44 protein-coding genes are annotated in these 48,044 nt (G+C 62.8%); 22 read left to right on the forward strand and 22 right to left on the reverse strand.

What is annotated here, in order from left to right; genetic code table 11:
• The 10 genes from CJ014_RS24435 to CJ014_RS24480 form a co-directional block, all read right to left on the reverse strand.
• Positions 1-376 (reverse strand): IS110 family transposase (locus CJ014_RS24435; protein ID WP_165790978.1); only part of this gene is annotated, 376 nt, incomplete at its 3' end.
• Between the two features lie 822 nt (positions 377-1,198).
• Positions 1,199-2,398, reverse strand: a complete 1,200-nt coding sequence (locus tag CJ014_RS24440; RefSeq protein ID WP_100083124.1) for a Fic family protein — start codon at positions 2,396-2,398, stop codon at positions 1,199-1,201.
• A 299-nt stretch (positions 2,399-2,697) separates the two neighbouring features.
• Entirely contained in the window at positions 2,698-3,765 is a 1,068-nt protein-coding gene (locus CJ014_RS24445; protein ID WP_100083125.1) for an ABC transporter ATP-binding protein, read from the reverse strand.
• A 9-nt stretch (positions 3,766-3,774) separates the two neighbouring features.
• Entirely contained in the window at positions 3,775-4,956 is a 1,182-nt protein-coding gene (locus CJ014_RS24450) for a glycoside hydrolase family 172 protein (RefSeq protein WP_100083126.1), read from the reverse strand.
• A gap of 22 nt (positions 4,957-4,978) precedes the next feature.
• On the reverse strand, positions 4,979-5,821 hold the full coding sequence (locus CJ014_RS24455; RefSeq protein WP_100083127.1) for a carbohydrate ABC transporter permease: 843 nt from the start codon (positions 5,819-5,821) through the stop codon (positions 4,979-4,981).
• The gene (locus CJ014_RS24460; protein ID WP_100083128.1) at positions 5,814-6,755 is read right to left on the reverse strand and encodes a carbohydrate ABC transporter permease; all 942 of its coding nucleotides are present in this window, start codon (positions 6,753-6,755) and stop codon (positions 5,814-5,816) included. The genes CJ014_RS24455 and CJ014_RS24460 overlap by 8 nt, the downstream gene beginning before the upstream one ends.
• Before the next feature lies 1 nt (position 6,756).
• Positions 6,757-8,106 (reverse strand): ABC transporter substrate-binding protein, encoded by a 1,350-nt coding sequence (locus CJ014_RS24465; RefSeq protein WP_245427622.1) that lies wholly within the window; start codon positions 8,104-8,106, stop codon positions 6,757-6,759.
• Between the two features lie 47 nt (positions 8,107-8,153).
• Entirely contained in the window at positions 8,154-9,155 is a 1,002-nt protein-coding gene (locus CJ014_RS24470) for a LacI family DNA-binding transcriptional regulator (RefSeq protein WP_100083129.1), read from the reverse strand.
• 104 nt (positions 9,156-9,259) lie between these two features.
• A complete protein-coding gene (locus CJ014_RS24475) occupies positions 9,260-10,978 on the reverse strand; it encodes a phospholipase D-like domain-containing protein (protein WP_100083130.1) in 1,719 nt (572 codons plus the stop codon).
• A gap of 179 nt (positions 10,979-11,157) precedes the next feature.
• Positions 11,158-11,367 carry a hypothetical protein gene (locus CJ014_RS24480; protein ID WP_100083131.1) on the reverse strand — a complete coding sequence of 70 codons (210 nt, stop codon included), beginning with the start codon at positions 11,365-11,367 and terminating at the stop codon, positions 11,158-11,160.
• Positions 11,368-12,009: 642 nt separating this feature from the next.
• On the opposite strand from CJ014_RS24480, the gene CJ014_RS24485 reads away from it, so the two are divergent.
• Positions 12,010-12,600 (forward strand): LysE family translocator, encoded by a 591-nt coding sequence (locus CJ014_RS24485; RefSeq protein ID WP_100083132.1) that lies wholly within the window; start codon positions 12,010-12,012, stop codon positions 12,598-12,600.
• 244 nt (positions 12,601-12,844) lie between these two features.
• Here CJ014_RS24485 and CJ014_RS24490 read toward each other — a convergent pair whose 3' ends face one another.
• On the reverse strand, positions 12,845-14,056 hold the full coding sequence (locus CJ014_RS24490; RefSeq protein ID WP_100083133.1) for an MFS transporter: 1,212 nt from the start codon (positions 14,054-14,056) through the stop codon (positions 12,845-12,847).
• A 109-nt stretch (positions 14,057-14,165) separates the two neighbouring features.
• Between CJ014_RS24490 and CJ014_RS24495 the strand changes: the two genes are divergently transcribed.
• Positions 14,166-14,756 carry a TetR/AcrR family transcriptional regulator gene (locus tag CJ014_RS24495; RefSeq protein WP_100083134.1) on the forward strand — a complete coding sequence of 197 codons (591 nt, stop codon included), beginning with the start codon at positions 14,166-14,168 and terminating at the stop codon, positions 14,754-14,756.
• 277 nt (positions 14,757-15,033) lie between these two features.
• On the opposite strand, the gene CJ014_RS24500 is transcribed toward CJ014_RS24495, so the two are convergent.
• On the reverse strand, positions 15,034-15,762 hold the full coding sequence (locus tag CJ014_RS24500) for a type 1 glutamine amidotransferase (RefSeq protein WP_100083135.1): 729 nt from the start codon (positions 15,760-15,762) through the stop codon (positions 15,034-15,036).
• A gap of 232 nt (positions 15,763-15,994) precedes the next feature.
• The gene (locus CJ014_RS24505) at positions 15,995-16,456 is read right to left on the reverse strand and encodes a hypothetical protein (RefSeq protein ID WP_133121932.1); all 462 of its coding nucleotides are present in this window, start codon (positions 16,454-16,456) and stop codon (positions 15,995-15,997) included.
• Positions 16,457-16,885: 429 nt separating this feature from the next.
• Here CJ014_RS24505 and CJ014_RS24510 point away from each other — a divergent pair, with 429 nt between their 5' ends.
• Both CJ014_RS24510 and CJ014_RS24515 read left to right on the forward strand, forming a co-directional pair.
• Positions 16,886-17,122, forward strand: a complete 237-nt coding sequence (locus tag CJ014_RS24510; protein WP_207765854.1) for a type II toxin-antitoxin system CcdA family antitoxin — start codon at positions 16,886-16,888, stop codon at positions 17,120-17,122.
• Entirely contained in the window at positions 17,122-17,421 is a 300-nt protein-coding gene (locus CJ014_RS24515; RefSeq protein WP_100083137.1) for a CcdB family protein, read from the forward strand. The genes CJ014_RS24510 and CJ014_RS24515 overlap by 1 nt, the downstream gene beginning before the upstream one ends.
• Before the next feature lie 209 nt (positions 17,422-17,630).
• Here CJ014_RS24515 and CJ014_RS24520 read toward each other — a convergent pair whose 3' ends face one another.
• Both CJ014_RS24520 and CJ014_RS24525 read right to left on the reverse strand, forming a co-directional pair.
• Positions 17,631-18,038, reverse strand: a complete 408-nt coding sequence (locus CJ014_RS24520; RefSeq protein ID WP_100083138.1) for a type II toxin-antitoxin system MqsA family antitoxin — start codon at positions 18,036-18,038, stop codon at positions 17,631-17,633.
• Positions 18,035-18,343, reverse strand: coding sequence for a type II toxin-antitoxin system MqsR family toxin (locus CJ014_RS24525; RefSeq protein WP_100083139.1), 309 nt, complete (start codon positions 18,341-18,343; stop codon positions 18,035-18,037). The genes CJ014_RS24520 and CJ014_RS24525 overlap by 4 nt, the downstream gene beginning before the upstream one ends.
• Before the next feature lie 534 nt (positions 18,344-18,877).
• On the opposite strand from CJ014_RS24525, the gene CJ014_RS24530 reads away from it, so the two are divergent.
• From CJ014_RS24530 to CJ014_RS24550, 5 genes are all read left to right on the forward strand, one after another.
• Positions 18,878-19,036, forward strand: a complete 159-nt coding sequence (locus CJ014_RS24530; protein WP_100083140.1) for a DUF3309 family protein — start codon at positions 18,878-18,880, stop codon at positions 19,034-19,036.
• A 152-nt stretch (positions 19,037-19,188) separates the two neighbouring features.
• Positions 19,189-19,803 (forward strand): phage connector family protein, encoded by a 615-nt coding sequence (locus CJ014_RS24535; protein WP_100083141.1) that lies wholly within the window; start codon positions 19,189-19,191, stop codon positions 19,801-19,803.
• Positions 19,800-21,896 carry a phage nozzle protein gene (locus tag CJ014_RS24540; RefSeq protein WP_100083142.1) on the forward strand — a complete coding sequence of 699 codons (2,097 nt, stop codon included), beginning with the start codon at positions 19,800-19,802 and terminating at the stop codon, positions 21,894-21,896. Before CJ014_RS24535 ends, CJ014_RS24540 begins: the two co-directional genes overlap by 4 nt.
• The gene (locus CJ014_RS24545) at positions 21,886-22,353 is read left to right on the forward strand and encodes a hypothetical protein (protein WP_100083143.1); all 468 of its coding nucleotides are present in this window, start codon (positions 21,886-21,888) and stop codon (positions 22,351-22,353) included. The genes CJ014_RS24540 and CJ014_RS24545 overlap by 11 nt, the downstream gene beginning before the upstream one ends.
• Entirely contained in the window at positions 22,346-22,858 is a 513-nt protein-coding gene (locus CJ014_RS24550) for a virion core protein, T7 gp14 family (protein WP_133121933.1), read from the forward strand. Before CJ014_RS24545 ends, CJ014_RS24550 begins: the two co-directional genes overlap by 8 nt.
• Positions 22,859-23,068: 210 nt before the next feature.
• Here CJ014_RS24550 and CJ014_RS24555 read toward each other — a convergent pair whose 3' ends face one another.
• Together CJ014_RS24555 and CJ014_RS24560 are read right to left on the reverse strand one after the other, a co-directional pair.
• Positions 23,069-23,713 (reverse strand): DUF4136 domain-containing protein, encoded by a 645-nt coding sequence (locus CJ014_RS24555; protein ID WP_165790979.1) that lies wholly within the window; start codon positions 23,711-23,713, stop codon positions 23,069-23,071.
• A gap of 548 nt (positions 23,714-24,261) precedes the next feature.
• Complete coding sequence (locus CJ014_RS24560) at positions 24,262-24,834, reverse strand: histidine phosphatase family protein (protein ID WP_207765855.1); 573 nt, start codon at positions 24,832-24,834, stop codon at positions 24,262-24,264.
• Positions 24,835-25,031: 197 nt separating this feature from the next.
• On the opposite strand from CJ014_RS24560, the gene CJ014_RS24565 reads away from it, so the two are divergent.
• The 5 genes from CJ014_RS24565 to CJ014_RS24585 all read left to right on the forward strand — a co-directional run bounded on the left by CJ014_RS24565 (position 25,032) and on the right by CJ014_RS24585 (position 31,036).
• Positions 25,032-28,511 carry a lysozyme family protein gene (locus tag CJ014_RS24565; protein WP_100083146.1) on the forward strand — a complete coding sequence of 1,160 codons (3,480 nt, stop codon included), beginning with the start codon at positions 25,032-25,034 and terminating at the stop codon, positions 28,509-28,511.
• 140 nt (positions 28,512-28,651) lie between these two features.
• Positions 28,652-28,981 carry a hypothetical protein gene (locus CJ014_RS24570; RefSeq protein ID WP_100083147.1) on the forward strand — a complete coding sequence of 110 codons (330 nt, stop codon included), beginning with the start codon at positions 28,652-28,654 and terminating at the stop codon, positions 28,979-28,981.
• 241 nt (positions 28,982-29,222) lie between these two features.
• Entirely contained in the window at positions 29,223-29,768 is a 546-nt protein-coding gene (locus tag CJ014_RS24575; protein ID WP_100083148.1) for a hypothetical protein, read from the forward strand.
• A 275-nt stretch (positions 29,769-30,043) separates the two neighbouring features.
• Entirely contained in the window at positions 30,044-30,373 is a 330-nt protein-coding gene (locus CJ014_RS27665) for a hypothetical protein (RefSeq protein WP_133121934.1), read from the forward strand.
• Between the two features lie 117 nt (positions 30,374-30,490).
• A complete protein-coding gene (locus tag CJ014_RS24585; protein WP_100083150.1) occupies positions 30,491-31,036 on the forward strand; it encodes a hypothetical protein in 546 nt (181 codons plus the stop codon).
• A 25-nt stretch (positions 31,037-31,061) separates the two neighbouring features.
• On the opposite strand, the gene CJ014_RS24590 is transcribed toward CJ014_RS24585, so the two are convergent.
• Positions 31,062-31,331, reverse strand: coding sequence for a hypothetical protein (locus CJ014_RS24590; protein ID WP_100083151.1), 270 nt, complete (start codon positions 31,329-31,331; stop codon positions 31,062-31,064).
• 346 nt (positions 31,332-31,677) lie between these two features.
• Here CJ014_RS24590 and CJ014_RS24595 point away from each other — a divergent pair, with 346 nt between their 5' ends.
• The 3 genes from CJ014_RS24595 to CJ014_RS27670 all read left to right on the forward strand — a co-directional run bounded on the left by CJ014_RS24595 (position 31,678) and on the right by CJ014_RS27670 (position 35,459).
• Complete coding sequence (locus tag CJ014_RS24595; RefSeq protein WP_100083152.1) at positions 31,678-33,747, forward strand: hypothetical protein; 2,070 nt, start codon at positions 31,678-31,680, stop codon at positions 33,745-33,747.
• 206 nt (positions 33,748-33,953) lie between these two features.
• Positions 33,954-34,517 carry a hypothetical protein gene (locus tag CJ014_RS24600; protein WP_100083153.1) on the forward strand — a complete coding sequence of 188 codons (564 nt, stop codon included), beginning with the start codon at positions 33,954-33,956 and terminating at the stop codon, positions 34,515-34,517.
• Positions 34,518-35,168: 651 nt separating this feature from the next.
• Positions 35,169-35,459: a hypothetical protein gene (locus tag CJ014_RS27670; RefSeq protein ID WP_133121935.1), complete on the forward strand. Its 291-nt coding sequence runs from the start codon at positions 35,169-35,171 to the stop codon at positions 35,457-35,459.
• Here the strand turns inward: CJ014_RS27670 and CJ014_RS24605 are convergent.
• From CJ014_RS24605 to CJ014_RS24610, 3 genes are all read right to left on the reverse strand, one after another.
• Positions 35,431-35,772, reverse strand: coding sequence for a hypothetical protein (locus tag CJ014_RS24605; RefSeq protein ID WP_100083154.1), 342 nt, complete (start codon positions 35,770-35,772; stop codon positions 35,431-35,433). The two genes, CJ014_RS27670 and CJ014_RS24605, sit on opposite strands and share 29 nt — an antisense overlap.
• Before the next feature lie 18 nt (positions 35,773-35,790).
• On the reverse strand, positions 35,791-35,919 hold the full coding sequence (locus tag CJ014_RS28335) for a hypothetical protein (RefSeq protein WP_280952358.1): 129 nt from the start codon (positions 35,917-35,919) through the stop codon (positions 35,791-35,793).
• 80 nt (positions 35,920-35,999) lie between these two features.
• Positions 36,000-36,323, reverse strand: coding sequence for a hypothetical protein (locus CJ014_RS24610; protein ID WP_100083155.1), 324 nt, complete (start codon positions 36,321-36,323; stop codon positions 36,000-36,002).
• 255 nt (positions 36,324-36,578) lie between these two features.
• On the opposite strand from CJ014_RS24610, the gene CJ014_RS27675 reads away from it, so the two are divergent.
• Positions 36,579-39,491 carry a hypothetical protein gene (locus tag CJ014_RS27675; protein WP_133121936.1) on the forward strand — a complete coding sequence of 971 codons (2,913 nt, stop codon included), beginning with the start codon at positions 36,579-36,581 and terminating at the stop codon, positions 39,489-39,491.
• 68 nt (positions 39,492-39,559) lie between these two features.
• Here CJ014_RS27675 and CJ014_RS27680 read toward each other — a convergent pair whose 3' ends face one another.
• Positions 39,560-40,036 (reverse strand): hypothetical protein, encoded by a 477-nt coding sequence (locus CJ014_RS27680; RefSeq protein WP_133121937.1) that lies wholly within the window; start codon positions 40,034-40,036, stop codon positions 39,560-39,562.
• Between the two features lie 501 nt (positions 40,037-40,537).
• On the opposite strand from CJ014_RS27680, the gene CJ014_RS24625 reads away from it, so the two are divergent.
• The 4 genes from CJ014_RS24625 to CJ014_RS24640 form a co-directional block, all read left to right on the forward strand.
• On the forward strand, positions 40,538-41,224 hold the full coding sequence (locus CJ014_RS24625) for a hypothetical protein (RefSeq protein WP_100083158.1): 687 nt from the start codon (positions 40,538-40,540) through the stop codon (positions 41,222-41,224).
• A gap of 280 nt (positions 41,225-41,504) precedes the next feature.
• Positions 41,505-42,698 carry a hypothetical protein gene (locus CJ014_RS24630; protein ID WP_133121938.1) on the forward strand — a complete coding sequence of 398 codons (1,194 nt, stop codon included), beginning with the start codon at positions 41,505-41,507 and terminating at the stop codon, positions 42,696-42,698.
• Between the two features lie 185 nt (positions 42,699-42,883).
• Positions 42,884-45,763: a hypothetical protein gene (locus tag CJ014_RS27685; RefSeq protein ID WP_133121939.1), complete on the forward strand. Its 2,880-nt coding sequence runs from the start codon at positions 42,884-42,886 to the stop codon at positions 45,761-45,763.
• Between the two features lie 112 nt (positions 45,764-45,875).
• Positions 45,876-48,044 (forward strand): hypothetical protein (locus tag CJ014_RS24640; protein ID WP_133121940.1); only part of this gene is annotated, 2,169 nt, incomplete at its 3' end.

A 48,044-nucleotide genomic window follows, 5' to 3' on the forward strand; every position in this document is an offset into this window, starting at 1 on the left:
GCAGAAAGAGGGACAGCCGATCCCAGCGGTCCCGTCCGTAGCGGGCCAGCGCCTCGGCATCGAGAGCGTCGGTCTTGGCCAGGGTGCCGAAGGAGCGGATGAAAGCCTTGACCTTCAAGGCATCCACCCGGTGACAGGCAATGCCGGCTGCCATCAGTTCGACCAGAAGGACATGCTCATGCCCGCCGGTCGGCTCGCAGACGGCGAGGTCGATCCGACCGAGGCTTTTGAGAAAGCGGCGGATGGCGGCGGCGGTATTGTCGATGACGCAAGGCTTCGGACAGGGTGAGGAGGAGCGAGCCTCAAAGACCGTCAGCGTGTCCTTGGAGACGTCGAAGCCCAGAACGATGTCGGGTGCCTTCGTCAAAGTCGGCATGGTGTGCTATCCTTCCCAAGTTGGACCACCATGAGCTTCGGATTGTTCTCGGGCGTGGGTCTGATCGGCAAGGGTCAGGCCCCGGAGGCCCCATCAACTCTCCAAGCGAATGATGGAAGATGGCAGGGAGCCTTGATGACAACGGGTGAAACCCGATCCTCGCCCGGTCGCCTGCCACCGGCCTCTCCGGGGTCGTCAAACCAGCCGGAGAGGCCGCCTCCACCTTACCCCACCGCAAACGAACAATCCCCGCGAAGGCGGGGACCTCAGGCAGGATGGGGTGGTGAGGTTGATATCGGGCTCCTCTGTTTTCTGGAGCTTGATAGGGGCCAGGGAGCTCCACTTTCCTGAGGTCCCCGCCTTCGCGGGGATGACAGGAAATGGATATAGAACAGGAGCTTAACCTGGGGGTGGTTCGCGGTTTCCGATCTGTCTCCCCTCCCTATCAAGCCGTCATCCTGGCCTTTGCCAGGATGACGGGAGAGTGATACAAAACAATCTGCTAGGTGGGCTCCCCTTCGTATAGTGCTGTCATCCTGGCGCAGGCCAGGATCTCAGGACGAGAAGGGGATGAGGGGATTATCGGGCTCCCAGGTCGGGTGGCCAAGTCTTGTAAATTTCTCGGCGAATGCCCTAGCGGATCAGCGCTTCGAATTCATCCGGCGTGATCTGCTTGGCGGCCCCCAAATTACTGGTCTCAGCTATCCACGACATCATGCGCTCGACAAGCCAGTCATCGCCGTAACGGATCAGACTGCCCCCTTCACGTATTCGGCAGCCGACGGTTTTTTCAGGCTCTGATCGCGGACAGGATATCGAGCATCACGCAGCCTGCTCGGGAAACAGCCCCGGCATCCAGCGCCCGGCGAACTTGGCCGGAAAGGCCAGCCTGAGCGGCGCCCGCGTCGATGCCGAGGACAATGCGCCCGCTTCGAGCAGTGCGGACGTAATCCGCCGCGCCGTGCGGTCGCTCGTGCCGAGGATGATTTCGACCTCCCCACGCTCGATCTGTCCCTGATAGAGCACCGCCTTCAGCACGACGTCGGATTTCTGAGGCAGCGCTCCCGCCCGCATTTCCTCTTCGGCCCAGATCAGGATGCGGTCTCGCAGCCGGTCCGGCCGCATCAGGCTTTCCATGAACTCCACCTGATCGATGCAGATGCGCAGGAAGAAGTCCGCGAAGGAGGCAAGCGCTGCCTCGCTCAACGTGCCGCGTCCGTCGCGATCGCCCTGGCGGAGGGCATCGCAGGCGGCAAGGTGGTCCTTGTAAGCTATCTCCTGCCGGGCAAGCCCGCGCGCCACCGACCAGAGGCCGCGCGTGTCGAGCGCCTTGCGCAGCATGGCATAGGACATCAGACGGGCAACGCGCCCGTTGCCATCGAGAAAGGGATGCACCCAGAGAAGTCGGTGGTGAGCACAGGCGGAGGCAAGGATCGGTTCGATCCTGCCGGGCAGGCTGTAGGCCTTGTGCATGCGTTCGAGAAAGCGCGGCACCGCGCCGGGGCTGACGGCGACGTGACGTCCGACTTCGACATAGCGCCTGCGCAGCTCGCCGGGAACAACGGGGATTTTCTCGCCCGTCTCCTTGTTCTCGACGAAAAGGAGTTCGGGCGGCAACAGCTCGCAGAACCGACGATGCAGATCGATGATCGATGCCGGAGCCGTCGGCGGCTCCGGCATGCCGTCTTCGTCGATCCACTTCTGAACGGCGACATGCGCCTTGGCTTCGAGCTGAAGGTCCCGCTTCTTCGGATCGGCGCTATAGTCGTTTCGCAGCGCCCGCTCGATGTCGACGGGGTGGGTATCGTGCCCCTCGATGAGGTTGCTGTAGTAGCAGTTCATCGCCCGCACGAGGTCGACGAGCGCCTCGGCGACCGAAGCGGGCAGACTGCTGCGAAAGGCGGCCGACTTCTCCGCGAGATCGAGCGCGAGGTCGTTCAGACCGGCGCGGGCGGGGGAGCCCTCCGAGACCATCAGCGGCTCGAACAAGCCGACCGTCTCGCCATCGTCGGGGATCGTCATCCGTCCTGCTTCCTGTCCGCTTTATTGGCCGCCGCGATCTTCACTGAAGATCCATGATTATCATATATTTACAGATTTCGCTGCGAGAAATTTTCCGCAAGGATGGCCGGTTTGTTGGCCGCCTCCGTCTGGCCACCCTCCGCTGCGAAAGCAGAGGACTTCGGGCAGGAGGGGGGTGTTGAGGGTGATATCGGGCCCCCCTGTTTCATGGAGCGTGATAGGGGCCGCTGCACCCTCTCGTCCTGAGGTCCCCGCCTTCGCGGGGATGACAGGAAAGTGATATAAAACAGATACTTGTCCTATCCGATGCGCCGTTCGGAGGCGGCGTCGAAGAACAGCATCCTTTCGAAGTCCGGCGCGAGCGTCACCCTGTCGCCGCGCCGGATGTCGAGCTGCTCGTGAAGGACGACGGTGAGCCGTTGTCCATGCATGGACACTTCGAGCTGGGTTTCCGAGCCCGTCGGTTCGACGACCTCGACCTCCGCCGGAAAGCCGGCGGGGTCGCGACGCCAGTATTGCGGGCGCATGCCGAGGATGACGTCGGTATCCGCCGGCACGCCGGGCGGAAGATGGGGGAGCGGCAGACTGAGGTCGCCGGCAACGAAGGCAGGGCCGGCGCCGGCCGCCGTCAGCCGGCCGGCGATGAAATTCATCATCGGCGAGCCGATGAAGCTGGCGACGAACATGTTGTCCGGTTCGTTGAACAGCTTGAGCGGACTGCCGATCTGCTCGACGCGTCCGGCGTTCATCACGACGATCTTGTCGGCCATCGTCATGGCCTCGACCTGATCGTGGGTGACGTAGACGGTGGTCGTTCCGAGGCTGGCCTGGAGCGACTTGATCTCGGCGCGCATGACGACGCGCAGCTTGGCGTCGAGATTGCTGAGCGGCTCGTCGAACAGAAACACCTGCGGATCGCGCACGATGGCGCGTCCCATGGCGACGCGCTGGCGCTGGCCGCCCGACAACTGGCCGGGAAAGCGGTCGAGCAGCTCGGCGAGGCCCAGCGCCTTGGCGGCGGCTTCGACCTTATGGCCGATTTCGGCTTTCGGGACGCCGCCGAGCTTGAGCGAAAAGCCCATGTTCTGGCCCACCGTCATATGCGGATAGAGCGCGTAATTCTGGAACACCATGGCGATGTTCCGCTTCTTGGGCGGCAGGTTGTTGACGACCGTGCCGCCGATGCTGAGCGTGCCGGCGGTGATGTCCTCGAGGCCGGCGATCATCCTGAGCAGCGTCGACTTGCCGCAGCCGGACGGCCCGACGAGGACGACGAAATCGCCATCGTCGATGTCGACGGAGACGCCATGGATGACTTCGAGGCTGCCATATGCCTTGACGATGTTGTCCAAACCGATCGAGGCCATGCTGAGCTCCTATCCCTTGTTGCCGCGCGTCTCGAAGGGGGCACGGAAGTCCGGCATGCGGTCCCGGCAGGAGGGGAAGGCGCCGAAGGGCTTGTGAGGTTCGGCCTGGTACCAATAGGCGACCGACGAGATCGAATCGCCGCGCCGGTTGGCATGTCCGTGCTCGATGGTCACCCGGATCCGGCGCTGGAACACGACGGGATCCTCGATGTGGAACCGGTAGACCGACACCGGGTCGGCCCAATTCGGTCCGCCGCCGGCGATGATGCCGTGATAGGGCGCGCTGTAGTCCTGGTTCGGGCACCAGGAGGTGTTGAAGTAATCTTCCGTGCCGGTGCCGTGCAGGGTCGGCGGCCACGCGTCGTTGGCGTCGGGGCTGCTCTCTGGATGCGACGGAAGTTCCGGATGTGCCTCTTCGTGGGCGATCAACGGCCGGCGGCCGGCGTCGGGCACCGATAGGCCCGGCTCGCCGTCGACGAAGATCATGTCGTCGCCTTCGCCGTACCAGTCCCAGCCGGCATGGCGGCGCAGGGAATAGACGCTGTAGGTGCAGCCGACGTAATGGCCGTGTCCGGTGGCGTCCAGGATGACGTAGTTCGCCTCGGGGGCGGTGTTGACGCCACCCAGCAGGAATTCCTCGTTGGACATGCCGGCCTGATCGGCGGCTTCGGGGCGCATCAGGCGGAATTGCGCGTGAAACCGGCCCATGTCGTCCTCGAGCCTTTCATGCAGCTCGAGGTCGACGTAGTAGTAGAACTGGACGTCGTCCTCGGCCTCGCTGGTCACCGTGAGCTTCATGTGGCTGCCGAACGGCATCGGGAAGTATGAGTTGAAGCCCTTGCCGTCCTGCGGGCTCATCTGCAGCGGCAGGCTCCAGTAATTCTGCGCCCGCGCATGCCCCATGCCGAAGAAGTCGCCGATGGGCGCTTCGATGCTCGGCTCGCTCTCGCCGTCCCAGTAGGCGCGAAGAATGATCTTGCGCAGGTAGTGCGGGCTGTCGCAGGCAATGGTCACCCAGATGTGCGTGATGATGCCGGCCCCATCGGCTTCGGCGATGGTCACGGTCTCGCCGGTCGCGACGTGAATACGGTCATCGTTGCCGCCGGTCCGGTCGTAACTGGAGAAGCGCCGGGTTTTTACCTTGCGAAGCTTGGCAAGGCCACGCAACGGTGACAGGCCGAGATTGGACATTCGAGGCTCTCCTTGGCGCAGCCTACTTGAGGCCGCTCGTTTTGATGGAATCCATGATTTGGCGCTGGAAGATCAGGAACAGGATCAGGGTCGGGGCCGCCACGACCGTCGACGCCGCCATGATGTAGTTCCAGGATGCGCTGTACTGGCCCTTGAAGGCCGAGATGCCGACCTGGACCATCCAGAGGTCCTGATCGCTGGTGATGGTCAGCGGCCACAGGAAGGCGTTCCAGTTGGTCAGGAAGAACAGGATGGCCAGCGACGACAGGAGCGGCTTGCTGAGGGGAAGGACGAGGCTCCAGTAGATGCGCCAATAGCCGGCGCCGTCGATCACCGCCGCCTCTTCCAGCTCGCGGGGGATCGACAGGTAGTACTGCCTGAGCAGGAAGATGCCGAAGGCGTTGAAAATGGCGGGAATGATCAGTCCGGCATAGGAATTCAACATGCCGAGCGTGCGCACGAGAATGAACAGGGGAACGATGATGACCGGCAACGACACCAGGAACGTCGAGAACATGGTCATGAAGATGACTTCGCGCCCCGGAAAGCGCAGCCGCGCCAACGCATAGCCCGACATGGAATGGAACAGCAGGGCGATCAGCGTGACGGACGCCGAAACCAGCAAGGTGTTGAACAGGTACCGGAGGAAGTTGACCTCGGTGAACACGTAGACGAAATTCTGGAAGGTCGGCGCCTGCGGAACGAGGGTCATGGAAAAGACTTCCGAAGGCTCTTTGAACGCCGTCGACAACATCCAGAACAGCGGGAAAACGGTCATCAGCGCCAGGATCAGCGCGACGAGCATCTGCACGCCGCGAACGATCCGGATCTGCGGCAGGCTCAAGGTCAAAACCGGCCTACTCATAGTTGAACCTCCCGCCTCTCGTGAAGACGAACAGCACGATCGTAATTCCCATCAACGCCAGGACGAGAATGGAGGCCAGAGCGCCTGCGTATCCGAAGGCGTTGTACTGGAAGGCCTGCTGGTAGATGTAGTAGATGGTCATCATCGTCGAATTGGCCGGGCCGCCGCGCGTCATGACGTAGACGAGATCGAAGGTCTGGGCGCCGGCGACGGCGGCGACCATCGACACGATCAGCACGAAGAAGCTGGTGGGCCGGAGAAGCGGCAAGGTGATGTACCAGAAGGATTGCAGCGGGCCGGCGCCGTCGATGCGGGCGGCCTCGTAATATTCGCTCGGGATGTCCTGCAGGCCACCGAGGAAGATGAGCATGTAGAAGCCCATCAGGAACCAGACGCTGACGAAGATGACGGCGAACAGCGCCAGTTGCGGATCGCCGAGAAAGGAAAAGCTGCCGAGCCCCAGCGCCGAGACCAGCCTCGGGATCACGCCGATCTTGTCGACGGCCAGCACCTGCCAGACCAGCGCCACCACGACCAGGCTGACCATCTGGGGCATGAAGAAGAGGCAGCGCATCAGGCCGTTGAAGGCATTGGTCCGCTTGACCAGCAGCGCCAGGCCGAGCCCGCTGACGTAGAGCGCCGGCACCAGCCAGAGCACGTATGTCGCCGTCACCCGGAAGCTCTTCCAGAACAGGGGATCGGCGGCAAGCCGCTGGTAGTTCCCGATGCCGACGAAACGGTAGCCGCCGAAGCCGTCGACGTCGAAGAAGGCCATGGCCAGCGCCAGTATCATCGGAACGCCGATGAAGACGAGCAGGCCGAGGGCATCGGGCAGGACGAAAAAGTAACCGGCGATGGCCTCGCGCTGGCGCGAGGTCAGGCCGGCGGCGGCGGGAATACCCGCCGCCACCCGATTTGAAGCTGTCCTTGCCATCTCAGAGGATCCGCGCCCCGGAGTATCCGGCGAAGAAGGCATCGAGTTGCTGGGACGCCGCTTCGGCGACCGCCGCCGGATCCTGGCCGCCGAGCATGGTCTCCTGGATGGCGTCGGAGATGATCTTGTAGACTTCCGGCGGCACGCGCGGCTCGGCGCGGGTGCCGGGATAGATCTCCTTGGAGAACTTGCCCATGTTGCCGGCGAGGAAGGCGTCGCCGCCGGCCTGAAGCGCCGACTGGCGCGGCGGCATGTCGGACTTGGCGACCGTGCACCAGTTGACCACGCGATCGATCGAGCCCTTGTCCATGGAGGCGAGCGCCCAGGCGCAGAACTCACCGGCGGCATCGGGGTTGCTGCCGTGGGCGTTGGCCACGAAGGCCCAGCCGCCGCCGACCGTCACGTATTTGCCGCCCTTGGGAATCGGCAGCCTGAAGATGCCGTAGGGCATGTTCGGCGCGTTGCTGTTCATCTCGGCGATGGCCCAGATGCCGACGTTCTGGATGGCGGCAAAGCCCGAACCGAGATTGGCCGCGGCCGCGAAGCCGCCGCCGCCGAGCACCTGGCGTGGCGCGACGCCGGTCTTGACCGCATCCTGCCAGAACTTGAGCGCCTCCACGGTGGCCGGCGAGTTGAACGCCGACTTGCCGTCGGCGCCCTGGAACTCGCCGCCGCCCTGCCACAGGAACGGATACCAGGTGAAGTTCTGGTAGTAGCCGGGGTTGGTGTCGAACAGCACACCGTAGCGCTTGTCGGTCGTCAGCTTGCCGGCGACCTCCAAGAGCTCGTCCCAGGTGGTCGGCACGTCGTTCTCGTTGAGGCCGGCTTCCTCGAAGGCCTTGATCGAGTAGAACATGGCCATCGGCTCGACTTCCATGGGAATGCCGAAGATCTTGTCGTCGACCTTGCGGTTGGCGATGACGCTTTCCGGGAAGTCGGCCTGCGCCTGGGCATCGATGTAGGGCGTCAGGTCCTGCAGGACGCCGCCGTTGTAGTATCTCAGGAAGTCGCCGGGGCTGACGATGAAGATGTCCGGCCCTTGCCCCGACGCGAAGGCGGTGGAGAGCTTGGTGCCGTTCATGTAGTCGCTGTTCGGCACGTATTCGAGTTCGATCTTCTGGTCGTGGCTGGCGTTCCAGCCGGCGACCGCGTCCTCGAACCACTTGGACTGCGCCGGCACGTCGCCGCCCGGCGCGTAGAATTGCCAGAACTTGAGCGGCGCTCCCGCCGCAAAAGAATAGCGCGTGTTGATGAAGGGCATCGCCAGTGCGCCCAGACCTGCGCCGACCTGCAGGATCCGACGGCGCGAAACGCAGATCTCGTTCTCTGTGTTGCTTGTGCTTCTGGTCACTTTTTCCTCCCAGTTACCAGCCCCACGCGCCTTCTCCCTAGTGAAGACTAGGCAGTATCGAATGCTTGCAGAAAACAGGGTACCGTGAACTTGCGTGGTGGTTCGTCTAGCCCGTTCAGGCGTTGATGCAGCATGGAAACGGCTCGCCTCCCCAGCTCCGCCGGACTGTTGCCGACCGTCGTCAGGCGCGGCCGCACGTCCTCCAACTGGGCGACCTGATCGAAGGTGGCGACCGCGATATCCTCGGGAATGCGGATGCCGCGGTCGTAGCATTCGGTCAGCGCGCCGATGGCCATCAGGGAGTTGGCGAAGAACACCGCGCTCGGCATATCGCCGCCGTGCTCCTCGCACAGCCAGGCCACGGCGGCGCGTCCCGACGGCTGCAGATAGGTTCCCTCCCGCAAAAGAGCGCGATCAAGCGGATGGCCGGCCTTGGCAAGCGCGTCGGCAAAGCCCCTGATGCGCCTGTCGGCCTCCCGGAAGCTGGCGGGGCCGCTGACGACGGCGATGCGCGTGTGTCCCCTGGACAGCAGGTGCTCGGCCATCTGGGCGGCGCCGTCGTAGTCGTCCAGCTCGACCACATCGACGATCGGCTCCGGCAGCGAGCCGATGAAGACGGTTGGCGTGGTCAGTTCCCGCAGCCGGTCGAGCATGCCGTGCAGCGCGAAATCGCCGACGATCAGGCCGTCGACGCCGCGCTGGCTGATCTGCCGCAAGTATTGGTCGCCATGCGCCTGGGAACGCCCGCCGGGCACGTCGGTGTTGAAGATCAGCGCATCGAGACCAAGTTGCTCGAGCGCCCCCTGAACGACTTTGACCAGTTCGGTATAGAAGGGGTTGAGGATATCCGGGATGAGCACCGCGATCACATTGGTCCGTCCGGTCCTGAGACTGCGGGCTTGCGAATTGGGCAGATAGCCAAGCTCGGCGATGGCGGCCGACACTTTTGCCCTCAACTGCGGCGACACACGCTCGGCATGATTGATCACATGCGAGACGGTGGTCCGCGACACCCCGGCCAGCTCTGCAACTTTCGAAATCGTCGTCATGCGTTTTCAGTACCATGTTGCAAATCGATTTGCAAATCGATTTGCAATCGGTCCAACAATGGGCGCCGTCTTGCGGGCCGATGTCGGGGACGGTGGCGCCGGCCTCAGCCCCGGCCGAACCAGAAGTCCAGCTCGCGCAGGCGGCGCTTGTCGTAGGGGGTGGCGGGGTCGGCGATCTGCCATTTGTCGTCGTCGGCGAGGCCGGACCAGCGGGGCTTGCCGTCCTGCTTCTGGACCGACTGCCGCCAGCGATATTGGGCGTAGATCTCCATGATCTTGCCGGCGTAGCGGCTGGCCAGCGCGCCGTTGCCCTCGACGATCAGGAAGTTCTCGTCGTTGACGCCGCTCGCCCTGGGGCCGAGGTTGTGCGAGCCGGTCATCACCACGGGCTTGTCGCCGTAGGGGTCGATCACCACCACCTTGCTGTGGACCATGGCGTGCGACTTCGGCAGCTTCAGGAGTTCCTTTTTCCAGTATTTCAGCGGGCCGGGAATGGCCGCCGGCAGCACCACGTCGGCGTTGGCTTCGATGCGCTCGCCGCGATTGAACAGCACCACCGGGTTCTTGTCGGTGCCGGGGTTCTGGTTGACCACGCCCTGGATGTAGAGGTCCGGCTTGTAGTGGGGGCTGCCGGGCGAAGCGAGCTCGATGATGTCGTTGAGCAGCGTGCCGCGCGGGCCGGGGTTGAACATCAGGAACAGGATGCCGTGTTGCGCCGCGGCGATCAGCGCGCCGGCCTGTTCGAGATCGAGGCCGCCGCGCAAGGGCGTGAACCACAGCGTGGTGCGCTTGTCGGCCTTTCGCGGCGTGCCGTTGGCGGTGGCGAGCGCGTTGGGCGTGGCGTCGCCGGCGTCGGCCAGCGCCTGCCACTGGTCGAGATAGAAGCGGGCGAGGGCAGGATTGCGGATCAGCACGGCGTTGTTGGCCTGGGTGCAGAGGCCGGTCTTCGTCCAGTTGGTGCTGCCGGTCCAGACGGCGAGCGGCTTTTTGTCGGCGTCGCAGAGGACGAGGAACTTGTTGTGGGCGAGCGCCCGGGGCGCGCTCATCCGGTCGTGCAGGTCCGCGCCGCCGAGCGCCTCGCGGGCGTCGGCGTTCTCGTCCTCGCCCTTCTTCTTGACGCTGCCGTTGCCGAGCACGATATGCGCCCGCTTTTTCAGCGCCTTGAGGAGGGGCACGAGCTCGGGATCGTCGAGCTCGAACAGGGCGGCGTAGACGTGCGCCTTGGTGCCGGCCGCCTCGGTCAGCAGGCGCACCAGCTCGTCGCGGATGGCGCCGGCGAGGAAGCGCCGGATGCGGCTCTCCGGGGTGGCGATCTCCTTTTCGAGCTTGCGCGACGGCTTCTCGTCGGGCAGCAGGCGGGCCAGCCACTGGCTGGCGACGATGCCGCGATTGAAGAAGCAGGAGGCGCCGCCGTCGGTCTCGGCGCCGATGGCGACGGGAGCGCTCCAGCCGGAGGCCTGATCCACCGCCTCGGTCAGTGCCGTTGCCGGGCCGACCATGGGGATGACGCGATAGGCCACCTCGTCGCCGGGAGCGACGGCGAAGTCCGACCAGAGATATTTCTGGATCGGCCACTCGGTGGTGGGCCGGCGCGTGCCCTCCGCCACCGCCGGGCCGTCGGCGAAGCCGACCCAGCTCGCGACGATCTCCTCGCGGAAGCCGTCGGCGTCGGTTTCGGTGATGGTGTTGGGGCTGGTGGCGCTGCCGGGCGCCCGCCTGATCCGCCGCCGCAAGGCAAAGCCGCGGCATTCGGCGACAAAGGGAGATGACCAGGCGATGAAGGCGCTATCCACGCCGGCATGCACGACAAGTTCGATGCCCATGATTGCCCCCGTTGACGCGCATCTGGTCGAGCCGGGCTTCGGGGTTCCATCCGATGAGGCATGCAGGAAGACGCTCGATGATGCGCGCTGACCCCTCAATCACGCGATCATACATCAAGGGAACGACAACCAAAAGTATTTGCTGGCCGGGCGGTCCCGGGCGCGCCGCCCCGCCCTTGTCACTGCATGATATTGTCGGCGCGGACCGCCTGGTCGGGCGGCATCGGGAAGCCGGCCTTCTTCAGCTCGGCGCGCGCCTCCTGGCTCGCCATGGAGAGCAGATAGGCGATGAACGGCAGGTCGCCGCGCTGGGCCTGCTGCGACATCTGCTCGGCGAAGGTCGCGATGTGGTGGAGCGTTTCCACCGGGGTTCTCTGGAGATTGGACATCTGCGATCTCCTTTGCATCGGGAAGTCGCCGGCAGACGCCCGGCGGCCATCGGGTAACAAACCGTTCGTGGCGGGCAAGGTTCCCCGGGGCAAGGAAACGTGATCGGTTGGATGCTCTCGGAGCGGGGAATCGCTTGCTCGTGGGACAGCGGCCGGAGAGCTTGCGGGGGATCGGAGGCGCGCTATATCGGCCGCTCGCTCTATCCTGCCCGAGGTCCTACGCCTGCGCGTAGGATGACAGAATTATATATAGGAAACAATTATATGGGTCGTTTCTGGGTGGTCGTCCCTTGGGGTGAACAGGTCGCCATCCTGGGTAGGAAATGGCAGGGTTATACACGTGAAGGCAGATATATGGGTCGTCACCTTAAGCGGAGAGCGACTTAAGTGGGGTGGCGGAATTATATAATAGAAACAAATAGATAATCTATCTATAGGTTGTCATCCTACGCGAAGGCGTAGGACCTCGGGCAGAAAAAGGCGAGGGGTGGATATCGGGCGCCGTCGCGTCGGGTGATCTGGGTGGTTCCTTTTCATCCCCTCGACGTCTGTCCCCGAACAGCATCGGGGAGTACCGCATGCGCGGCATTGACGGGCGGCGCGGTTCAAGGGACTTTCGGGGGCCGCGCGACCGGAGGCCCCATGGACGCCACGCCGCTGTTTCTCCTGACCTCGCTCGCCCTGGTCGGCAGCCCCGGACCCAACACGCTGAGCCTCGCCGCGCTGGGGGCGGCCTTCGGCACGCGTCGCGGCGTGCCCTACATGATCGGGCTCGACCTCGGCATGGTCGTGGTGGTGGCGCTGGTCGGCTCCGGCCTCTGGGCGGTGATCCTGTCCTACCCCGGCATCGCGCCGGTGGTGACGCTGGCGGCCAGCGCCTACCTGCTCTACCTCGCCTTCCGGATCGCCACGGCGCCGCCCATGGGGGCCGCCGAAGCGCCGGGCCGCGAACCCGGCCTTTCGGCGGGGGTGATGCTGTCGCTGACCAACCCCAAGGCCTATGTGGCGGTGGCGGCGGTGGTGTCGCGCTACACCCTGATGCCGGGGCGGCCGGTGGCCGACGAGGTGCTGAAGGGGGCTCTGCTGCTCGTCCTGATCGCCGCCGTCAACGTCGCTTGGCTGGCCGCCGGCTCACTGCTCGCCCGCGCCGTGACCAACCCGCGGGTGGGGCGGCTCGTGAACCTCGGCTTTGCGGCGCTGCTGGTGGTGTCGGTGCTGGCGGCGTTCCTTTAGGTGGATGCGCCCGGTGGAGAGATTGCTCTATATTCGCCGCGCGCTCTGTCCTGCCCGAGGTCCTATGCCTTCGCATAGGAAGACGGAATTATATATAGGAAACAATTACATAGATCGTCCCTCCTCAGGCAGTGAGCGACAGAGTTATATAAGCGGATGCAGGTATAGGTTGTCATCCTGCGCGCAGGCGCAGGACCTCGGGCCGAAAAGGGCGAGGGGCCGATATCCGCCGCCGCCGCCTCGCTCACGCCCCCTGTTCCGCCGTGCGCTGCGGGCAGGCGGGGAGGGGCAGGGCGAGCGACAGAAGCGACAGGGCGATGATGAAGGCGCCGAACAGGGTGGCCGTTTCGATCAGGCCGGCGTGGCGGACCGCGTAGCCGGCGACCATCGCCGGCAGGGCGTTGGCGAGGTAGCTTTCGAAGTAGAAGGCCGATATCAGCCCGGCGCGCTGCCCGGCCGTCACCCTGGCGACGATGCTGCGCAGGGCGCCGAGGAAGCCGGCGCCGAAGCCGATGCCGGAGATCGGCGCGCCGGCCATCAGCAGGACGGGCTGGCGCAGGTAGGCGCCGGCAAGGATGGCGGCGGTTCCGGCGGCGATCGTCAGGCCGCCGACCGTCAGCCCGGCGCTGGCCGGCCGGTTGCGGAAGGCGAGGATGGCGACGGCGCCGGCAAAGGTCAGCGCGGCGACCGCGCCGCCGCCGAGCCAGGTGGAGGCGCCGCCGGAGATGTCGCGGATCAGCGACGGCATCAGCGACAGGAAGAAGCCGCCGAGCGCCCAGATGGCGACGTTGAGCGGGGCGACGCGCCAGAAGGCCTTGCGGGCGGCCGGCGGCACCTCGATGCGCGGGCGCGGCGACCATTTGCCGGCCGACAGCGACGGCGCCGTCTCGGGCGATCGCAGGCTGCGCAGCAATTGCACCAGGAAGACGGCGGCGAGCAGACCATAGACTAGGCGCAACGGGGCGGGCGCGACCCCGGCCAGCAGGCCGGAGCCCAGCGCGCCGACGCCCATGCCGATCATCGGGGCGATGGAGTTGATGGTGGCGCCGGCCTTGTGGTCGAGGTCGAGCAGGGCGGCGGCCAGCGCCGTGGTGGCCAGACCGGTCGCCGCCCCCTGGACGAGGCGCGCCGCGACCAGCCAGGCGCTGTCCCGCGCCAGGAGAAACGCCGCCATGGCCAGCATCTCGAGGGCGAGCGCCAGCAGGATGACCGGCCGCCGCCCGACATGGCTGGAGAGCGAACCGAGGAACAGCAGCGACATCAGCAGCGCGCCGGCATAGACGGCGAACACCACGGCGATCGTCAGGGCGGAGAAGCCCCAGGCCGCCTGGTAGAGCGGGTAGAGCGGCGTCGGCGCGCTGGAGGCGGCGAGGAAGGCGATGAGGGTGACGGCGTGCAGCGCCAGCCCCGAGCGCTTGCCGGTGGCGGCGGCGACGATATCCGGGCGGGTGGCCATGGCTATGGTTCCGTGATAAAAGCAAAGAGTTTGCGTTTATACGGCAGGAGGCCGGTAAAAGCAAATATTTTGCTTTAGTGGCGGCCGAGGGACCGCGACTGGTCGGGACATGGATCAAAAACAACAGGATAACGGCAAGGGGCCCCAGGCGGCGCCACGGCCCGGCGGCCGCGCCGCCCGCATCCAGGCGGCGATCTTCAAGGCGGTGGAGGAGCTGAAGCGGCAAGGCGACGCGGCCGATCTCACCGTGCCGGCCATCGCGGCGCGGGCCGGGGTGACGCCGTCGACCATCTACCGGCGCTGGGGCACGCTGGCCGAACTGCTGTCCGACGTGGCGGTCAAGCAATTGCGCCCCGACGCCGAGCCGGCGGACAGCGGCGACTGGCGGGCCGATCTCAAGGGCTGGCTCGAGCAATATGCCGAGGAGATGGCCTCCGAGCCCGGCCGCGCCATGCTGCGCGAGGTGCTCGGCGCCGACCGGCTGGAAAACGCCGGCGTCTGCTCGGCTTATACCTCCAGGCAGCTCGACATCATCCGGGCGCGGGCGCTGGCCCGCGGCGACAGGCCGCCCGACACGGCGGTGCTGATGGACCGGGTGATCGCGCCGGTGATCTACCGCATCCTGTTCAGCCGCGCGACCCCGGACGCGGCGTATGTGGCGGGGCTGATCGAGGAGGTGCTGGGGGAGGATGGCGAATAGGGTGCGGTATGCCTTCAAGAGGAGAGGCGAACGGAGTGGGAGAGACCTATATCTGCCGCTCGTTCCATTCTGCCCGAGGTCCTATGCCTTCGCATAGGATGACAAATTTATATATAGGAAACAGCCGGATAGCGCATCGCTCTCCATCCTTGCCTCCCCTCCCCATAGGGTGTCATTCCTGTGCGAAGGCATAGGACCTCGGGCCGGAAGGGGCGAGGGGTGGATATAGGGCTGGAGCGGCCGGGGGCGGAGCATCCCGGCCGGCGCCGTCCGTAGTTCACTTGTCCGCCTGCGCCGCGTAGTCGCTCGCCAGCTTGTCGAGGAACACGAACAGCGCCGCGTTCATCGCGGTGTAGTCGTTGCGGCGCAGGGCGTCGGGCTGCTGGACGTATGTGTGGGCGGCGAGGGTGGCGAGTTCCGTCTCCGAGGCGGCGATCAGCAGTTCGACCACCTCGGGCGTGAATTCCATGTGACACTGGAAGCCGTAGACCAGCTTGCCGTATTCGACGATCTGGCGCGGGCAGCCGTCGCTTTTGGCGATCAGCACGGCGTCGGGCGTCAGGCCCGGCATGTCGGAATGCCAGTGGCCGACCTCCAGCGTCGGGCCGAAATGGGCGAACTTGTCGTTGGCGAGGCCTGATGGCGTCAGGGTGATCGGGAACTTGCCGATCTCCTTCTCGGGGCTGTGCTGGTGCGGCGCGCCGAGCGCCTCGCCGATCAGCTGCGAGCCGAGGCAGACGCCGACGACCGCCTTGCCGGCGGCGATCGCCCTGGCGATCAGCGCCTTCTCGGCCGCCGCGTCGAAATGCGGGCATTCGGCGGTGGTGGTGGCCGGCGACTGCGGGCCGCCCATCACCACCAGCAGGTCGATGCCGTCGAGCGAGGCCGGCAGCGCCTCTCCCGCATAGACGCGCGAGTAGCCGACCGTGTGGCCGCGGCTCGCCGCCCAGGTTTCATAGGCGCCGGGGGCCTCGAAGGACTCGTGGACGACGAAGTGGATGCGCATGGCTTGGGTTCCTTGTTCGGCGGATGCGAAAAAGCCTCGCGGACGGCTGTCGGCGAGGCTTGGCGGGGGCTGGTCTTGCGGATTTAACGGAGAGCTTGTCCCGGAACCGCAAAAGGCTCAGCGCGCACGTCGGCCGACGCCGGCGGACCGGGTTGTTGTTGCGCGTCGAGGGAAGCCCGGGAAGCGGTCATGGGCGATGATATTCCCGGAATCCGGGCGGCCGTCAAGGCGCTCAGTACATGATCCGCGTGTCGTCTTCCGATCTGGACTTCAGGTAGACGAAGCCGACGGACTGCACCAGCATGGCGATGAGGCTTTTGAGCTTGTCGCGCACGGCAAGCATGCTGAACAGGGCCAGGAAGCAGGGAATGTTGCCGAGGCGGAAGCCCAGCCGATAGTGCCGCCGCGCCAGGTCGAGGTTGGGCGCCACGCCCTTTCCCCATCTGTAGCCCTGGGCGACGATGAACTGGGTGGGGCCGAACTTGCAGTCGCCGAACGAGGCAAACTCGCCGTCGCCCCGCCGGAACAGCAATTTGCAGATGTTGTAGTGGTAGAAGTTCTCGTCGACGGGGCGCAACGCCGCGAAGAGCGCGATGGCCTCGTCCTTGCCGAATTCCGTCTCGCGGCCCCTGAGCCTGTCCCACGCCTGGGCCGCGAGCCGCCGCGCTTCACAGGAGATCACGTAGTTGCGCACCAATTTCCGAACTCTTCTCGCGAGGCGCCGTCACGGCGGGGGCTGCGCCTCCCTGCGTTCCGGGCTCAACCGGAAGCGGTCGGACAGGCCAACTTAAGGTAGCTCAAATACAATCGAGATACAATTCGGCTGGAGGACGCATAAGGTATTGTCCCGCCGGAAGGGCGAGGTGCATAATCGGCGGCACGTGTCGAAAAGAGGGGCGGGGCGAAAGCCGCCGGGAGCCAGAATGCATCTGCGAACGCAGCGGAAACCCCGTCGTGGCGGCCTTGGCGGCGGCATCAGGTGGGCGCTGGCATGGACCGCCGTGGCCCTCATCGCCGCCCCGCTCGTCGGGTCGTTCATCGACAGGCACGGCCGGTAGGGCGCCGGTTTGCGCCGCAGGCGATATCATGCGCATAATGGATGCGCATGACCATGAGGGCCGTTATGTCGACTTCGCAATCCACCCGCAAGGCGACCAACCTGTCGCTGGATGCCGACCTCGTCCGGCAGGCGCGCGCCCTCGGCGTGAACATCTCCCAGGCGGCCGAGGCGGGCGTGCGGCGCGCGGTTGCCGAAGCGCGGGCCGAACAATGGCGCCGCGACAATGCCGCGGCGCTGGCCAGCTCCAACCGCTGGGTGGAGGAAAACGGCCTGCCGCTCGAGCGCCATCGGCAGTTCTGATGGCCCGGTTCGATGTCTTCAAGAATCCGGACGGCAACGGCTTCCTGCTGGATGTCCAGGCCAACCTTCTCGACGGCCTCAATACCCGCGTCGTCGTGCCTCTGCTGCCGGCGTCTTCGGCGCCGCTGCCGGCCAGGCGGCTCAATCCCATCTTCGACATCGAAGCCGAGCCGCACGTCATGGTCACGCAATTCATGGCGGCAGTGCGGGTGACGCTCCTGAAAGCGCCGGTCGCAAGCCTTGCCGGCCATGATGTCGAGATCGGCAATGCCCTGGACATGGTGTTCGTCGGGTTTTGAGGGGGAGGCAGGCCGATATCGGCCGCGCGCCTCATCCTGCCCGAGGTCCTATGCCTTCGCATAGGATGACAATTGATAGATATGCTATCTAGCTGTTCCACATATATAATTCTGTCATCCTGCGCGCAGGCGCAGGACCTCGGGCCGGAAGGGGCGAGGGGCGGATATAGGTGCCCGCGGACCGTTGGCGATCGGCCGAATACGGTGGCTCACGCCCGCTTCAGCCGCTCCACCTCCTCCGGATGGCGATCGAGCAGGCGGAACAGGTTGACGACGGCCGGCGCGGGAACTACCTTTCCCGTCTCGTAGCGCGAGAAGGCGTTGTGGCCGCCGCCGGTGAGCCGGGAGGCTTCCACCTGGTTGAGCTTCAGCTTCTTGCGGATGCGACGCAGCTCCTCGCCGGCCGCCCGGCGCGCCGCCAGCACCAGCGCGTCGCCGGCCGCCGCGTAGCGTTCGGCGCTTTCGGCGTCATATTCGATCTCGCCGCAGGCCGGACAGCGGAAGCCGGAGAGGCTCTCGACCTCGGCCGTGGCGCCGCGATAGTCGACCCGATGCGTCTCGCCCGAAAACGGCACCATCTCCGCGCCGGCATCGCAGCCAAGGCAAATTCGGCTCATGGATCCAACTCCTTGAACTGGATGACCGGCGCGCCATCGGCCCTGAGCGTCAGCTTGACGTAGGCTTGTCCGGCCGGCGTGTCGGCATGGTAGACATCCTGCCAGACGGCGCTGTCGGCATGGGTGGTCATCGACTTGTAGAGGCGGCGCGGGGTGAGCCGACAGACCGCCTCGATCATTTCCGAAACGGTGAGGCCCATCCGTCTGCCGCCATCGAGCGCTGTTTTGGTGAAGGCTGCCGCCCGGTGTTGCCGGACGAGGACGACGACCGCCGACAGATCATAATGGGCTGTCCGCTTCTCCATATGAGGATATTACCCTTTGAGGGTAGAAGTTCAAGGGCGAGCCAGTTTGTCAAACGGTTTGGTCGTTTCCTGTTGGCTTTGTCCCCTCGGGCAGGATTGCTTGGGCGAAGGGCGTTCAAAAACCCATCACCTGATCTGCGATGGTTCGCCTTGCCCGACCTGAGAGGAGGCCGATATCGGCCGCGCGCCTCATTCTGCCCGAGGTCCTATGCCTTCGCATAGGATGACAATCTATAGATAGGACAACCCATAGATAGGATGACGATCTATTGTTCTGATTCCTATATATAATTCTGGCATCCTGCGCGAAGGCATAGGACCTCAGGCCGAAAAGGGCGAGGGGCGGATATAGGGCGCCGTTGAGCTGCCGATGCCGCTGTGACGCGGCTAACCCGCCGCGTTGCGACGTGACAAAACGCAGCCGACGGTCGGCTCGATGGAACCGGTAAGGCCTCTCCCGAATTTGCTTAGGGTGGTAGGTATTTATCGGGGGGAATTTTTCGGTCTCTCCGCCCTCTGTTAGGGAGAACATCCATGACGCTCGGCACAATCCTGGTGATCGTCCTCATCCTGGTGCTTCTCGGCGCATTGCCGACCTGGTCGTACAGCTCGCGGTGGGGTTACGGCCCCAGCGGCGGCCTCGGACTGATCCTGCTGATCATCATCATCCTGATGTTGATGGGACGGATCTAGCGCCTGGCTGTCCGGCGTTCGAGACGACCGGAAATGCCCGAATTTCTGCGCCGCCGCGACGGAAACCCCGCCGCGGCGGCGCCGTGTTGAAAGCCTCGCCACCGCGAAAACCCCCCGCTGCCTAGAGTGCGGCACGGTTTTCGAGGTGGGTCATGGCATCGACGGTTTCCATTTGCAATCTGGCCCTTGGCCATCTCGGCGCCGACAAGATCGACGCGCTCAGCGAGGCGAGCACCGAGGCGCGGGCCTGCAATCGCTTCTACGGGCAGACGCTCGACGCGCTGCTGGCCGCCGGGCCGCCCTGGCGGTTCGCCCGCCACGAGGCGGTGCTGGCCGAGGTGTCGGGGGTGGCTGCCGGCCGCTGGGCGCACGCCTACGCGCTGCCGGTCGATCTGCTGCGCGTGCGGGCGGTGCGGCCGGCCGACGGCGCGCTGGCCGGCGTGCTGCTGCCCGGCGATCTACGAGGGGCCGAGGACGGCTATCCGTATGAGCTTTTCGGCGATCGCCTGTTCACCGACCTGTCGCCGGCCGCCCTCCGCTACATCCGCCGGGTCGACGATCCCTCGAAGTTTCCGCCGCTGTTCGTCGAGGCACTGTCCTGGCACCTCGCGGCGCGGCTGGCCATGCCGCTGACGCGCGACGCCGGCCAGCGGCAGGCGGCCTTCCAGATGGCCCTGCAGACGCAGGCGGCGGCCAGCGCGGCCGACGCCAACGACGAGCGCAATACCGGCGGCTTTCTCTCCGACTACGAGCGGGTGCGGCAATGACGCTCCGGGCCTATCAGCCGGCCTTCGTCGGCGGCGAGCTGTCGCCGGCCCTCTGGGCGCGCGTCGACACCAAGAACTATTCGGTCGGCCTCAAGACGGCGCTCAACCTGTTCATCCACGCCCACGGCGGGGCATCGAACCGCGCCGGCCTGGAGTTCGTCGGCGAGGTGAAGAACAGCGCCGACAGGACGCGGCTGATCCCCTTCCAGTTCAACGAGGCGCAGGCCTACGTGATCGAGTTCGGCGAGGGCTCGCTGCGCTTCTGGCGCAACGGCGGGCTGATCCTGGCCGCCGGCGGCGGCGTCTACGAGCTCGCCTCGCCCTATGCCTCCGGCGATCTCGACGAGCTGGTGTTCGCCCAGGAAGCGGACGTGATGTACATCGTCCACCCCGACCATCCGGTGAAGAAGCTTTCCCGCTACGCCGACAACAACTGGACGCTGACCGAGCCGACCTTCGCGCCGGCCATGACGGCGCCCGCCACGATCACGGCGGCGGTGCAGAGCAGCACCTCCGGCCAGACCGGCTACAAGGCGCACACCTATCGCTACAAGGTGGCGGCGGTCAGCGAGGCCACCGGCGAGGAGAGCCTGCCGTCCGGCGAGGCCTCCTGCGTCAACGATCTTTCCGTCGACGGCGGCATCAACCGCGTGTCGTGGACGGCGGTGACCGGCGCCTCCAAATACGTGGTCTACAAATTCTCCAACGGCTCGTTCGGCTATATCGGCTCGACCACCGATCTCTACCTCGACGACGAGAACATCACGGCGGACACTTCCGACGGGCCGCAGATCGGCCGCAACCCGTTCTCCGGCGCCGGCAACTATCCGCGCGCCGTCACCTTCATCCAGCAGCGGCTGGCGCTCGCCTCCACCGACAGCGAGCCGCAGGCGGTCTATCTCTCGCAGACCGCCAACTACGAGAATTTCGGCTACGCCTCGCCGGCGAAAGACAGCGACGCCATCACCTTCCGCATGCGGGCGCGGCAGGTCAACATCGTCCGCTCGATGCTGGCCGCCCGCTACGGCCTGTTGCTGCTCACCTCGTCGGCCGAATGGGTGGTGACCGGCGGCTCGGCGTCGGACGCCATCACGCCCAGCGCCATCGTCATCGCCAACCAGGGCTATCGCGGCGCGGCGGCGGTGCAGCCGATCGCCGTCGGCGAGACGGTGCTGTTCGCCCAGCGCTCGGGCGGGGTGATCCGCGACTTCTCCTACAGCTACGGCGACGACGCCTGGGTGGGCAAGGACCTGACCATCATGAGCCGCCACCTGTTCGAGAACCGGTCGATCAAGGCCTGGGCCTACGCGCAGGCGCCGAGCTCCATCGTCTGGGTGGTGCTCGACGACGGCTCGCTGGTGTCGCTCACCTACATGAAGGAGCACGAGGTGTGGGCCTGGACGCGGCACGAGAGCGGCGCGGACGCTTCTTTCGAGGACGTGACCTGCATCGCCGAGAACGGCGAGGACGTGCCCTATTTCGTGGTCAACCGGACGATCGACGGCGTGGCGAGGCGCTATGTCGAGCGGCTGCACAGCCGGGCCTTCGACCATGTCGAGGACGCCTTCTTCGTCGATTGCGGCCTGACCTATGCCGGCGCGCCGGTGAGCCATCTTTCCGGCCTGTCGCACCTCGAGGGGTGCGAGGTGGTGGCGCTCGCCGACGGCAACGTGGTGCGCGGCCTCAGGGTGGAAGGCGGCGCGGTGGCGCTGCCGGTGGCGGCCGGCAAGATCCACGTCGGCCTGCCCTATGCCGCCGCATTGCAGACGCTCGACCTCGATCTCGGCATGCTGAACGAGCTCGGCACGGTGCAGGGGCGCTTCAAGTCGGTGTCGAAGGTGGTGCTCAGGGTGGAGAAGACGCGCGGCATCTTCGTCGGCCCGAAGGACGAGGGCCGCGACAGCGACAAGATGGTGGAATTCAAGCAGCGCTCCACCGAGGCGTGGAACGAGGCGATCGGCCTCTACACCGGCGACATCGACATGACGCCGTCGGCCGACTGGAATCGCTCGGGCGGCCTCCACGTCAAGCAGTTCGACCCGCTGCCGATGTCCATCCTCGCCATCATGCCGGAGGTGACGCTTGGCCGCTGAGGTGGAAATCGTGCCGGCGCGCGGCAAGCACTGCCGATCGATCGCGAGACGGATGCGGGCGGCCGACGTGGCGGAGGTGTGGCGGTCGGGCCGGCTCGGGCCGGTGGCAGCGCTGCGCCGGTCGATGGACAACTCGACCGCCTTCACCGTGCTGATCGATGGGCGGCCGGAGATCATGTACGGCGTCGGCGACCTCAACGTTCTCGCCGGCATCGGCGGCGTTTGGCTCCTGGGCACGGACGCCATCACCCGAAACTGGCGCTGGTTCCTGAGGGCGACGGCCGAGGGGCTCCCCGGCCTGTTCACCCGCCACGAGGTGCTGCGCAACGTGGTGGACCGGGACAACGCCGCGTCGATCCGCTGGCTCGGCTGGCTGGGCGCCGCGTTTCTCGGCGACATCGATATCCATGGTCACCCGTTTGTTCTGTTCGAATTGAGGAGGCGCCGCGATGTGTGAATTGGGAACCGCGCTGATGATCGGCGGCACGCTCCTGAGCGGAGCCGGCCAGATCGCCAGCGCCAATGCTCAGTCTCAGGCCGCCAAATACAACGCCGAAGTGCAGCGGCAGAACGCCCAGCTCGCCGACCGGCAGGCGAAGAACGTGCTCGACGCCGGCACGCGCGAGGAGCAGAAGCAGAAGGCGATGACGAGCCAACTGATGGCCAAGCAGCAGGCCGCCATGGCCGCCAACGGCGTCGACACGACGTTCGGCACGCCGCTCGACCTGATGGTGGATACGGCCAAGCAAGGCGCCATCGATGCCCTGACCATCCGCACCAACGCCTATCGGAATTACGACGACGTGCGCAACCAGGCCGTCAGCTATCGCAACCAGAGCGCCCTCTACGACATGGAGGCGAAGAACAGCCGCACGGCGGGGATACTCGGCGCATTCGGCTCGATGGCCAGTGGGTTTGGCGGGGCGTATTCGAATTACGTGAAGATGAAGTCGATTCATTGACGCGAGGGGGCCGGCCAATTTGGGTCGGCCCTTAAGCCCGGTTCTGAACTAGAGCATTTCCGGTGAAAACAGGTTCACCGGAAATGCTCTATCTCTTTGATTAGGCGCAATTTCGGACGCAAAACCGGTTCCCACTTTTGCTGAAATTGCTCTAGCGCCAGAGACGCGATCCGAAATTCTGTCTATGGAGGCTGTAATTGCTCTCCCAGCTTATGACTTGGTCTCGTTGACAACGCATTTGTTGCCATCCGCACTGATTTTCGTTGTCTGGCCAGATTTGCCAGGGAAGTCTTTGAACAGAGCATCTATCATGCATCGTGCGACCACGTTAAAGGATGAAGACGATCCGCGACTTACAACGGTAGCCTCGTATATACGTTTCTTCGTTGATTTCTCGTCGATCCAAACCATAAGCTTTCTGGTATAAACAGAATAGCTGTACGTGCTGGCGCCTACGATCCCGAAAGTAGGTGGAGTGTAGCTAGTTCCTGAATAGGTTCCGAAGCCGCCACCGCCGTAGACGGTGCCGCTGCTATAGGTCGTCCCTCCGCCCGTTTGTCCGAACACGGGTACACTGTCAATTTCTTGGTGGCCATTGTCTATACTGTAGGCGAACTGGACGTCTGTCGCCGCTTTATCGGATTTGGACCATCCATTCTCAATTAGCTTTTGCGCAATTAAGTCTGCATATGATTTTGCCTCAAGACTTTCGCTGATAGGAGCAGTAGGCCGTATACTGAAGGTCTCGGGCTTTGTGATGTTATGGAATACTGTCGTTGTGCTATTGACAGTGACGCACCCAGCTAAGGCCGCAGACAGAGCAATGGTAACCAAAGCGCGCAGACTCGGCAGCATTTGCATTCCCTAATGTGTTTATTGCATCTTTAAGGTGATCTGATCGGTTCTGGTTGATAGTCTTCACTGGAGATGACCAACGAGCCAATGATCCGACTGTGTCATCCGATTATGCCGCCCAAAAAGTGAGGCGACAATGGGATGCAACCCTATTTGGTATAGGGGTGAATACGGCGTTGCTCGCTCGTGGAGTTTGCTGGCGAGACCCTATATCGGCCGTTCGCTCCGTTCTGCCCGAGGTCCTGCGCCTTCGCGCAGGATGACAGAAATATACATATGAAACAATTGCGTAGCCGCTCGCGGCTGCTCTTATAGGTTGTCATCCTGCGCGAAGGCGCAGGACCTCGGGACGAGAGGGCGAGCGGGTGGCATAAGGCTGCCCGGGAAACGACGATGAGCGCCCTGCGGTGAAACTGCCGGCGCTGGTGGGACCGCCGCCCGCTCGGATGCGGGGCTTGGGAAGCCGATAATCCCGCGTTATCGGGAATGGCACATAAGCCATGGCTATGCGGCAATTCCGATAAGTCATGGAAGGGCAAGCCGCCCGTCTACCTCGGCGCGATCGGGCGCCAGGGGTGGAGAAGCGTGGCCGTTTCCGGCGCGTAGGCCCAATAGTGCCCCTGGAACGGCTGGTCGTGGTCGCGGCTGATCGGAACGCCGGTCAGGTGGCAGAGCAGCAACGTTCCGACCCCGCCGTGGCCGACGATGGCGATGTCTCCCGCGGTCTTTTCGGCGATGATGGCGTCGAACGCGGCCCGCACCCTGTTCTGGGCGTCGACGGCGCGCTCCCAGCCCCTCACGGACTCTTCCGGCCTCTCGAAAAACCGGTTGGCGACTTCCTCGAACTCCGGGGGCGGCAGGAATCCGGTGGCGCTGCGGTCGTTCTCGTGCAGGCCGGGGTGCACGCCGACCGGCAGGCCATGGGCCGCCGCCAGAATGCCGGCCGCCTCGATCGCCTTGGTTTCGTCGCTCGCCCAGACCGACCTCACGGCCCGCGCGTCCGGCCCATCGGCGAAAATCCTCATCCGCGCGATGCCCTTGTCGGACAGATGCCAGCGCGGCACCGGGCGGCCGGGATCGACCACCACGTCCGGATGGGTGATGAAGAAGACGGTGCTCAAGGCAGGCTCCATGAACGTTGCAAAGCTTCCGGTGTCCGGACGATGATCGCCGATTTCGCGGCGTCGGCAAAACGGGATCTTCGCGGCCGGCTCGATATCGGGAGGCCAGACCACCACGGAAACCTCAAGTCCTTAGCGTCGGGCCGACAGCGTCGGACCGCCAAGGCGTCCTGGCGCGCGAGCGATGCGAGGACAAGATGCCCGTTGTGCCGACCTATGAAGACCGGGGCATTCGCCTCGACCCCGGCCTCAATTTCCGCGACACCACCCGCGCCACCGGCGAGATGTTCGGCTCCGGCATCGGCGAGGCGCTGGGCGGCGTCGGCAAGGGAATGACCGACGTCGGGCAGGCGATCTCCGATGCCGCCAAAGCGAAGCCCGATCTCGCCAGCGTGGAAAACGAAGCGGCCGCAAACATGGCCGTTCAGCGGGCCGCGGCCGGCCTCGCTCAGGTAAAAAATGGTGGCGGCGAGACACCGGGCCATGGCTCCCAGACGGGAACCGGACCGGTCGACGCTTTCCTCAAGCACCAGGCGGATATCGACAAGGTTGTGAAGGAAACGCGCGATAGCCTGTCCCCGGCCGCGCAACTGCTATTCGACGAGAAAGCCGGCCCAATCGTTTACGATGCAAAGAAGCAGGGAGTGGAGGCCCAAGCCCAGGCGCGGAAGAGCGGGATTCAGGAGGGATATTGGGCGGGGGCCACCACCTTCAGGGATCAAGCCGTCGAGGTGCCGACCGACGAGACTCGCTACCAGAACTTTATGGCCTTGGGGCTCGAGCAGATCGAGAGACTTGGCTTCCTTCAGCGGTGGCCACCGGAGCATATGGAGCAGGTGACGGCGGCCTATATCTCCGACGCCCGCAAGCGCTCGACGCTGACGCTCGCCGAAACCGACCCAATCAAGGCGCTGAACTACAGCCTCGACCACGCCGCCGACCTGTCATCAGCCGACCGGATGGCGCTCCACGATGCCATGAAGCCGGCGGTGGACGCGGCGATGAAGCGCGAGGCCGTGCATTACAGCCTGGCAAATGCCGCCCCGGATCAGTTCGTGGCGAGCGAACTGCCGCCGGCCGCCTATGTGTTGCTTGGCGCCATCGGTGAGAAGGAGGCGCCCTCCTACGATGCCCGGAGCGGTGGGGGGCGTTTTGGTGATTTCGCCACGCATCCGGGCATGGTCGGCATCGGTGGCACGTCGACGAAGGCTGGACGATACGGGCTCGACGGCTCGACGTGGGAGCGGATCGTGGCCGCCACCGGCCTTGCCGATTTCAGCCCCGCGTCGCAGGACCGGGGCGCCTGGTGGTTGGCGCAGACAAACTACCGCATCCAGACCAACCGCAGCCTCGAAGAGGACATCAAGGCCGGCCGCTGGGCGGCCATCCGCGAAACCCTCGCCCCGACGTGGGGAGGGCTGGCCAAGCTCTCCGACGAGGACTTCGTGAAGCTGGCCGGCTGGCCGGCACCAACTGTCCCGCAGGGCGCGCAAGGGGGTATTGGCTCCGATGCGGCGGCCTTGGCCCACGCCGCCCCGCTTCCTCCTCTCGCTCCTTCCGTACAGCCGCCGACCGCGCGGCTCTCGCCCGAGATGGAGGCTGTTCTGGCCAGACTGCCGCCGGCGCAGGCCGAGGAACTCCGGAATGCGGGGTTGGCCGGCGTGCCGGAAGACGGGCAGGACAGGGCCAAGGCCGACACGGTGCAGCAGGCGACGAGGGCAGATGGCTATCAGCAGCGGATCGACAATGGCGACAAGACCCTGACGCTGCGCGACATCGAAGAGGATGTCGTGCTGAAGCCCGACCAGAAGGCCGAGCTGAGGGGCAAGTGGGAGGCCAAGAACCAGGAGATTGTCGAGACCGAGCGGAACGTCGACAGGTTCAACCACGGGGAACTGAAGTTCGATCCCTACAGCGAAGTGGGGCGCGCCGACAATGACGCAGTGTGGGACCAAATTTCAACCTGGCAAAAGCCGGAAGAGGCTTTTCCTCTGCTTAAGTCGTTGGTAAAGCAGACTAATATGGTCCCATCGCAAATTATCAATGGCATTCAGCAACTGCTCGACTCACGGGACCCGGACAAAGTCCAAGGCGCACTTCAATTGGCGCAGCAGTTAATGAGCGTGTCGAAGGCAGACCTTAGGAACGGTGTCGATGGTGAGGCGATGGAGAACGCAGCCATCGTCTTTCGGCACATGGTCAGTGACCTGGGATATTCGCCCGAAGAGGCGGCGCTGTACTACATCCGTGTCAACGATCCCGATTACCGACCGACCATCGACAAAACGAAAGTGGATAACGCGCTTCTGTCGATCGGCGTGGACGATGTCGAGAGCTTGCTCAACATGGGGGACGGAGATCCATATCTAGGCTTCGATTCCGGGCAAGCCCAAGATTTGCTCAACATGTACAAGGATCTTTACAGCCGCGAGGCCGAGAACGCTCCAAATCTGTGGACCGCCAGAGCGAGAGCCGATGAAAAGTTCAAACGGCGTTATGGCGTGACCATCGTCACAGGTTTTCCCACGATCATGAGATATCCGCCGGAAGCCTATTATCCGGACATTGGCGGTTCCATGCAGTGGATGCAGGAGCAGCTTCTCGCCGATGTCCGAACGGCCGTGGGTGATCCGACGATCAAGCCGGGCGAACTCATGATCGAACCTTCGGGTGATGCGGAGCAGCGCATAGCGACGAAAAGACCACCCGCCTATGAGGTGACCATCGTCCGAAAAGGCAAGGACGGAAAACCTGTCCGGGAAAGGGTTCTCCCCGGATTTGGCTTCGTATTCGATCCGACCGGCCCACTGGCCGAGCAGAATAAAACGGACGCCCGTATCTATGCGGAGACCCGTTTGGCTGCTTACCAGGCAAGGCAAGCTCAGCTTCGCCATCGCAAGAATGTGATCGATCAAATGGGCGGCAAGGGCTTCAACACGAGCAAGGAAGTCATCGATCAAGAGTTGCTGACTCTCGATAAGCTCCAGGCTGAGCTGAGGTCTGGCATGGATCTTTCATCTCAGCCGCAGAGTGTTGCGGACTCAGGATTGGTGAGACGGACACCATGGATAAAGCTGTACAATCAAACCGGAGACATTGGTAACGAGTTGCCTGCTTCTCAGGCAGACCCTGATCCGGGCCTCGTGGGAGTGATTGGTCCCGCGTGGCGCAAAGGAAATAATCCTATCTCGCTGCTTTCGAATAAAGAGAACAACGTCAAGTTCTCCGATGTCCTCGTCCCGACGTTCGACCCTTGGAAAAAGGCAGAAGGAACAATATACGCACATTATCCCAAGCAGCTTGCCGGCCTCTTCAATGAGGAAGCTTACAATGCTTGGACGGCGCAGATTGACCAGGAGAATGAAGACGGGCGTTTGATCGCGGCCTCCGGCTTGAAGGGCAAAGCCATGACCGCGGTGGCCGGGTTTTTCGACGTTTCAAGTCTCTTTCCGGCCGAAAAGCTGTTCCCGTTTGGCAGGGCCGGCTACAAATGGGCCGTGTCGATGTTCGGGCGTAACGGTGCCAGGGCTATGGTTGGCGGTGCGCGCGGCGCTACCAAAGCCGCAATTCGGGAATTGGGCCTTCAGTCAACGCAGCGGACGCGTCCCATGAGCCAGAGCATCTCGGCCGTCGCCACCAAAGCCCTGGGGGAAATCATCAAGGCGGCCCGGAAGTGAGGCGGGCGCGGCGAGGCAAGGAGGGTGCTGGAAGGCGTTGCAGGTCCGACAAGGTTCAGGCAGGTTTTCATCGTCCCGATAAGCTTGATGACCGTCCGCCTTGGGGCCTCTATGATTGCAAAGCAGTCGTGGAGGCCCCGATGCGTATTTGCCTGATTGCCGCCATTTCCGCTCTTTTGCCGTTTCCCGCCATGGCCGGGTCGGCTGTGGGGCCAAACTTTTCTGATGTCTGGGGTGCGGCGTGGCGGCAGGAAAGCACGATCGGGGCGTTCCTCGCCGACAAGATGCGATACGCCGATCCGGATACGCTCGATCCGGCGTTCGATGCCTGGCAGGCTTCCGAGGGAACCGACTACCAGCATTACCCTGAGCAGCTCGGCCGCTTGCTTAACCGGCAGGCCTATGAAGCGTGGAAGGCCCAGTTCGAGATGGAAAGGGAAGACCGGCGGATGCTCGAATTCGTCGGCTGAAAGGCGCGAGTCGATCTCACGCCGAGCGATATCGGCGTAGCGCGCCCGATGAAAGCGGTTCTACGTATCCGCGATCGGATCTGGTGACCGCTATCATGGGTTTTGCTATGGTTGCGCGAAGCCATGGACTCCCCAATGCGGGTCTGTCTGATCGCCGTCGTTTCGTTTGCCGGCTCCCTTTGCTTCGGTAGCTTGAATCGGGCGTTCAGGCGCGAGCGTTTGCGGAAAGAGGAGTAATCCCTTGCAGAAATTCTTTCATGGTCTGGTGATGGCGCTCGCCTTGTTGCTTGGCAGTTTTCACGCCGAGGCAGGCACTGTTCCGAAGTCTCCCGACGGTTTTGTCGATGTGTCCAGGTTTGACGAGGCGGAGAGAGCTTTCATATTCAAGTCGGCGGAAAATATGCTGTATGATAGTATAAGTGACATTTCCAACGATTTTTTGGAGAAAAAAGATGGTCAGCGCAGGCTTAAGGAGCTGATGGCGCTTTGCTATACGATGCTTGCCGTTGAGGTTGGCCATGGCGGCGTGGAGCCACTCGCCAGGTTGTATGGTTTTAGGGTGAACAATCTTGTGGATAATATAAACGGTGTCACCGATATGGACACTGTCGAATACATTGAAGGGAAAATAGAGGCCGAGAAGCAGAAATATTTTGATTCCCTTATGCAACGTTATGCCGACAAGAAATTCACGACCGCGTCGCTACAAGAGATGCAGGATATAGCCCGGCAAATAGGAAAAGATATTTTTGCCACGGCCATGGAGAAGATGGCCGACGATAAGTGACGGGTGTCTAAGCCAATGGGGCGGCAGAACAGACGCCTGAGCTAGGCGGCTGCCTGAACGGGCGGCCGGACGAAAGGCCGGAACTGAACAGTCTGGACATCTGAGATCGACAGGGAGATGCAAGACCGGCGGACGCTCGATCCCGACGGCTGAAATATGGCGTGGGGTGATCTTATGTCCTGAGAAGGCGGAAAGCGGCCTCATGCAGTATAAACGCGCGGGTGACTGGCGAGGTAAGGTGCGCTAGGGTTGCGGCGTGTCTGCGGAGCCTCCCGATGCGTGTTTGCCCGATCGCCGTTGCCGCTTGTCTTCTGTCTTCCGCAGCGATGGCGCAACCAACGGGGCAGTCGGCGCTTTCCGGACTTTGGCAGGCGGCGTGGCGACATGAAACGGTGCTGGGGGCGCTTCGATCCAACCAGACGTTCGGTGCCGACGACGGCACGGTCGATCCGACCATCGACCCGATCGAGGATCTCAAGGGGACCGAATACTGGCCCTATGTCGACAGTGCGCTGAACATCTTCAACCGCCGGCACCTCATCGCCTGGAAAGCACAGGTCGATATGGAGGTGGCGGATCGGCGGACGCTTGAGGTGGCGGGATAGGGCGCATCCCCGGCGAAGTCACGTTCGCCGGGGATGCGCCATGGGTTTGTTTTCATATGATTTCCGGCAGGAGGCCTTAATGCGCTCTTGCTGGAATCGGTCGAGGGAGGAGTCGTCGTGCAGAAGTTCGTTCAGGGGCTGGTTTTGGCGCTCGCCGTGTTGCTTGGTGGTATTCACGCCGAAGCGGCCACTGTTGCCATGACGCCTGAAGGGCTCGTCGATCTGTCCAAATTCGACGAGTTGGAAAAACTGTTCATAGTCAAGGTGGCTGAAAATTTGTTGATCTCTAGTATAGACGATCATTATGACGAACTATTGGCAAGAAAAGGCGGCTCGCTAAATTTAAAGAAAGTAGCCGCTTTATCCTACGCGATGCTTGCCTCTGAAGCCAAACGCGTTGGTCTGGACACGCTCGCCGAGATTTATGGCTTCAAGGTGAAGAATTTTACGGATGGTATACACGGAACCGCCGATGGCAAAGAAATTGAGGATTTTGACGCAAAAATAGAGACTGTAAAGCAGCAATACTTCGATTCCGTTATGCAGCGTCATGCAAACAAGAAGGGCACGACCGTGCCTCCCGAAGAGATGCAGGACATAGCCCGGCGAATGGAGAAAGATATTTTTGCCACGGCCATGGAGAAGGTGGCCGGCGACAATTAACAGGGCGCGAGCCCAAGTTCGGGGGTTAGTTCCTGATGTCCCGGCGCAAAGCCTTGCCGATGAAGAAGGCGAGGCAGGTTGCGACAAGGCCGGCGGCGATGCTGATGAACTCGACGGCATTCCAGGTCACGCCCAAAACTTGCGTGCTCCTCAGGATCACGTGCCCGAGAATTGCGAGGGCGATGGCGACGGGGTAGCCGACGGCGTTCCTGACCTTGAACAGCCCCATGATGAAAGAAGCGATCGCGGCGATATCGGCGAGTTTGACGACAAGCATAACGAAGAACAAAGTCATGGTCGAAAGCCGTATCGTGATTGGAGCGGCGCCCTGATGGCGGGCCGGCGAGTCGCCGAAGGCAGCATGATCTACCGGAAGTGGTTTGCCAAGAGGGCTCGCACATCCGAAGGTCGTGGCGTCCGGGCGGCCTCGATGGCGGTCCGAGCCGGGGCGAGATGGACGAAATTATAAACGTCGTCCTCGGGGAGGCAGGGCTCGATACGGTCCGGTGCCGCGTTCATTGCCGCCGCTCTTCGAGCGCGTCCGTTGCCCCAGACCACCACGGAAACCTCAAGTCCTTAGCGTCGGGCCGACAGCGCCGGACCGCCAAGGCGTCCTGGCGCGCAAGCGATGCGAGGACAAGATGCCCGTTGTGCCGACCTATGAAGACCGTGGCATTCGCCTCGACCCCGGCCTCAATTTCCGCGACACCACCCGCGCCACCGGCGAGATGTTCGGCTCCGGCATCGGCGAGGCGCTGGGCAGCGTGGGGCGGGGGCTGATCGATATCGGGCAGGCGGTGGCCGAGGTGAAGGATCTCGACGCCACCAACGAGGCCAAGGACAGCAACAACACCTTCATGGGTGGTGCGCGCGAACTCAGCTACGGCAAAAGCGGCTATATGGGCACCAGTGGCCGGGCAGCGGTGGAGGGGCTGGAGGGATACAAAGCGAGCCTGTTGCAACTGGCGAAAGACGGGGCCGCCGGCCTGTCGCCATTGGCGCAGAGAAAATACTGGGACGCCAGCAACGTCACGATCAACAACCTGATGGACGAAGCCTCCAGGCATGCCATGACGCAGCGCGGCGTGTGGACGGTGCAGACCAGCAAGGCGCGCGTCGATACCTTCCGCGAAAATGCGGCGGCGAGCTGGGATACCAACGACGAGAAGCTGGATATGATCGCCGGTTTCACGGAGCTTCAGAATATCGGCGGTCTTCTAGGATGGCATGCCGATGATCTCGCCGGCCAGTCGGCAGAGCTGATTTCCGGCGTGCACGAGGACCGCATCGTCAGAAAGGCCGAAACCGATCCGATCGGTGCGGCCGCCGATATCGAAAGCCAGAAGGGCTTCCTGCTGCCCGACGCCCAGAACAGGCTGAAGGCCACCGTCGGCGAGGCGGCGCTCGACGAAACGACACGGCAGGATGGCGTCGCCTTCGCAGAGGGAAAGCGAAAGCCGGCCGAGGCCGCGAACCCGCTTTTCGCGGAGGCAGGCGCCGACGCCACGGGGCGCGCTGCCGGGCCGACGCCGGAGCGGGCTCTCCTGCTTGGCCGCATCACGGGCGACGACGCGGGGAAGGTGCCCCGCCTCGATTCCAACTTCGCTACCAATCTTTCCGCCCTCATGGACGACGCTCCCCCGAAGTTCCGCGACGACATTGGCATCCGCTTTCCGCAAAGCGAAGCGGACGGCCCGGGGCGAACGGTCGATCTCACCTACAAAGGCGAAAGCCTTTCCGTCGCTCCGTCGCAGTTGCAGGACTGGGCGCGGCGCAATGCCGGACGCTATGGCCTGCGCATGCCGGTCGGCGGGGCGGGCGGTTCGGTGGTGGCCGCCGCCGACGGCGTCACCGCGCGGGCGCTGGCGCCGTCGTCCGGGCAGATCGACGCGCATCTCGCGGCGATTGCCGATCCGCGCCGCCGCGACATTGCCCGGCAGGCGATCCTCGGCACGCTTGAACAGCAGAGCCAGCAGGAGCTGCAGCAGCAGATGGCGGCCAAGGCCGAGCTGTGGCGGCAGGTCGGCGCCGGGGTAGCGCCGGACCAGGTGCCATTCAGCGTCCGGCAGGGGGCGGGCCGTGATGCGGTGGCCTCGGCGCGCAGCTATGCCGCAAAAACGCTGGCCGGCCCGCCCGACACCGACGAGGTGCTCTTGCGCGACATGTATCTTTACGCCGCCAGCCGGCCGGAGGACTTCGCGCGGCTCGATCTCAACGACTATCGCGACCGCCTCGAGGGATCCGATCTCAAGGTGCTCGCCGCGGCGCAATCGGCGATCGGCCAGGACAGCCGCAAGGCGCGCGACCAGGGCGCCGAGCTCGCCAGCGCCTTCGACTTGGCGAAGACACGGCTGGAAGAGGCGGGCGCGATAGGTTCCGGCGGCGGGGAAAGCGCCGAACAGCGCCAACTGCTGGCCCAGGTGCAGAACGCGCTTTACGACGACCTTGCCGCCTTCCGCAAGGCCAACCCTTCGACCAGGCCGACGACGGCCGACTTCCAGAAGATGATCAACCCGCACATCCTTGGCTATTACATCACGCCGCGCCCGGCAGCGGAGAGCGGCGCCGGCAAGCCTGTGCGATTTGGCGACATCTCGCCCAACCTTCGCGACAGCATCGCCCGCCAACTGCAACAGGAACTCGGCCGCCAGCCGACCGATGGCGAGGTGGCGCGAGAGTATCAGGCATTCCGGCTGGCGCAGGGGGCGTGAGGGCGGGGCGCTCTTTCGAAGGCGGCAAGCTGGCGGTTTGGAATGCGAGGTCACCGCGACATTCGTCGTGGTCTTCGTCGCCAAGGATAACAGGCAGTTGCGCACGCGGACGCGCGAATTCGGTGCATTCAAAGAAAAGACCATTGCGGGCAAGGAGGCTGTTTTCGTATAAGTTGCCTTTATACAGCTAATGGTAGAATCCCGCTATGGACCTGCTGGTGGAATCGATCCTCTCTCCTATATATTGGCTGGCCGCAAAGGCCTTATTTTTTCTCTCCCGCTCCTTCCTTATCCCAATCTTCGGAGTGCCTTTTATTTCCGCAGCGGCTGTCCTGCATTTTGCAAAGCCAGAGTTCAAGCTCGGTCGAGCCGGCTATTTTTTCGCAATATCATTATTCTTTCTGCTCGCCTTAGTAAGCCTGAAACTGATATTTGTATCCTTACTCTTTCTTCCGAAGAGTAATTTTTTCCCGCTATGGGTGCTGGCTACCTATGGCTGCCTTGTCGCGATGGGCATTTTGCTCGGACTAGCATCCGCCGCCCGGGCCATGGATGCTTATGGCCATCGCACCTATTGGTTTTTGGGGTTCATTCCGATTGCCAACTTGGCATTGCTTATCAAGCGACCGCAGGAGCCAAAGGGACTAGACTTTCAGAGACTGGCCGGAAACACCCTGCTGATCATCATTGGCATCCTGCTCATAGGAACGGTCAAACTGCAGATGGAGTTTCTACAGCGTGGGGTGGTGGTAATCGTTGGCAATGGGTAGGTGGCAATCGATCATCGCTCGATGTCACGCAAGATAAGGGTAGGCAGCGGCGGGAAGACGACACGCGCAGGCAATTCCTAACCGTGACCTGACCGCAAGCCGACAGACGGCGAGGTGGCGCGGGAGTATCAGGCGTTCCGGCAGGCGCAGGGGGCGTGAGGGCGGGGCTTCTCGATGAAGGCTCAGGGCGTGATGTCTCAGACGCGCTACGTTGATTTATCTCCGCCATGCCGAAATGGGCGGATGAAGGCATTGAACGCCAAAACAAAAAGTCATCGGAGGTTTCGACCTCATATTCGAGACGAACCAACTAGCCCGCAAAGTCAAATAAACGGCAAGAGGATCGGACGTGCGGACCCTCAGCTTCAGCGACTATGCCTCTCCTGGAGGCGAGTCGGCAATGGACTGCAACCATTTCTAGAGTCGTGGTGAATACAGAGGATAGAAAGCTAGAAGACGGAGCTTTGGAGTCCCCGATGTCGCCGACTGCCGGACGGATCGGTGCCGCCGATCACCACGGAGACCCACCACGACTTAGCGTCTGGCCTGATCCTTTTCGGGAGGCAGGCCTTTGCTCACCCCTGACGAATACGGCGCCTACAAGGGTAGGCAGCGGCGGGGGACGACGACGCGCGCAAGCAATTCCTGGCTGTGGCCCGGCTGGAAAAGATCGGTTCGACCGCCAGCGATGCACAGATTTCCGACGAAGTTGCCGCCGCGACCCGGAATAGGCCGGCGCCGATTGAACTGGTCAAAGACAATCGGGAGTTGTTCGGCCGGATCGCCGACGACGCGCGAATGGACGAAATCCGTGCCAGCGCGCCCAAGCTATTTGCGTATCTGGGTGATCCTGATGGCGCGGCCATCCCCAGGGACGACTTCTGGGTTGGTGACAGTGTGAGGGAGACGCACTTTATGGGCTCGTGGCGCCAACGTAGATGAAATAGCTCAAGATGAGCATGCAAACGATGGCGGTGCCGAGCCCTGCCGTCGGCACATTGTCTTTGCGCTTGCGTCGCACCAAAGCGAAAAAGAGCAGCGAAAGAAGAAACAGGCCCAGCGCAAACCCGAGTTGCTCGCCGATGAACCCGGATATTCCAAAAGGACGGTCCGGAATGCTCTGGCCGGTCGCTATGGCCATGACCACCGTTATGACCAGAGACAAGCCGAGCAGGATGAGCATGCATTTGTTCCTGCCGTTGCTTTTTGACGCCGCGACCTGTTCAATCGCCTCTTGCGTTCCATCCTGCTGCATATCTTACCTCCCGCGCTGTCACTCAACCTTGATATTGGTCTTCGCCCATTCCAGAAGCTCTTTGCGGCAGGCGGCCAGCAGGTCCTGATCCTGCAGGAAAGGCATGACGCGGGACGACAAGACGAAGGCGTGCCGGCTGAGTTCCATCGTTGATGTCAGGAACAGGACGGACGCCGCCGGCCCACTGCAACTTTTTGGCCTGATACCAGCGAGTTTCGAGCAAACTCTTAAGGGAACAACATATCGGCGCGATAGAGCAAGCCGCAAAAGATCAGTGTGGTGATGATGCCCGATATCAGTCCGGCCTTGGGAACGTCGGCCCAACGCCTCAGCCTGACGATACCGAAGACAAGCAGCCCGGCGAAGAAAGGGATGCCGGCCTCACCCAGAAGTTCTCCGACCCATCGTCCCTGGGCGCCGCGGAAGTGGCCAACTTCATCGCCTCTGTGCAGCTTGAGCGCAAGGCTGCCGACGACCGAAAGAAGAAACAGGATAGCGATGCTCTTCCAAAAGCCGCTCCTTTTCTCTTGAGGACTATAGTCTCGCAGCATTTTCTTACCTTTCGCTCGAGCCTTTAAACAGACATCGCAGGTTCATTGTCAGTCATTGCGAATGCGCCAATTTAGTGGGCGAGTCGGCAGCGGGCTGCAACTCCTTTTAGAATTAGGGCGACTACGGGGACCGGCGACCTGCACCCTAATGCCCATGGCGTTCCCATCGGCCGATCGTATCGATCGGCGTTGCCGATCAGCACGGAAACCCACCACGACTTAGCGTCTGGCCTGATCCTTTTGGGAGACAGGCCTTTGCTCACCCCTGACAATTACGACGCCTACAAGGGTAGGCAGCGGCGGGACGACGACGCGCGCAAGCAGTTCCAGACCGTGGCCCAGCTGGAAGACGACGGCACGCCCCGCACGGACGCCCTGCTCTCCGAGCAAGTGGCCGACCTGACGGGAAACAAGCCGGCGCCGGAGGAGGTGGTCAGAGACAACCGCGAGGCGTTCTGCAAGGTCGTCGACGATGCGGAGATGGACGCGCTTCGAACCAGCGCGCCCAAGCTGTTCGACTATCTGAGCAACCCCAAAAACCCGCCCGTCGCCAGGGAACACTACCCCTCGCTCGTGGCTATCGAGCAGGCGGCAAACAAGGCCATCGATGCGTCACGTCGCCCGATAGGCGGAGCGTTCTGGCCGGGATTGCAGTTGGCTTCAGCCTCCATCCCGGCGGTCTCGGCGCCGATCGGGGACGCGGAGGTTTCTCCGCCCATTCTTGCGGCGAATTCGGGAAAGCCTGTTCCCGTTCCACTTCCGCGCCCGATGGAGGCGCCAACCGCCGCCGCCAATCCGCCCGTTGGTGCAGGCGTGACAGACAGCATTCCCGCCGAGACACCGGAAAACGCGGACGTGCCTAACGCCGGTGCTCCGGCGGTATCGGGGCCGGTCGCCTCTCCTTCGGCACCGCAGAACAATGCGGGCGTACCCACCGCTGCCGTGCCGGGTGCCGCTCCAGCAGGAACGGAACAGATCAATGTGCCTCCGCTGACTTCATCTGAAGGGATGAAGCCGGTCGTCGCGGCGCCAGTGGTAGGGGGGACTGAGGCAAAAGCTCCGGAGCGGGGTTCTCCCGTCGCTATTTCTCCAGAGCAGGACAAGCTCATCAGTGCGGTTGCCGGCGGCAACCAAGGCTCTCTGTACTATCTTCACCTCAGCATCGATCAGCATCCGGGCATTCGACGGCATGAGGCTCATCGCCTGGTTGACCAGATGGCCTACGGTCTTGTCGGACGAAAGGCTGCGGAGAGGGAGTTGCGAGCCCTGTTCGCTTCGGCGGGGCAACCGTCTGGCGCTCCAGCCGGTAATGAAGCCTATACCGGTCCCGACGCGACGGCCTGGGAACGGGGGCGGTATGACGCCTATCCCCTGCCGTCGCTCACAGATCCCTTGAACATGTTTCGCCCACCGGCTCCCTACGATGGTGCCGTTTTTGAAGCGCCGAAGCCCACTGCGCCAAACGGGCCCATTCCGATTGGAAGTTGGACGGTGGCGGCCAATTCCGAACTCATTTCTCCCGAATACGCGAAGGGATTAATTAGATGGGCTATAACTTCGTATGGGCAAGCCGAAGAATTTATTGGACAGCTTTCCGAGCCGTCTCCTGAAAAAATTAGAGAAATAGAGGATATTGCTAATGCAATCGCTTATGCAAAAATTCAAGATTATGATAAACTTCGTGTAATGGCGAGTCAGCAGTATTTCTACTATTACAAAGATTTGTATAGAGAGCTAGATTCAGTTGTTTTCGAGCATAAAGATCCGAAAAAAGTACTTGAATATTTGAATGGAGTGAGGCTTGACACTCAAAGCTCCGCTCGAAGGCATCAAGCGTCCGGAGAGTATTGGCAAAATTACGCTCGAACGGAATGGGCTGCCACGCCCGGTCAGGAAAATAGCTTAGCTAGCCTGGCCGGAGAGGCCACTCCTGATATCCTGGCGGCTTTGAGCATTCCACGAATTGCAGGCGCGATTGGATTGGCTCTTTACGGGGCTTTGCGCTCGGGAGGGGCTGGAGTCTCCAAGGCGCGCGAGGCCGGAGCCAGCGAGGTCGTTCAAACTGAAGCCGGTTGGTGGAATGCGGGATGGGGTGCGCTTTCCTCGCTTCCCTTCGCGGAAAAGGTGGCGAAAATCCCATTCGTCAAAAACGCTCTTGGTCGAACGGCGGGCACACTGTTGACCGCTGGCATGGAAGGGGTGCAGCAGGCAACTCAGAAGACCGGGGAAAATTTAATTTCGTGGTGGAAGTTTGATAAAAATCAAGAATGGCTGGAGGGGACAGGGGGGGCCTTTCTAGGTGGAGCTATTTCTTCCTATTTTGGTAATGTTATCGGACAAGTACATGCAAGTGGTCGAAATTATACTGCTCTGAAGAGTATTTCGAGCGAATCTAGTTCATGGAGGGCAAGCGGACAAGATCTTGAAGTGCTTCGCGATTTCGTTGGAGAGAAGTTAAAGGGGGAGCCGGCCGAATATCTTTATATATCTCCGGATGAATTCTTCGTTGGCATGAAGGAGATCGGTGCAGAGCCGCGCGAGGTTTTCCGAAAAATAAAGGGAGCTCCCATATCGGATTTCGACACAGCCGTATCGACTGGTGGCGATCTGCGTATTCCCACCGCCAGTTATCTCGTGGATTTCGCTGGAATGAAGGAGGGGGAGGCCATGCTGAGGCATCTTCGCCTCGATCCGTCCGATATGCCATGGGCAGTGGCCGAGAAATACAACGAAGAAGTTCGCAAAGCGCTTGAGGAGATAACAAAGGAGGCTCCCCAATGGAGGGCCAAACTCGATACTGGCACCGAACCAGTCGCAGCCTCCACTGGTGTCCCTACTGACAAACCTTCGCCGACGTCCGCCAATGGTCCTTCGCTTGACACTAGAAGCACTAATCCGCCCTCCGACTCCTCTCGCCAAACACACGAGAAACGAAAAACACAACAGCAGAAAAGGAACGAAGCGCGCAGGGAAGCAGAAGCTCAGCAGCAGGCGGATGGTGCGAAGATCCGGCAGAATAACGCCGATAAAAAGAGAGAGGCCTCAAGACAACACAAGGTTGCAAAGGAAGAAAGGAAGCGCGCCTTCTGGAAAACTCAAAAGGAGCTTTCCGAGGGGCCGGCGCCTTCTACAGACAAAGATACGCTCATGCGCTCGATTTCTCCTTGAAGTCCCTTCTAGGCCAATCCGGACGCAAGACCGAGAGCTGTCTGGCTGTGAGGCCTAACGCATTTGTTTCAACGCTGCGATGATCCAGCGTCTTCAGCATGGGTCGCTTCATAACTCTTGTCTATGAGGTTTGCGTCCTTGTGAGTCGTAATGCCGAACAGCAGGAGTGCAGCAGCGATGCCTGTGCCGAGCCCTGCTAACGGCGTGGAGCCGCCGCGGATCAACCTGACTATTGCAAAAAAGAACAAGGAAAAGATGTATGTCGTGATCGTGGCCCCGGTTATTCCTCCCCAGTAATACGCTGTTGAGGAGGAATAAGTTCCTGGGCTTGCGATATCGGCGATCTCTACACTTATGCTAGCCAAAACAAGAGAGGTGAGAAACAAAATCAGAAGGCATTTATTCCGGTTTTTGCCCTTAATTGATTTGGCTTCTCTCTCTCTTTCTTGATCGTCCTGATTCATTTTCATCTGAGCCTGTGGCAAACGGGCGTGCTCGCCCAATTTCGTTGATGGAGCGGCTGATTGCTCTCTGTTGATTTCCACTATGCTCTCTCAGGATGTGAGGAGACAATGGCGGACAACCTTCTCGGAACTCGCGATGAATACGTAAAGGGCCAGCGAACGAGCGCAGGTCCGCTAGGTGGTGATGGCATCGCCAGCCATGGCGGAAACCCTCCGGCCTCTAGCATACGGCACTCCTGCCGTTGGGGAATGCCGCCCTGTCGACCAAAGCCAATCTCAAGCTCGTTTGCACCGGCCCACATCGGCTCAAGAGAGCGGGCGGACGCCTGCCTTCTCTACGGCCCGCGAAAAGCTCGGAGGTTCGACTTCATTTCCCTCGCACAATGCGCGGGAAGCTGGTCGGTCCTGCCCGCCCTATTGTCGGAGAATAGAATGACGATCAGTTCCCCTCGGACGACAGGCGAGGAGGCTCCCCGCCTTTACCCCGGCCCTGACGATGACAAAGCACCCGGAGGGGCCGGGGCGCTGAAGCGGTTGTTCGCTGCTGGCGATCTTCCGGGACTCCTGCGCGATGGCGCTCGCTTGTTCCTGACACTTCTCACGACTACGGGCGATCACGGCGATGCGGCTGCAAGAGCCGATGGCGAGGCGCTGTCCCGCTGGTGGGGCGAGGCCGATGACCACGAGGACCGGTTCGCCCGCGCCTTCGCCGCCTATCTTCTGGACGGCAAGGCGTTGCCGGCCGGGCCGCGCGCGGCGTTCCGCCGTTTCCGGGCCTGGCTGATCGAGGCCTACCTGACGATGCGGCGGCTCGGCGTGGCGGTTGCGCCCGAGGTGGGCGATGTGTTCGACCGGCTGCTGGCCACCGATCTGGCGCTCGGCGAAGCGCGCCGGGCGGCCGGCGATCTCGGTCCGGTGTCGGCCGATCTCGGGGCGTTGCGGGCGGCGGCGGAAGCCGAGGCCGAGGAGCGGTTGACCCAGGCGATCATGCGGCCGGTGCGGGCGGCGCGCCAAAAATGGTATCGCGACGGGCTGGCGGCGGCGACGCGCGAGGCCGAGGGGCGGATCGACGCGCTGCCGGTCTACCGGGCGACCGAGTGGCTGACCAACCGCCGCTGGCTGGGCGATGCGCCCCGCCCGCTGCCCGTGCTCAGGCTGTCGCGGCCGATCCTGGTCGAGCGCTATGGCGAGGCGGTGCTGGCGGCGCGGCGGCGACAACAAGCCCTACCGCGAGCTGCCGATCGGCGGACTGCGCGCGGTCGTGGCTAGCGGGCGCCGGGCGGGGAGCGGCGGCGTCCGCTCGACCTTCGCGAGAACATCGGCCGGCAGTTTGCCCTCAAGCTGGGTCGCAAGCCGACCGACGGCGAGGTAGCACGGGAATATCAGACGTTCCGGCAGGCGCGGTGAGAGCGGGGTTTACGAGGTGTGGCAAGATGGTGGCTTGAGGTCACCATGATATTCGTTGTGATCTCCGTGGATAGCCCGTTGTCCATCCGCACCTTATCGGGGTAGGATTTGTTGTTCTTCTCCGATAAGTAGAGTTTTGTATATGGAAGCGTTAGCCTATAGGATTTTCCAAACCGGCAACTCCAATTCCCTCTTTTTCTCCTGGGGAATGCTGTTTGCTTTTGCGGCGATTGTCGTTGCCTTGGTGAAGCCTAAGTTTCGATTGGGGCGGGCCGCTTATTTCTTTGTCATGGGGTTATGTCTTCTATTTTTGGGAATGAGATATTTCATCGATGGCTTCTTTCTAGAGGCGTTGAAGAATGATTATTTGTTCGAATTGCTGCTGGCCAGCTATTCTTGCCTCATCATAGGAACTGTTTTGCTCGGTCTTGCTTCAGCAGCAAGATCAAATGACGCATATGGCCACTGGAAAAACTGGTACTTGGGATTTATCCCGATTATCAGCCTTGTATTGCTTTTCAAGCGATCGCAGGAGCCGGCGAAATCGGGCTTTCCGCGGCTTGCCCGAAACATCCTGCTCGTCATCTTAGGCTTGTTTCTGTTTGGATCTGGCAGAATGCTGACGGTTCTCACGGATCGAAATAGTGAGCAGATTGCTCGCAACGAGCAGAACGACCCGCAACTGCAAAGAAAAGTGGGGCGGTACGAGCTGCAAAATCGTGGCTTGAACGGTTGGCTGAAGGAAGTGGCCGGGAACATCCATCCCCCTGAGATCATCGATGAGTCCACGGTTATGACCTCGGCAGAGGTTGATGAGGCTACACTCCGCTTCGTTTATGAGCGTGCCGATGGACGCGTTCCCTATTCGCGGCTGTGGCTAAACATGAAGACTTATGAGATGTGCAAAGCGGCAAATTTCATTGCTTTGATAGAAGCGGGTGGGACCATCGAGAAGAAATATATCGGGCAGCAGGGGGTGCCTCTAGGCGAAGCGAAAGCGAATACCCAGCTTTGTGAGCAACTGCAGGTTCAAATTCCGCAGATCGTGCGGGAAATTGTCAATGAATGGCAGATGACGCGTCAGCTCGACAGCGAGACGGTCTGGTCTTTTAGTGAATATAAAGATGGTAAACTTAACGCTTATTATGATTATTCGGGTGATCAGAAAAATATAAAATGGGATGATGTAAGACGTAGACTATGTCGCGGTTTTATGTTTGTTGAAGCGATGGCTTTTGGTGTTGATGTTCGGGGGGTATATAGAACGCCGCAAAAGGTCGAGATCGCTGATCTGGTTGTGAATGACGCGTCATGTGAAGCTTTTCGTGGCAAATAGAGCATTTATCGCTGGGACTTTAGGCAACAGGCCGTCGCGTACGCCTACGCCTGATATCAATGGTTTTTCCACGCAGAAACGACTGGCATTCACGAAATGCCGTTGTCGTTGCGATCGGCGGTTCGCCACAGCGGAAACCTTTCCCACCCTAGCATCCGGCATTCTGGTCACTGGGGAATGCCGCCTTGTCGCATACAGCCAATTACATCGCTTGGAGGGAAAGGCGCGGTCTGGAGGACGGTGCCCGCGCGAAGCTCCAGACAGCCGCCGCGACGGGAGACCCGACCAATACCGCACAAGCCCAGGAGATTGCAAGCCAAGTCGCCGCTGCAACGGGCAACAGGCCCGCGCCGGCCGGGCTGGTCGAAGATAATCGCGAGCTATTCGACAAAATCGTTGTCGACGCAAAGCTGGACGCAATTCGAGCCAGCGCGCCCAAGCTCGCCGAATGGCTGGACCAACGGCAAAACTTTGCCCTCGTCAAGGGCGATCTCGACAATCTCCTGCCAATCGCGACGACCATTGCAAGAATTGGTGAGCCTCCGAAAGCGCCGCCTCTCTGGCAGATGTGGCCGAAGGATCGGCAGAGCCTTGCCTCTGCTCCAACCCAGGCAACATTCGGCAATCCTGGAGCGAATACCGTCGGCCCGCTGAAGAGCACGGCGGATAAAATGGCGTCGGCAGCGGGGCAGGTGACGAAGGGCGCGGGAGATGCCGCTTTTGTGCCGATACTGCCGACGCAGGAGATGTCGAACGCTGGTGCTACGGGGGCGCCAGAGGCAAAGAAGAACCCGAACGACAATGCCACGGGAATACCGGGTGCGACCACTGCCCAACCGGCATCAGTGGCGGTTCTTCCGATTCAGGCGACCGGACAGGCTTTTGTTTCCGCAGCGCCGGGAGCGCAGGCCGATCTGAGCGTCAACGCTGCCGAAGCGCCCAGGACGACCATTGATAATTCAGGCTACTGGACGAGCTATGGCTCGGTTCCTTCAGCTCAAGCGGAAGAGAAAGGGTGGGCGTCGAACTGGGAGCTAGTCTTCCCCACACCGGAGGAAAAGGCCGATCGCGAGAAACACATTGATCGTATCGTCAACGCGGCGAATGCCAGTGACGAAGATATGGCCGATCTCCGCTTATGGATACAGCAGCAGAAATACTTCAACGTAGAGCGTCTCGATGATGTTCTCTCCCGTACCCACGCCGGCAAGACGCCCCCCAACGAAGCGCGGGCAGAGCTGGAGCCCTTGTTTGCGCCGATCACCAACGCCATTGCCCGGGGGCTCTGGGGTTTCGCTCTGGCTTATAACTATAGTGAATACGAATATTACGCACAACTAGCGAAAGATAGTGGTCGTTCTTTCGATGAAATTCTAGCCAATACAAAAATATTAGATGGATTAGTCGCCAGTCCTGTCGATATTTACGATGCAACATCTCGATGGTTGCTTGCGAAAATTTCTTCTGGAACCAGAGATGAAAATGTTTCCCGTTCTGTATATTATGCTCAACGAGTCGGAAAATTATATGAACGTATCAATTCACTACCATGGTCGGTAACCGCTACCCGATATGCCAATTTAAGAAACGGACCAGGGAAAGATCAGTCCACAACTGGACAAGTTTCGAAATATTTTGGTGATATTCTCGAGGAACCTGTCGGCTTTACATCTCTTTTACTGGAATCGATACTCGAAGGTATGCCTATTGACGCCGCGGCGATGGCAGCGGCGGGGGTGACGAAGAGCCCTGGCGTCGGCATCGCGGTGGCGACCACGGGATCGTTTATCCAGAATCGCTTTACGGCGTCGAGTGATTACCTTGCGAAGCAGGGTCTCGACATTAGGACGCTAGAGGGAGCTCGACGGGCCGCCACTGATCAGAAATTGTTCGATGAGGCGAAAACATACGGCGAAACGAGAGCGCTTTTCATCGCCTTAATGGACGGCCTTTCTGCGCATATGGCCGGCAAGCAGTTGGTAGAAAGTCCCATTGGCAACGCACTCGTTCAGATATCCGCGCCGGCTGCAATGGCAATGGCTGGAGAAGCTGCGGCGCAGACGGCGTCTGGTCAAGATCCCGATTTGAACGCGATCCTTCTCAAGGGCCTGGGGGCACTGGTAAAGAGCGCGGCGCAGCAGGCTGGCGAGGCTGGCTTCAAAGCCATTGGCGAAGGCCTTGCCAAAGCTCAGGTGGCCATGCGGAACCAAGCCATGTTGCGACAACTGTCCGAGCAAGCTTCTGTTTCGAAGATACGTAGACAGCAGCCGGAGGTGTTCCGTGGCCTGGTCGATAACGTGACGCAGGGCACACCCGCCGAATATGTCTACATTCCGATCGAGAGATTCGTCGATACTCTGAAAAGTAACGGCGCTGATCCCTGGCAGATCGCCAGAGGACTAAAAGGCATGACGCGGGCCGAATATGACGCCGCCCTCCTAAGTGGCGGAGACCTGCGCATTCGCACTTCTGCTTTCGTGACCGATCTTTCGAGCACGAAGGAGGGCACCGCCCTCATGCCTGATATGAAATTCAATCCGCTTGGCATGACGACGGAAAAGGCTAACGAGTTTGTCGCGCAGGCCATGGGGAAAATTCAGGAGATTGCGGACGAGGCCGTGCGTCAGGGATTCACTGCCCCAGACGAGCCGTCCAGGAGAGCGAACGAAGCGGCGCCGGCGGGACGTGAACAGGCAGGTGCTCCCGCCGCCTCTAGCACCAAGACCGCTACCGATCCCACTCCCGCCACAGGTTCCCAAGGGCTGAATGCGCTCTCTAGCGAAAAGGCGACCGCCAGCCCGCCAGACAAGGCGGATTCAGTCGCCAGCAACTCGGTAAAGCGGCCAGCCGTTGATGGCGGGAAGGAGACCGTCTCTTTGCCCCCCTCCGCAGCCAAAGACACGCTCATGGATTCGGCGTCGCCGTCCGCGCTCGTCCCGTCCAAAATAGCCGTTACCCCCGTTTTCACCCCTTCGGAGAAGATTGATGTCCCCCTCAGAGATGGCCACCAATACGGTCCTTCTATCCCAAGGAGCAAAAAAGCCCATATACCTCGGCCAGAATGAGGCCGCGCTGGATGTGACCGAGGCGCGAGCAGGCAAGGCAGCGGACCAGCCGCCCATGACTGCGGATGGCGCTAACCCGCCTGCGGGCCAGGATGGCAACGCTCTGAAGCGATTGTTCGAGACGGCTGACCCTTCGGCCCTGCTGCTCGAGGCCGGGCGCCGCTTTCTCGCCATGGAGCGACGGAGCGATACCGCCGATATCGGGCATCAATTCGCCCGCGCCTTCGCCGCTTCTCTTCTTGAGGACAAGGCGTTGCCGGCCGGGCCGCGCTTGGCGTTCCGCCGTTTCCGGGCCTGGCTGATCGAGGCCTACCTGACGATGCGGCGGCTCGGCGTGGCGGTCGCGCCCGAGGTGGGCGATGTGTTCGACCGGCTGCTGGCCACCGATCTGGCGCTCGGCGAAGCGCGCCGGGCGGCCGGCGATCTCGGTCCGGTGTCGGCCGATCTCGGGGCGTTGCGGGCGGCGGCGGAAGCCGAGGCCGAGGAGCGGCTGACCCAGGCGATCATGCGGCCGGTGCGGGCGGCGCGCGAAAAATGGTATCGCGACGGGCTGGCGGCGGCGACGCGCGAGGCCGAGGGGCGGATCGACGCGCTGCCGGTCTACCGGGCGACCGAGTGGCTGACCAACCGCCGCCGGCTGGGCGATGCGCCCCGCCCGCTGCCCGTGCTCAGGCTGTCGCGGCCGATCCTGGTCGAGCGCTATGGCGAGGCGGTGCTGGCGGCGCTGCCGCGCGGGCGTTCCACCGCCTATGCCGCCGAGGGCGGCGTCGACCCCGACGAGGCGGCCGGCCTGTTCGGCTTTTCGAGCGGCGACGAGATGATCCAGGCGATGGCGCTGGCGCCGAGGCGCGGCGCGACGATCGCCGCCGAGGCCCGCCGCCTGATGATCGAGCGCCATGGCGACCCGCTCGTCGACGGCACGTTGCCGGAAAAGGCGCTCGCCGCCATCCATGGCGGCCGGATGGCCGACTGGCTGGCCGCCGAGCTCCGGGCGCTGGCCGGCCCGGCCGGCGAGGACAGGCCGCTGACGGCGGCGGCGGCGCAGGATTTCGCCCGCGCGGCGCTGGCCGGAACGCCGGTGCGCGACGCCGTCGACGCCCGGCGCCACCTGGCCGCCGAGCGGCGGGCCGGCGAGGAAGCGGCGAAGCTTTCCGCCTCCGGCGAGGAGGGGCAAAGGAGCAAGAAGCTCTACGACGCCCGGCGCCGGCAGCTTCTCAACCTGGCGCTCCACGCCGAGGCGCGGCGGATCGCCGACGATCTCCAGGCGGCGGAACGGACGGTGCGCCGTCTCGACCGGCCGGACCGGCCGGAGGTGACGCAGGGCATCGACGGCTGGCCGGCCATCGACGCCATCCTCGACCGGTTCGAGTTTCGCAAACCCGGCGACCCGGCGCCGCGCGGCGCCGTGGCCGCCTTCGCGAAGGCGATGACGGCGGCCGGCCGGGAGAACGAGCTGGCGCTTGCCGACGCCGTGCTGGCCGGCGGCGAGGGGCGGCCCTATCGCGAATTGCCGGCCGGCGAGCTCCGCGCGGTGGTCGCCAGCCTCGAGAACATCGAACACGCCATCGGCCGCAACGACGCGCTGGTGGACGCGCGCGGGCGGCAAAGCCTCAGCGCGGCGGTGGCCGAAGCGGTGGCCGCCGTGGCGCGGGCGCCGGGCGGCACGGAGGGTGGGACGGGGGCTCGCCCCGTCGACCCCGGCCGCGCCGCCGCCGAGCTGCTGCGCGAGATCGCCGGCGACGGGGCGCCGTCGGTCCGCCGGCTGGCCGCGTCGATCAATGCGGCGAGGCAGGCGCTCGGCCGCCGCCGGCAGCGGGCGGCGGCGGACATCGCGGCGCTCTACGCGCCCTACGCGGCGGACGAGCGGCGGGCGATGGGCGTGCGCCGCTTCCTGCCGGGGCTGGGGCGGTCGCTGTCGCGCTGGGAGATGATCGCCATCGCGCTCAACGCCGGCAACGAAGCCGGCCATGCCCGCCTGGCCGGCGGCGGGGCGGGGCTGGCGCCGGAGGCGGTGCCGCCGATCCTGGCGGCGCTCGACGCCCGCGACGCCCGCTTCATCGCGGCGGTGTGGGATTATCTCGAGGGCTTCCGGGGCGAGATCGCCGCGCGCGAGCGGCGGGCAACCGGCGGGACGCCGGCGTGGGTCGGGGCGCGGCCGGTGACCGTCGGCGGCGTCGCGCTGAAGGGCGGCTTCTATCCGCTGGCCGGCGCGGGCGACCTCGCCGCGGCGGTGCGGGCCGGCCGGTTCGCCAAGGCCACGGCCATGACCGGAGGCGATGGC

Source organism: Pleomorphomonas carboxyditropha (assembly GCF_002770725.1).
GTDB classification, from domain to species: Bacteria; Pseudomonadota; Alphaproteobacteria; order Rhizobiales; family Pleomorphomonadaceae; genus Pleomorphomonas; species Pleomorphomonas carboxyditropha.

Bases quoted from the DNA above. Each gene is read 5' to 3' on its own strand.
- CJ014_RS27665 (WP_133121934.1), top strand. From the start codon at position 30,044: ATGCGTGTTTGCCCGATCGCCGTTGCCGCTTGTCTTCTGTCTTCCGCA.
- CJ014_RS24540 (WP_100083142.1), top strand. From the start codon at position 19,800: ATGACGCTCCGGGCCTATCAGCCGGCCTTCGTCGGCGGCGAGCTGTCG.
- CJ014_RS24485 (WP_100083132.1), top strand. From the start codon at position 12,010: ATGGACGCCACGCCGCTGTTTCTCCTGACCTCGCTCGCCCTGGTCGGC.
- CJ014_RS24460 (WP_100083128.1), bottom strand. From the start codon at position 6,755: ATGGCAAGGACAGCTTCAAATCGGGTGGCGGCGGGTATTCCCGCCGCC.
- CJ014_RS24600 (WP_100083153.1), top strand. From the start codon at position 33,954: ATGGACCTGCTGGTGGAATCGATCCTCTCTCCTATATATTGGCTGGCC.
- CJ014_RS24520 (WP_100083138.1), bottom strand. From the start codon at position 18,038: ATGAGCCGAATTTGCCTTGGCTGCGATGCCGGCGCGGAGATGGTGCCG.
- CJ014_RS24535 (WP_100083141.1), top strand. From the start codon at position 19,189: ATGGCATCGACGGTTTCCATTTGCAATCTGGCCCTTGGCCATCTCGGC.
- CJ014_RS24490 (WP_100083133.1), bottom strand. From the start codon at position 14,056: ATGGCCACCCGCCCGGATATCGTCGCCGCCGCCACCGGCAAGCGCTCG.
- CJ014_RS24555 (WP_165790979.1), bottom strand. From the start codon at position 23,713: ATGCTGCCGAGTCTGCGCGCTTTGGTTACCATTGCTCTGTCTGCGGCC.
- CJ014_RS24590 (WP_100083151.1), bottom strand. From the start codon at position 31,331: ATGACTTTGTTCTTCGTTATGCTTGTCGTCAAACTCGCCGATATCGCC.
- CJ014_RS24470 (WP_100083129.1), bottom strand. From the start codon at position 9,155: ATGACGACGATTTCGAAAGTTGCAGAGCTGGCCGGGGTGTCGCGGACC.
- CJ014_RS24565 (WP_100083146.1), top strand. From the start codon at position 25,032: ATGCCCGTTGTGCCGACCTATGAAGACCGGGGCATTCGCCTCGACCCC.
- CJ014_RS28335 (WP_280952358.1), bottom strand. From the start codon at position 35,919: ATGGAACTCAGCCGGCACGCCTTCGTCTTGTCGTCCCGCGTCATGCCT.
- CJ014_RS24630 (WP_133121938.1), top strand. From the start codon at position 41,505: ATGGAAGCGTTAGCCTATAGGATTTTCCAAACCGGCAACTCCAATTCC.
- CJ014_RS24595 (WP_100083152.1), top strand. From the start codon at position 31,678: ATGCCCGTTGTGCCGACCTATGAAGACCGTGGCATTCGCCTCGACCCC.
- CJ014_RS24515 (WP_100083137.1), top strand. From the start codon at position 17,122: ATGGCCCGGTTCGATGTCTTCAAGAATCCGGACGGCAACGGCTTCCTG.
- CJ014_RS24480 (WP_100083131.1), bottom strand. From the start codon at position 11,367: ATGTCCAATCTCCAGAGAACCCCGGTGGAAACGCTCCACCACATCGCG.
- CJ014_RS24610 (WP_100083155.1), bottom strand. From the start codon at position 36,323: ATGCTGCGAGACTATAGTCCTCAAGAGAAAAGGAGCGGCTTTTGGAAG.
- CJ014_RS24605 (WP_100083154.1), bottom strand. From the start codon at position 35,772: ATGCAGCAGGATGGAACGCAAGAGGCGATTGAACAGGTCGCGGCGTCA.
- CJ014_RS24495 (WP_100083134.1), top strand. From the start codon at position 14,166: ATGGATCAAAAACAACAGGATAACGGCAAGGGGCCCCAGGCGGCGCCA.
- CJ014_RS24550 (WP_133121933.1), top strand. From the start codon at position 22,346: ATGTGTGAATTGGGAACCGCGCTGATGATCGGCGGCACGCTCCTGAGC.
- CJ014_RS24440 (WP_100083124.1), bottom strand. From the start codon at position 2,398: ATGACGATCCCCGACGATGGCGAGACGGTCGGCTTGTTCGAGCCGCTG.
- CJ014_RS24455 (WP_100083127.1), bottom strand. From the start codon at position 5,821: ATGAGTAGGCCGGTTTTGACCTTGAGCCTGCCGCAGATCCGGATCGTT.
- CJ014_RS24510 (WP_207765854.1), top strand. From the start codon at position 16,886: ATGTCGACTTCGCAATCCACCCGCAAGGCGACCAACCTGTCGCTGGAT.
- CJ014_RS24450 (WP_100083126.1), bottom strand. From the start codon at position 4,956: ATGTCCAATCTCGGCCTGTCACCGTTGCGTGGCCTTGCCAAGCTTCGC.
- CJ014_RS24570 (WP_100083147.1), top strand. From the start codon at position 28,652: ATGCGTATTTGCCTGATTGCCGCCATTTCCGCTCTTTTGCCGTTTCCC.
- CJ014_RS24530 (WP_100083140.1), top strand. From the start codon at position 18,878: ATGACGCTCGGCACAATCCTGGTGATCGTCCTCATCCTGGTGCTTCTC.
- CJ014_RS24525 (WP_100083139.1), bottom strand. From the start codon at position 18,343: ATGGAGAAGCGGACAGCCCATTATGATCTGTCGGCGGTCGTCGTCCTC.
- CJ014_RS24500 (WP_100083135.1), bottom strand. From the start codon at position 15,762: ATGCGCATCCACTTCGTCGTCCACGAGTCCTTCGAGGCCCCCGGCGCC.
- CJ014_RS24475 (WP_100083130.1), bottom strand. From the start codon at position 10,978: ATGGGCATCGAACTTGTCGTGCATGCCGGCGTGGATAGCGCCTTCATC.
- CJ014_RS24445 (WP_100083125.1), bottom strand. From the start codon at position 3,765: ATGGCCTCGATCGGTTTGGACAACATCGTCAAGGCATATGGCAGCCTC.